Origin of the sequence: Curtobacterium sp. LFS084 (assembly GCF_047977705.1) — a bacterium.
In the GTDB taxonomy this organism is placed as follows: Bacteria; Actinomycetota; Actinomycetes; order Actinomycetales; family Microbacteriaceae; genus Curtobacterium.
In genome coordinates this window covers 1-56,742 of sequence record NZ_JBFPFM010000007.1, presented here as the reverse complement: position 1 = coordinate 56,742, position 56,742 = coordinate 1, and the positions used below count along the sequence as shown (strand labels likewise).

Sequence of the window (56,742 nt, the reverse complement as noted above, 5' to 3'; positions counted from 1 at the left end):
CCACCCTCGCGATCGGCATGGAGGTGCTGCACGGTGAGGACGTCCAGGTCGACCGGATGACCGCCCACGGCGGGCTGTTCCGCACCCCTGGCGCGCCGCAGCGCCTGCTCGCGGCGGCGCTGCGCGTGCCCGTCGCGCTCGAGGAGACCGCGGGCGAGGGCGGTGCGTGGGGGATCGCGGTCCTCGCCGCCTACCTCGAGCACACCGACCGGCACCTCGCGGACTTCCTCGCCGAGACGGTCTTCGGCGGTGACGCCGTGCACGTGGCGGACCCCGAGCCGGCGGACGTGGACGGGTTCCGGACGTACCTCGAGCGCTACCGCCGAGCCCTCCCCGTCCAGCGAGCGGCCGCCGCCGCGACCGGTCAGGACGCGCCGACCGCAGCCGCGACCGGCCAGGACGCAGCGGCCGCCGCTGCGACCGGCCAGGACGGCCCCGGGACCGACGCGACCACCCCCCAACCCGAGCCGACGACGGCAGGCGACCCGCGCCTCCAGGCCGAGAAGGAGCCGACACGATGACGGACCCGACCACCGACGAGACCACGGCGGCCGTCGCTGCCGCGCGGGAGCGCGTCGCGCGCCTGCACGGCGAACTCGTCCGCTACGGACTCGTGATCTGGACCGGCGGCAACGTCTCCGAGCGGGTGCCGGGGACGGACCTGTTCGTCATCAAGCCGAGCGGGGTGTCGAGCGACGAGCTCCGCCCGGAGAACCAGGTCGTCTGCACGCTGGACGGCGTCCCGGCAGACGGCTGGGACAACGCGCACGGCCCGTCCTCCGACACCGCGGCGCACGCCTACGTGTACCGGAACATGCCCGAGGTCGGCGGGGTCGTGCACACGCACTCGACCTACGCGACGGCGTGGGCGGCACGCGCCGAGGAGATCCCGTGCGTGATCACCGCGATGGCGGACGAGTTCGGTGGACCGATCCCGGTCGGCCCGTTCGCGATCATCGGGGACGACTCGATCGGCCACGGCATCGTCGACACCCTGAGCGGCCACCGTTCGAGGGCGGTCCTCATGCAGAACCACGGCGTGTTCACCATCGGCAAGGACGCCGAGGACGCGGTGAAGGCCGCGGTGATGTGCGAGGACGTCGCACGCACCGTCCACATCGCGCGGCAGGGCGGCGAGACCGTGCCGATCGCCCAGGAGGACATCGATCGACTCTTCGATCGCTACCAGAACGTCTACGGACAGAACCCCGAAGGAGCCATGCGATGACGCAGGTGAACCCCCAGGCCACCCTCGACAGCTACGAGGTCTGGTTCCTCACCGGGTCCCAGGGCCTGTACGGCGAGGAGACGCTGCGCCAGGTCGAGGAGCAGAGCCGTGCCGTGCACGAGCAGCTCGCGCCGCACGTGCCCGTGAAGCTCGTGTGGAAGCCGGTGCTGAAGGACGCCGACGGCATCCGCCGTGCCCTCATCGAGGCCAGCGCCGACGACCGGGTCATCGGCGTGACGACGTGGATGCACACCTTCAGCCCCGCGAAGATGTGGATCGGTGGCCTGCAGGCGCTGACGAAGCCACTCCTGCACCTGCACACGCAGGCGAACGTGACGCTGCCGTGGGCGGACATCGACTTCGACTTCATGAACCTCAACCAGGCCGCGCACGGCGACCGCGAGTTCGGCTACGCCCTCGCTCGTCTCGGCGTCCGGCACGCCACCGCGGTCGGCCACGTGTCCGACGAGCGGGTGCAGCGGCGCGTCGCGGACTGGACCCGTGCGGCCGCGGCCGCCGCCTCGGTCCGCGAGCTCAAGCTGACGCGCTTCGGCGACAACATGCGCTACGTCGCCGTCACCGAGGGTGACAAGACCGAGGCCGAGATCGAGCTCGGCGTGCAGGTGAACACCTGGGCGGTGAACGAGCTGGCCGCGGCGGTGGCCGAGGCCGAAGCGGACACGGCGGCGGTCGACGCGCTCGTGGCGGAGTACGACGCGCAGTACGACCTCGTCGACGAGCTGCGTGACGGCGGGTCGCGCCGTGCTTCGCTCCGCGACGGTGCCGCGATCGAGCTCGGCCTCCGCACCCTGCTGGAGCGGAACGGCTCCGCCGCGTTCACCACCAACTTCGAGGACCTCGGCACGCTCAAGCAGCTGCCCGGCCTCGCGGTCCAGCGCCTCATGGCCGACGGCTACGGCTTCGGTGCCGAGGGCGACTGGAAGACGGCGGTGCTGGTCCGGGCGATGAACGTCGCCGGCGCCGGTCTGCCGGGTGGTGCGAGCCTGATGGAGGACTACACCTACGACCTCACGCCGGGCGCCGAGAAGATCCTCGGCGCGCACATGCTCGAGGTCTCGCCGACCCTGACCACCACGAAGCCGACGCTCGAGATCCACCCGCTCGGCATCGGCGGCAAGGACGACCCGGTGCGCCTGGTCTTCACCGCCGACTCCGGCGAGGCCGTCGTGGTCGCGCTGTCCGACACCCGCGACGGCTTCCGCCTCACCGCGAACGTCGTCGACGTCGTGCCCCCGACCGAGGCCCTGCCGAAGCTGCCCGTCGGCCGTGCCGTCTGGGAGCCGCGACCGTCGTTCCCCGTCGCCGCCGAGGCCTGGCTCACCGCCGGCGCCGCACACCACACCGTCATGACGACGGCCGTCGGGCTGCAGGTCGTCGAGGACTTCGCGACCATGGTCGGCACCGAGTTCCTGGTGATCGACGAGCACACCACCGCGCGCGGCTTCCGCGACGAGCTGCGTCTCCAGCAGACGTGGCACCGTCTCGACCGCGGGTTCTAGGGCGCCGGACCGTACGATGAGCGACGTGATCGCAGCGCAGCGCACGCGGACGAACTGGGCCGGCAACGTGACGTACCGTGCCTCCGGGCTGGCACGTCCGACATCCGTCGCGGCGGTCCAGGAGCTGGTGTCCAGGACCCCGCGCCTGACGGCGCTCGGCTCGCGGCACTCGTTCAACACGATCGCCGACACCGACGCGCTCCAGGTCTCGTTGGCGGACCTGCCGCCGGTGCTCGACATCGACACGGACCGTCGGGTGGTGCGCGTCGCCGCCGGCATGATCCACAGCCAGGTGGCGGCGGGCCTGGAGGCGCGGGGCTGGGCACTCGCGAACCTCGCCTCCCTGCCGCACATCTCGACCGCCGGCGCGGTCGCGACCGGCACGCACGGGTCCGGCGTCCGCAACCCCTCGCTCGCGCAGGCGGTGGTCGGCCTCGAGATCGTCCGCGCCTCCGGGGACCGGGCGTTCGTCGACGCGTCGACACCGGACGGTTCCCTCGACGCCCACCGGGTGGCGCTCGGCGCGCTCGGCATCGTCACGGCGGTCGAGCTCGCGATCGAGCCGACCTTCCAGGTCGCCACGACCGTGCACCTCGACCTGCCGTGGGAGGCCGTCGCCGCGCACTTCGACGCAGTCGTGTCGGACGCCTACTCGGTGTCGCTCTTCACGTCCTTCGACGACCGCGGCGCGCGGCAGGTCTGGGTCAAGCACCGCACGGACGAACCGGCGCCGGTGGTGGACCTCGTCGCGCTCGGCGCCCGCCCGGCCGACGGGCCCGTGCACCCGGGGGAGAACGACCCCGCCGGTGTCACCGAGCAGGGTGGTGTGCCCGGACCGTGGTCCGAGCGGCTGCCGCACTTCCGGTCCTCCTTCACGCCGTCGACCGGGGCGGAGATCCAGGCGGAGTACCTGCTGCCGGCCGGTTCGGCGGTCGAGGCGCTCCAGGCCCTCCGCGCCCTGGAGCCGGTCTTCGCGCCGATCCTCATCGCCGCCGAGGTCCGGACGATCGCCGCGGACACCGCCTGGCTCGCACCGTCGTCGGAGCGGCAGTCGGTCGGCATCCACTTCACGTTCCGTCGGGACGCGGACGCGGTGGCGGCCGCGGTGGAGCGGATCGAGGACGTCCTCGCGCCGTTCGACGCCCGGCCGCACTGGGGCAAGGTGTCGGCGGCGAGTGCCGAGCGGTTGCACGAGGCGTACCCGCGGCTGTCCGACTTCGCGGCGCTCGCCCGCGACCTCGACCCGACGGGGCGGTTCCGGAACGCGTTCCTCGCGCGCATCCTGAGCTGACCGGGCGGCCCCGACCGGGTGCCGACGGTCGGGGCTCACAGCCGCTTCGGATGACATCTCCGGCCGATCCACCGCGGCGTTCCTGAGCGCTCACATGTGCGATCACAAAGGTTGGGGCATGGCGAACCTCAACCGCATCATCGGCATGGCCGGCAAGGTCATCGACAAGCAGCTCCAGAAGCGCGGGCAGGCGGGACCCGCGGCCGGCGCCGGGCAGCAGCAGGGCGGGAGCGACTGGCGCGACATCGTCCGGAACGCGGCGGACCGGCTGACCGGCGACGACCGGAGCCGACAGTCGCAGCAGCACGGACAGCAGTACGGCCAGGGCCAGGCGCCGCAGGGCCGGGCGCAGTACGACCAGCCGCAGGACGGTCGGTCGCCGCAGGGTCACGTGCCGTCCGGGCAGCCGGCCCAGCCGCAGCGCGGGCAGGTCGACCCGGACCAGGTCGCGATCGCCAAGTACGACTACCTGCTCCGGACCGCGCCGCCGGAGCAGCTCGAACAGGTCCACCACGACGCCTTCGCCCGCCTCACGCCCGGGCAGCGTCAGCAGATCCGCGACCGACTGAACTCCGAACTGCCCCCGCACGAACACCTCCGCGACGACTCGGCGGGCGGGATGGCGCGTGCGATGACCCGGGGTGAGGTCGCCCGGCCCGGCCTCGTCCGGCGGGTGCTCGGCGGTGCCGGCTCGGCCGGACGTTGCCGCGGCGGCGCGTTCGCCGGTGGGGCTGCGGTCGGTGCCGGTGCGATGGCGCTCGGCGGCCTGGGCGCGGCGGTCGCCGGCGGTGCGGTGCTGAGCGCCGCCGCGGGTCCGGTGCTGGCGGAGGCCGCGAACCTCGGGGTCGACTTCGAGGGCATCGCGTCCGGGTTCGGCGACCTCGGGCTCGCGGACCTCGGCGGTGGTGTCGAGGGGATCGCGGGCGAGGGCGAGCAGCTCCTCGGCGGCCTCGGGGAGCAGGTCTCCGGCCTCGGCGAGCAGGCGTCGAACCTCGGCAACGACTTCCTCGGGGGACTGTTCGACCGCTGACCGCGGGCGACCCGCCCGTGCGTGGCGGGCGGGACCCGTCGCCTGCCGCAGCTGCCGTCCGTCACGATCGGGTCAGGGCGTCCCCGACGGTGCTCCGGTAGTACAGGACGGCCCGGCCGTACCGTGACCGGTTCAACAGCCCGCCCCGCTCCATCACCCGCAGGTGCTGGTTGACCGCCGAGGTCGACACCCCGAACCGCAGCGCGAGGTCCGTCGACGACGCCGGCTCGCCGAGCGCATCGAGCAGCGCGGCGCGGGTCGCTCCCAGCAGGTCCCGGACGGATCCTGCGTCCGGGTGGCCGGAGGTCGACCACATCGCCCCCTGTCCGCGCGCCGGGTACATCACGGTCGGCGGCAGGTCGTCGTCGATCGGCACCGAGGCGCGCACCACGAACATCGACGGCACCAGTGTCAGGCCCTCGCCGCCGATCGGTCGGTCGCGCGCGACCGGGGTCGTCAGCTGCACGTCGAGATCCGTTCCGTCGTACCGCACCGCTTCCGACAGCCCGCCGAGCACCGTGCCGATGCCCGCGTGCGCCGCGGTGCGCGCCCGGTGGCTGATGTCCGCCTGCAGCACGGCACGCATCCGGGCCCAGTGCGGCGCGAAGCAGAGCTCCCACGCCGTCGCGAGCGCCTGCTGCAGCCGCTCGACGACGGCCTCGTGCCGACCGGTGAAGACCGGTGGCACGGTGCCGTGCACCCGCTCGAGGTCGGCGACGATCCGCGCGCGGGGGAGTCTCCCGAGTGCCCGGAGCTCCTCGTCGAACGACGTCAGCGGTGACGTCGGCCGGGGGTTGACGAAGTCGGCCACCCACCGGCGCTCGTCCACGAGACCGAGCAGGACCTCGTCGTCGAGCAGCGGACGGACGGCGGCGATCCGGTCGAGCCACGGCTGCTGCAGCGGGTAGCGATCCGGTGCCCGGAACGCGCGGAGCCCGAGGCCGAGTTCGGAGAGGGGCGAGATGCCGAACCGGATCGCCGAGACGTCACTCGGTTCGAGGTGGTACCGGATCATGAAGCCCCACGCTACATCCGTTGTCCAGGCACCCGCGTGCCTGCGAGAACTGGACCATGAGCACCACCGCGGCATCCCGGGTCCCGATCACCACACTCGTCCGGGACGACCGGGTGCTCCGACGCCTGCTCGTCGTCACCTTCGTCGACACCCTCGGGCGCGGCGCGTTCTTCACCCTCACCACGCTGTACCTCACCACGATCGTCGGCATCGCCCCGGTCGTCGTCGGACTCGGGCTCACGGTCGCCGGGGCGGTCGGCGTCGCGAGCTCGCTCGTGTTCGGGCACCTCGCGGACCGGCGCAGCTCCCGCCGGATGCTCGTCTGGCTGCACGTCGTCCAGGGCCTCGCCCTCGTCGGGTACGTCGTCGTGCACGACCTGCCGACCCTCGTGCTGACGGCGTCCGTGGTGACGTTGGCGCAGCAGGGCGGCGGCTCGGTGCGCTCGGCCGCGGTCGGGCGGGCGTTCCCCGGGAACGAGCGGGTCCGGGTCCGGGCGACGATGCGGACCGTCACGAACGTCGGCATCGGGCTCGGCACGGCGGTCGCGGCGATCCCGCTCGCCGTCGGGACGGGTGCGGCGTACCGGGTGACGATGGTCGCGGCGGGTCTGCTCTTCCTCGCCTCCGCGGTGCTCGTGCTCGGTCTGCCGGCGGCACGGATCGACGCCGCGCCCGCCGAACGGACCGACACCGGGACGGTGGTCGTCCGGACCCCCGCCGGACGGAGCCCCTACCGGGACGTGCGCTTCCTGACGATCACGATCCTCACCGGGGTGTTCGGCATCCAGTTCGGCCTGTTCGAGGTCGCCGTGCCGCTCTGGGTCGTGCAGCACACCGTCGCACCGGACGTCCTGGTGTCGCCGTTGCTCCTCGTGAACACGATCGCCGTCGTCCTGCTGCAGGTCCGGATGAGCCGGGGGACGGACACGGTCGCCGGTGCCGCCCGGGTGATGCGGTACGCGGGCTGGCTGATGGCGCTCGCGTGCGGGCTGTGGGCGGCGGCCGGCTGGGTGCGGGGCGACGACTGGGTGCCGATCGCGCTCGCGGGGGGACTCCTCGTCGTCGCCGCGGTCACGCACTCCCTCGCCGAGATCACCTCGAGCGCCGCCGGCTGGGCGCTGAGCTTCGAGCTCGCGCCAGCGGACCGGGTCGGCGCGTACCAGGGCGTCTACGGCACGGGGTTCGCCGTCGGTGCGATGGTCGCGCCGACGGTGGTCACGGTCACGGCGATCGACCTCGGGACCCCGGGCTGGGCGGTCCTCGCCGTGGTGTTCCTCGGCGCGGCACTCGGCACCGCACACGTCGCCCGACGGGCGGCGTCACCGGCCGTCCCGACGCCCGCCGAGCCCGCTCGGCCGGACGACCCTGAGACGCTTCGGGAATAGACCGGGGGTGCACCGCGATTGGACCGTTACGTCGTGCGACGTCCCGTCGCGCCCGGGATTCGGACGCCGTCCGATCCCGGTGCCAGGATGGACGCCGCGCCGACATCAGGACCGGTCCTGCACCCGGACCACGGCGACGCGTCGCGGCCACCCCACGGCCGCGCACCACCACTTCCCCACGAGGAGCACCACCGTCATGAGACGCCCCAACCGCCTGACGATCACCGCTGCGGTCGCCGCAGCAGCAGCCCTGGTCCTCGCCGGGTGCTCGGGCGGCGGCGCGTCGGACGACGCCTCGGGCGGCACGTCCAAGGGCGGCACGCTCAACATCCTGACCACGGCCACCGCGGTGCACCTCGACCCGGCGACCAGCCAGAACCTCAACATCACGACGCTCGGCCTCGTGCTCCGTCGCCTGACCGCCTGGGACGTCGAGCCCGGCAAGACGGCCAAGGTCGTCCCCGACCTCGCGACGAACACCGGCGACTCGAGCGACGGCGGCAAGACCTGGACCTACCACCTCAAGAAGGGGCTGAAGTTCCAGGACGGCACCGAGATCACGACGAAGGACATCAAGTGGGGCATCGAGCGCTCGTTCGCGCCGACGCTCACCGGTGGCCTGAGCTACCACAAGTCGCTCCTGGTCGGCGGTGACAGCTACAAGGGTCCGTTCGACGGCAAGACCCTCGACAGCATCGAGACCCCGGACGACTCGACGATCGTGTTCAAGCTCAACGCGGCCTACGGCGACTGGCCGTGGATCGTGTCGATGCCGGCGTTCGCCCCGGTCCCCGAGGGCGACGGCACGGACACCGGCGCGTACGACGCCAAGCCGGTCGCCTCCGGTCCGTACGAGGTGCAGTCGAACACGCAGGGCTCGCAGATCACCCTCGTCCGGAACAAGGAGTGGAGCGCGGCGACGGACTCCGTGCGCACCGCCGGTCCGTCGAAGGTCGTCTTCAAGGAGAGCCAGGACCCGTCGACGGTCACCCAGACGCTCATCGCCGACAACGGCGACGCGAAGGACTCGTTCGGTGCGACCTACCTCGGCGCTGCCGAGCTGAACCAGGTCCGCTCGAACCCGGCCGCCCAGGACCGCCTCGCCACGTCGAAGGCCGGCCCGATCAACTACCTCGCGATCAACACGCAGAAGGGCTCGCTCAAGGAGCTCAAGGTCCGGCAGGCCCTGCAGTACGCGGTCGACAAGAAGTCGTACCGGATCGCCGCCGGTGGTGCGCTCGCCGGCTCCTACGCGACCACGCTCATCACGCCCGGCATCGCGGGGCGCCAGCAGTACGACCTGTACGAGCCGGGCGCGACCGGTGACGTGGCGAAGGCGAAGAAGCTCCTGCAGGAGGCGGGCGTCTCGGACCTGAAGCTCACCCTGGTCACCCAGAACGACTCCGCCAACCTCGCCGAGGCGCAGGCGATCCAGGCGGGCCTGAAGCGCGCGGGCATCACCGTGACGCTGAAGCCGCTCGACATCGACTCGTTCTACACGGCGACGACGGACGGCGACGACTTCGACCTCGCGATGTTCAGCTGGCAGCCCGACTTCCCGAGCGCGAACGCGAACATCCAGCCGCTGTACGACTCGTCGCAGATCGGCGGGGGCGGCTACAACGTCTCGAAGTACAGCAACCCCGAGGTCGACGCGCTGATCAAGGAGGCGACCGGCACGATCGACCAGCAGGACGCCCAGAAGCTGTGGGCCGAGGCGGACAAGAAGATCATGGCCGACGCGCCGATCGTCCCGCTGACCTACGCGAAGCAGTCCTTCCTCGCCGGCTCGAACGTGCAGAACTTCCGGATCGCGGACTTCCCGGCGTACCCGAACTACCTCAAGGTCTCGCTCGCCAAGTGAGTGCTCCGCTGCTCGAGGTCGAGGGGCTCCACGTCGCGTTCGGCGACGCGGAGCCCGTCGTCCGTGACGTCTCCTTCTCCCTGACGCCCGGCCGCGTGCTCGCCCTCGTCGGCGAGTCCGGGTCCGGCAAGTCCGTCAGCGCGATGAGCGTGCTCGGCCTGCTGCCCCCGGAGGCCCACGTCACCGGGAGCATCCGGTTCCGGGGTGCCGAGCTCGTCGGCGCATCGGACGACGACCTCCGAGCGGTCCGCGGCGCCGGGATCGGCGTCGTGTTCCAGGAGCCGATGAACTCGTTCACCCCGGTGCTCTCGATCGGCACCCAGATCGCCGAGGCGATCACGGCGCACCCGACGGACCTCGACCGCCGTGCCGTGTCGGCGCGCACCGACGAGCTGCTGCGCGCCGCCGGCCTGTCCGATCCGGCCCGGATCCGGAAGGCCTACCCGCACGAACTCTCGGGTGGACAGCTCCAGCGGGCGATGATCGCGATGGCGCTCGCGGGCGACCCGGTCGCCCTCATCGCGGACGAGCCGACCACCGCGCTCGACGTCACGGTGCAGGCCGGCATCCTCGACCTGCTCCGCACGCTCGGTCGTGAGCGGGACCTCGCCGTCCTGCTCATCACGCACGACATGGGCGTGGTGGCGGACGTCGCCGACGAGGTGCTCGTGATGCGTCGCGGCGACCCGGTCGAGCACGGGACCGTGGCCGAGGTGTTCGCGCACCCGGACGCCGAGTACACGCGGGCACTCCTCGCGGCCGTCCCCGTCCTGGAGGCGCGACCCGCCTCGACACCGCAGGCTGCGGACGGTGCGACGGTCGCGTCCACCGCGCCGGCCGACGAGACGGGGACGAGCCGCGCCTCCCGGCCCCTCGTCGCGCAGCTGCGCGACGTCGCCGTGCGCTACGCACGCCGCGGAGCACCCACCGTCTCCGGCATCGACTTCGCGCTCCACGCGGGCGAGACCCTCGGGCTGGTGGGGGAGTCGGGATCCGGCAAGTCCACCATCGGGCGGGCGCTGGCCGGCCTCGTGCCGGTCGTCGCCGGATCCGTCGAGGTGGACGGCAGTGACCTCCGCACGGCCCGCGGCGGACGGCTGCGGGAGCTGCGCAGCCGCGTCGGCATCGTCTTCCAGGACCCGGCGTCGTCGCTCAACCCGCGTCAGACCATCGGCTGGAGCATCGCCGAGCCGCTCCTCGTGCACGGCACCGCCTCGTCACCCGAGCGTGCCGAGCGGGTCCGCGAACTCCTCGTGGCGGTCCAGCTCGACCCGTCGTGGGCCGAGCGCTTCCCGCACCAGCTCTCCGGCGGGCAGCGGCAGCGCGTGGCGGTCGCCCGCGCCCTCGCGCTCCGGCCCGCCCTCGTGATCGCCGACGAACCGACGTCCGCGCTCGACGTCACCGTCCAGGCGGCCGTGCTCGACCTGCTCGCGGCACTGCAGCAGGACTTCGGCTTCGGCATGCTCCTCATCAGCCATGACCTCGCCGTGGTGCGGCAGCTCGCCGACGAGGTGGTCGTGCTCCACGACGGCCGGGTGGTCGAGCGCGGGGCGACCGACGCCGTGCTCGACGACCCGCAGCAGGACTACACGCGCATGCTCCTCGCGGCAGCGCCCGTCGCCGACCCGGTGCGACAGGCGGCCCGCCGCGACGCTTGGCGCGCATGGGAAGGGGTGGCCTCGTGACCGCCAACGTCGTCGACCGTCCGGTCTCGGCGGCCGCGAACCGGAGCACCGGCTTCCGCGCCGTCGTCCGCCGGGTGCGCCAGGACCGCTGGGCAGTGGCGTCCGCGGTCGTCATCGCGGTGTTCGTCGTCGTCGCGCTCGCGGCGCCGCTCATCGCCGCCGTCACCGGCCAGGACCCGTACGGGTACCACATCGACGCGCTGAACTCCTTCGGTGCCCCGCGTGGCCCGGGTGGTGGGATCAGCGGCCAGCACTGGTTCGGGGTCGAGCCCCTGACCGGACGCGACCTGTTCGCGATCGTCACCTACGGCGCGCGGACCTCGCTCGGCATCGGCATCGCCGCGACCGTCGTCTCGATCGTCATCGGCGTGCTCGTCGGCGTCACCACCGGGTTCTTCGGCGGCTGGTACGACCGGGTGCTCTCGCGCGTGGTCGACGTGATCTTCGGCTTCCCGTCGCTGGTGTTCATGATCGCGCTGACCGCGATCGTCCCGACCTCGTTCCCGAAGCCGGTGCTCGTCGTCCTCGTCATCGGGTTCTTCGGGTGGCCGTCGGTCGCCCGTGTCGTGCGGGGGCAGACGCTCTCGCTCGTCACCCGGAACTACGTCGTCGCCTCGACCGCCATGGGCGCCGGACGCTGGCACGTCATCCGGACGCAGCTGTTGCCGAACCTCGCCGCGACGATCACGGTCTACGCGACGATCTCGATCCCGTCGATGATCGGTGCCGAGGCCGCGCTGTCGTTCCTCGCCGTCGGCGTCACCCCGCCGACGCCGTCGTGGGGGCGCAGCATCGGCGACGCGATCGGGTGGGTGCAGACCGACCCGATGTACCTCGTGTTCCCGGGCCTGGCGTTGTTCCTCATCACCCTGGCCTTCAACGTGCTCGGCGACGCCCTGCGTGACGCCCTCGACCCGCGGAGGAGCAACCGGTGAGCACCTTCCGCTTCATCGCGATCCGCGTGCTCGGCGCAGCAGTCGTCCTGCTCGTCGTCGCCGCGATCACCTACGCCCTGTTCATGCTGCTGCCGACGAACCCGGCGCGCGCGATCTGCGACAAGCCCTGCACGCCCGACCGGCTGCGAGAGGTGCAGGCGTTCCTCGGCACCGACAAGCCCTGGATCGCCCAGTTCGGGGCGTACCTGGCCGGCATCTTCACCGGCCGGACGTTCGGCTCCGGTGCGTCCGTCATCCACTGTGCGGCGCCCTGCTTCGGCTACTCGTTCCAGCTGCACGACAGCGTCACGAACCTCATCCTCACGCGCCTGCCCGTCACCGCGTCGATCGCCGTCGGCGCAGCCGTGCTGTGGCTCGTCGCCGGTGTCGCCGGCGGCGCGCTCTCGGCCCTGCGCCGCGGCACGTACGTCGACCGCACGGTGATGACGATCGCGGTGGCCGGGGTGTCCGCGCCGTCGTACCTCGTCGGACTGCTCGCGATCCTGCTGTTCGGGTTCGTGCTCGGTGTCCTGCCCACCAGCGGGTACGTCGCCTTCGGGGACGACCCGGTCGGGTGGTTCACCCACCTCGTGCTGCCGTGGTGCGTGCTCGCGTTCATCAGTGCGGCGATCTACGCCCGGCTGACCCGGGGCGAGATGCTCGAGTCGATGTCGCAGGACTTCGTCCGGACCGCCCGCGCGAAGGGGCTCCGGGAGCGCCAGGTCGTCGTCCGGCACGGCCTGCGGACCGCGATCCTGCCCGTGGTCACCCTGTTCGGGCTCGACCTCGGGTCGCTCCTCGGCGGCGCCGTGATCACCGAGAAGGTCTTCTCGATGCAGGGACTCGGCGCGCTGCTCATCGACGCGGTGCACACCCTCGACCTGCAGGTCGTCGTGGGCTTCACGCTGTTCTCGGCGCTGCTCATCGTCACCGCCAACGTGATCGTCGACGTCGTGTACGCGTTCGTCGATCCGCGGGTGCGGCGCCGGGCGTAGGGCTCGGCGGGACCGCGACCGCGACGCGGCGGGTGGGCTGTCGGGTCAGCGCTCCGCGTCGTCGCCGGCGCGGAGCAGCATCGGCACGAACAGTCCGAGCGCGAGCGCCAGGAGCGCGATCGTCCCGGCCACCGCAAGCCACACGCCGCCGACCGGGCCGGCACCACCGAGCAGGGCGACGACCACGAAGGCGACCGCCTGGCTCCCGACCTGCACGGCGACGAACCGCAGAGCCGACGGCACGAGGGCGCGGAGCTGCACCCGGGCGGTGCGCGGCGTCCACGCCCAGAGCAGGCTCGTGGCGAGGACGAGGTGCGTCGTCAGGAGGAGCACCGGGAGGGCCGTCCCGCCGATCCCCGCGAGGGCGAGCTGCGCCACGAGGAGCGCCGCGAACGGACCACGGGGCACGACCGCTGCCGCCGCCGCGAGGAGCACCGCGACGACGAGCCAGCCGCTCGCCCCGACCACGACGACCGATCCGACGACACCCGCGACGAGGCCGAGCGCCCCGATCGTCCACGCCGGGACCGCCGGACCGATCGACGGCGCGCCGGTGCGCTCCGCCCTCGACCCGGCGGTCATCCGGTCCGCCGGGTGCGGCTGAGCAGGCGGAGTTGCACGGCAGGTGTGTCCCCGTCACCGGTGCGCCAGTGGATCAGCTCGACGCCGGTGGCCGTCATCTCCGTGAGCCGGTCGGACCGTTCGAGGGCGATGAGCCGGGACGCCGTGCGCTCGAGACGGCTCGCTCGCCGGAGGTCGGCGGCCGGGAGCACGTCGACGGCCACGACCCGGTGCCCGGTCGCCGCCCAGGTCACGGCCATCGTCGACGCCTGGTCGTCGAGGAAGGTCGAGAGGACCACCACGAGGGACGCTGCCGGGACGAGCGGCATCCGTGCCGCGGTCGTCGCGTCCGGCTGCGGCGTCGCCTGGGCGATGGTCGTCCGGAGTCGCTCGAGGTGCCGGGTCCCGCCGCCGGGCTCGACCGACCGCGCGGTGCCCGCGAGGTCGCGGAAGCCGACCCGGTCGCCGGCGCTGATGTACGCGGTCGCGAGGGAGACGGCTGCTTCGCGAGCGAGGTCGAGCGACGTCGCCTGGTGGGAGCCGTACCGCGCGCCCGTCCACCGGGTGACGTCCGCGCCGAGGTCGTCCCGGCTGTCGAGGACGAGCACGACGAGGGCGTCCGCGGTGGCGAAGGTCCGGCGCACGTAGAGCTCTCCCGGGCGCTCCGCTCGCCGAGCGGTGCGCCGCCAGTCGATCCGCCGGAGCCGGTCACCCGGAGCGAAGAGCGCGACGTCGCGGAACTCGCCGCCGTCACCCGGGCGCGCAGAACCGTGCGCACCCGTGATGCCCGTCACCCGGCTCGGCATCGGGAGGTGCTGCATGCGCAGGTGCGGGGGTGGGACGACCGCGGACCGCACCGGGCCGGCCTCGGGCACCGAGATCGCGGTGCCGCCCCGACCGAGGAGCGACAGGTGCGTCCGCAGGACCTCCTGCGGCCCGGAGTGCGTGACCGGGACGCTCCCGCGCAGCCGCCTGGCGCGTCGAGGGTCGACCACGACGACGTGCCGCCGGTCGCCGACGACCCGGAACTCGACGGCGACCGCCTCGGCGGCGGACGGCACGGCGACCTCCGTCCGGTACGCCACACCCCGGCCGGAGTCGGACGGCTCGAGCGTGGTCGTCGTCCGGACTGGCGTCCTGTCGAGTCGGGGCCGGGCACCGAAGGCGGCCGTCACGAGGGCCGGGAGCGCCACCACCGCGAGCTCGGGGCGTCCGGTGACGAGGCCGAGCCCGGCGAGCAACACGCCCACCGCGAGCCCGAAGACCAGCGCCGGGTTCCGCACCCACCGCGGCGCGGTTCCGGACCCGGCCACCGGGCGGACCGGCGGGTCGTCGGGAACGCTCACCGCGCCTCCAGGCCAGACGCTCGCGCCCCGACCACCGGCGGGCCCGGCACCTGCGCGACGATGCCCCGTACGATCGCCGCGGGGTCCACGCCGTTCGCCCACGCCTGCGGTGTCAGTGAGATCCGGTGCGCGAGCACCGCGACGGCGGCGGTCTTGACGTCCTCGGGGGTGACGAAGTCGCGTCCGTCCATGACGGCTCGCGCGCGGCCGACGAGCATGAGCGCCTGCGCACCACGCGGTGACGACCCGACCTGCACGTCGCGGTGGGTGCGCGTGGCGGCCGCGAGGTCGACGCAGTACAGCGCCATGTCCTCGTCGACGTGCACCCCCTCGACCGTCGCCTGCATGCGCAGCACGTCGGTCGCGTCGACCACGGCGGACACCGTCGCGACCTCCTGCCGTCGGCCGATCCGGTTGAGGAGCACCTGCTGTTCCCCCTCGCGCGTCGGGTAGCCGACCGAGAGGCGCACCATGAACCGGTCGAGCTGCGCCTCCGGGAGGGCGTACGTCCCCTCGTACTCGATGGGGTTCGACGTCGCCATGACGTGGAACGGGCGGGGGAGCGGGAAGCCCTCGCCCTCGACCGTGACCTGCCCCTCCGCCATCGCCTCGAGGAGCGCCGACTGGGTCTTCGGCGAGGTCCGGTTGATCTCGTCGGCGAGGAACATCCCGGTGAACACGGGGCCCGGGCGGAAGACGAAGTCCGCGGTCGCCGGGGCGTAGACGAACGACCCGGTGATGTCGGCGGGCAGGAGGTCCGGGGTGCACTGCAGCCGACGGAAGTCGAGGCCGCAGGCGGCCGCGAGGCTCCGAGCCGCGAGCGTCTTGCCGAGGCCGGGGACGTCCTCGAACAGGACGTGGCCGCCGGCGAGGATGCTCGCGAACGCCAGCTCGAGCGGCTCCCGCATCCCGACGACGACCGCGCCGACCGTGTCGAGGACGTCACGGCTGCGGGCGGCGACGTCGGCGATCGGGAGCGGCTGGGAGCTCTGCGTCGTGGTGTCGGTCACGGGTGCCTCTCGGTCGTGGGTTCCAGGGTCTCGAGCGCGGTGAGGACGCTCGCGAAGGTGGTGAGGTCGATCTCGGACCGCCGCTCGCGCACCAGGACGGCGACCACTGCCGACGGCAGGACGGCCTCGATCGCCGTCCGGTCGCCGGGGTCGTCGAGGTCGAGTCGGTGGCGCGTCCACAGGCGGTGGCGAGCCACCGCACGGACGCGGGCGAGTGTCCGCTCGGGCACACCGCCGTGGGCGCGCAGCGACCACGCCGTCTCGGACAGCTCGCGTCGAGCGCCGGGTTCGGAGCGGACGGGAGGCACGGGCCAGGTCAACGGGACGTCCTCACGGACGGCGCTCCACGTCAGACCCACCGCGGCGACGACGCCGCCGACGGCGAGCGACTGCACGACGCCGACGCCGAAGAACCACGTGAGCGCCGCGGCGACGACGGCGAGCACCAGGACGCCGATGGTGCGGCCGCGGGTCACGTGCGGCCCGTCGGGACGTCGGCCCACTGCGCGTCGAGCGTTCGCAGCGCGGTCCGGACGGCGGCGACGTCGGCATCGGTCGCCGGGGCTCCGCCGAAGCGCACTGCGAGGTAGCAGCGCCGGAGGGTGCCGAGCGCGGTCTCGTCGACGTCGAGCTGCCGGAGGATGCGGGTCGTGAACTCCGTCGGCGTCTCGGCAGCTCCGCGGCGGAACCCGGCGTCCTCCGCCGACTCCTGCAGGCCGACCCAGGCCGCGGTGACGGCGTCGGAGGGGTCCCGGGGTCCCGCCAGCACCTCGAGCGCACGGCCGATCCCGCGACGCAGGTGCTGGCGCCCGACCTCGGTCGAGGGGTCGACCGGCACCTCGACGGCGAGGCCGGCCACGTCGATCGCGTCCGGACGCGTGGGACGGCGCCGTTTCCGCAGGAGGTGGAGGACCACGAGCACCAGGAGCGCCGCGACGACCACTCCCAGGACGACGAGGACCCATGACGCGTCGACGTGCTCGGCGGCCCGTGCTCCGAGCGGCTGCGGCTCGTCGGTTGCGGGCGGTGACGCGGTCGGCTCGACGACAGGAGCGCGGGCGGGCGCGACCGTGGGGGACCAGCGGGCGCCGGTCAGGACGGGCCGCGCGCCGATCGTGGCCGCGACGACGACCAGTGCGCCGAGGGCGAAGGCGGCGACGGGGACGAACGGGAAGCCGCCGCGGTGCGGACCGTCGTCGTTCGCCATGGATCCACGCTACCCCGCGTCGCGTGCGCTCAGCCGTCGACCGGCTCCGCCGACCGTGCAGCCCGGACGATCTGCCAGACCGCGAGGGCGACGACGACCGCTCCCGCGGACCCGGCGATCCACGATCCGGCGATCCCGAGCACGGGCGCGGTCTCGCAGGAGCTCGTGGCGTGGCCGGGAGCGGCGTCGGAGCAGCTGGTCACCTGGACCAGGAGCAACCAGAGCACCGTCACGGCCACGATGACCGCCACCGTGCTCCACCCCACCACTCGCCCGACTGCTCGCTCCACGACCTGCTCCGTCCCCCGACGTTCCCGTGACCAGGCTCGCACGGTCCGGGCCGATCGCTGGTCTCGATCGCGCAACGGGACGCGGGTCCGTCAGCCGGTCGGGCGGTCGTCCCGCGGCGTCAGCCGGTCGGGCGGTCGTCCCGCGGCGACGGCCTGGAGGCGCGCCCCGCGCCCGTCACGCCGGGTGCGGTGATCCGCTGTTCCTGCCTGCGCGCTCGCGAGACGACGATGATCGTGCCGGTGGCCGTCGCTGCCGCGACGGTTGCGAGGCCGACCCAACCCGGCAACGGCAGCAGGGCCGAGAACACCGGACCGAGCACCGGTGCTGCAGCGAACGTCCCGGTCACGATCGCAGTCAGGACCACGACCGCCGCGACGGCCCCGAGGGCGCTCGGTGGTCGACGGCGCAGGCACCAGTCGGGCAGGCCGGCGAGGGCTCCGGCAACGAGGCCGAAGACGAACGCGCCGAGGACCGCGAAGGCCAGCACCGGGATCATCATGACGAGGAAGGGCGCACCGGTGAGCGACTGCTCGACGATCATGCCCACGAGCGTCCAGAGGACCGGGACCGCGACGACGGCGATCGCACCCGCCCATGCCGTCGTCAGCGGCAGGACGGACAGGAGCGTCCGGCGCGTGGCAACGTCCTCGCTGCTCGTCGCGTCCTCGTCCGACGTGGTGTCTCTGCTGCTCGTCAGGTCCCCCGGCACGGCCACAACCCTAGGGGGCCGTCGCTGGACGCGGCCGATCCGTGCCGCCCAGGTCAGAGCTCGAAGACGTCGGACTCGAGCGCCTTCGAACGCAGCGCACCCCAGCCGTCGTCGTCGCTCCACCAGACACGAACGCCTTCGACGATCCGCCCGACCGCAACGCACCGCGCCGCAGCGTCCGGTCGACGATCGGCTGATGGACGCTGAGTACCAGCGTCTTCAATGACGCTCTCCTTGTTCCGCCCAGAACGCGCTGATTCGGTTCCGGTCGGTCCACCAGTTCACCTCTACCTCCCGTGTCAAGGCGTCGATGAGACCGCCCTCCTCTCCAGGCACACGGTCGTCGAAAACCAACTGATCCATGACGAAGCGGCCCGATGCGTCGCGGATCGGGAGATGCCCATCGGAGAATTCCAGCTCGTAGCCGTCAAAGCGACCGGTGTTGGTCCAGTACGAACGCGCCACCACAGTCGTCCCTGCTGCGGGTCCTGAACCGATGGTGCCCACGATGCCCTGCCGATCCCAGTCCGCTAGCTTCGGGACTCCGGGATGCGGCACGATCACCTCCGGCGGGGGTGAGAACCGCAGGCGCCTCGGCCAGGATTTCATAGCACGCATCTTGTCATGGTCGATCCCAGAGTGCCCTCCTGAGTCGGTATCGCTGACCAGGTTCAACGTCGACGTCTTCAATGGGTCCGACACAGACGCCGGCCGGGCCGTTGATGCCGTCGCGTACGACGATCCGTCAGCGGGCGCGGCGTCGGTCGAGCAGCTTCTGCAACCAGTTGCGCTCGCTGTTCGGTCGCGTGATGCCGATGTAGTCGAGGAGGCCGCGCAGAGCCATGACCCGAGCGTAGGGCGGCTTCTCGATAGCCGATCGTCTATCGGGCGGCGAAGCGTTCCGCGATGATGAGGGTGAATGGTGATCCACGGAAGGGCGGTCAGCGAGGTGCCGCGTTCGGATTCGGCGGCACGTTCGGATCGCTGGAGATGTGTCAGGCGTTCGCGCAGTCGGCTCGACGCGCGTGCTCCGAGTGCGGGACCACCCGAATAGTGTGGATGACCGCCGGGGCCCTCGCCGCCCAAGACGGACCAAAGCAGGCTGTAGGCGCTGCGCGCGAAGTCGTGCCAATGTTTTGAGCGGACGCCGAGGCATGGTGGTGTCGAGACTGTGCTGGCGCAGGATTCTTCGAGCAGGAGCTGCACTTCGAGGGCTTCGGCCAGTGAACGTCTCTGACGCGCTCGGGCACATCGACACCTTGAAGGCGGCAGCCTCGGACGATTACCGCGCGCTGTCCGATAGCGAGTCTCGGCTTCTGGGTTGGACGGAACAGTGCCGGGTGATCCTCGTTGGCGCGCTGGGCTCGACGCACCGACTCGTCAAGATATGGGACTACCAAAGCCAGGTCCGACAAGAGAACTACACCGTCGACGGTTCCTACGGCCGCAGGACGATGGCTGCGTGGCGTAGCGACGCGCTCCAGCGTGCGCTTCAGGTTCTCGACGCAGCCCGGTTCGCAATTGAGTCCGTCCCCACAGAGGGAGTCGCAATCGGCGCGGCCACTGTCGATAGTGAGCTGTGGGAGCACGTCGGAGGGCTTGTCACAGACGGTGCGTGGGACAAGGTGCCAGCTTCCGTCGCGATCTTCGCAGAGGTCACCGTCCGTCGATGGGCGGGCGATCCCCGTGGGAGAGACGGTGGTGTTCGAGTGGGGAAAGACCTGTACGCCAAGGCCTTCGCACCCGATGGACCGTTGCGTCTTGGCTCGCAGGCAAGCGAGTACGAGGGGTGGCGTTCCCTTGCGATGGGTTTGGCCCTGGCTGTAAGGGACGTCGATCGCCATCGCATCCAGCGCCGCGCTGACCAGCGCCCTTCTGCAATGGGCGTCCTCGGCGTTGGGAGCCTGCTACTGACGCAAGTACGTCGGGAACACCCGGATCGGGTGGTCGGCGCCGAGGCTCCTTCGGAAGGTGGAGAGAAGGACTAGCGTCCGTCCGTCTCGGTTGACCAGCGAGACAGCTTGGACGACGGTCGTGCCGCAAAGCGGTGAGGCACGCCCCGTGGGGCGTGCCTCACCGTGGTGTTCGGCTACGAGCGGTCGGCTGCGCGCTGTGCTCGACGTTCGCGCGCTTCGGCTTCTTGGCGCAGCTGCGTCGGGCTCTTCTTGAAGGAGCCCCACACGGCGATCCCAATGAGAATGAACGTCACGACAAGCACGATCGGGATGAAGCCCGGGATCAGCAGCATTTGTTTGTCCTCGCGAGGGTCAGGTGGTCCAGTTTGGCTGATTCTACGCGTTCTGGGCTCTCAGTAGTTGGTCGTCCAGGCTTTCGAGGTCGTCACCCGCAGTGAGACGTAGAGGTCCTCGCTGGTGCCGCCGCCGTTGGACTCGTACTTCGCGTGCTCCTGGGCGTAGGCCTCGAGTGAGCCGTTCTGCTTCTTCCGCTTGATGCTCACCGTGGGCCCGGACACGATGTTGCCGTACTTCACGACTCCGTTCGGGTGGTTCGCGGTGTCGATCTGCGCACCACCGGTGTAGCGCTCGTAGGTTGCGTTGAACCAGAGGTCGTACGGTCCAGTCGCGATCTCGACCTTGCAGTTGCTCTCGACGACGTAGCCGCCGCCGTTGGACTCTTTGCACCCCGTGATCTGCTCGGGCTGGAGGGACCGTGCGCCCGGCGCGGCGCTGGCGCTGTTCGACGACGGGGTCTCGAGCGACGTGACTGCGACGGAGCCGTCCGGGTACACGGATCGGCTGACGAGTTCGGTGGCGTTCTGTGTGGTGGTGGTGCTGACGGGCTTGACGGACCCGCTCATGGAGTCCAGCAGCTTGCCGCTGTCGAGCTTGGCGACGAGGGCGTCCTGCGTCGTCGCGGGGATGCCCTGACTGGTGAACCACTCACGCAGGGCGGTTTGGTCCTGCCCGCTGGTCGTAGCCGCCGTGGCTGGCGCAGCGCTGAACACCCCAGCGAGGAGTGTTCCCGTCACGGCCGTTGCGATCGCGATCTGCTTCGTTCGGTTCATCGTGTTCACCAGGACCCTCCCTTGGCGCTCGTTGCCTTGTTGCTGCCGACCTTGAGGCTGAGGCTGGCGGTGAACGATCCGCCACCCTTCGTGGAGTGGTAGGTCGTGGATGCCGTTGCGGTCGCCGGGCCTGAGGAGCTCTCCTGCTTGCGGGTGATCTTCAGCGACGGTGTGTCCGCGGTACCGGCGACGGAGTAGGCATAGGGGGCCGAGACCTCGTTGATGAGGTCGTTGTTGCTGCCCTGCACGATGTCGTACGTGGCGTGGAACGCGATCTGCAGGAAGCTGTTGTCCGCTGCGACGACACAGTTGTTGTACCGGGTGTCGTAGTGGCTTGGGGTGGTGCTGGCGCACTGGCCGACGGACTGCGGCGTCACCGTGCGCAGGGAAGCACCTGTTGTGCCGGCGCTGCCGTTCGGGTTCTGGATCTCAGACTCAGAGATCGACCCATCAGCGTAGATGGATTGGGTGACGGTGAAACCGTCGCGCTGGACCGTCTTCACAGCGGTCGGCGCCAGCCCTTCCTGCATCGAGTCCATCAGCTGGCCCCGGAGGAAGTGATCGACGAGCGGGCCGTAGGTGCTTTCCGGAACGCCGCGTGCGGCGTACCAGTCGCGCATGTGGGCGGAGACTGCCGTGTCGTTACTGGCAGCCGAGGCGGAAACAGCGGGAACGAGGGCGAGACCGGCGGCGGTGCAAACCGTCGCCGCTGCGATGCCCAAGCGCGCCCAACGTGACTTCAAACCCATTCGGATCTCCAATTCGCTTGACGGGTGGATCCCGTACGGGCCGAGTATGTGCCGCCGCAGACGCGGGCCGAGTCAACCTGAGGACGGTAGACAGATGGGTCTGCTCCGGGTTACGTTGGCAGAGTCTGTGCCCGCCTTGCGGGCCCTCGGTGGGGAGGGGACCCTGATTTCGAAGACAGCTGTGGGACTCGGCGCGCGCCGTGAGTTGCCGCCAGAGCCCGGTGGGTCGGTAGCTGGCGCCCTTGCGTCCAGCGCGAACTGGGTAGCGCGAGCGCGGCTTCGCACGCGTAGGGGCGCGTCCGCTGATCTCAGCGGACCCCCGCGACGCCATAGGCAGCATGAATCGACAGCGGCCGCGCCGCGGGCTCGAGCACCGCGGTGAACGTTCCAACGCCACCGGATGACGACCGCGCGCTCGCGGCGACGGTCGGGGCGCTACATCGCATCGCCGGTTTCATCACCGGGCAGGGACGTGGGGACGTCATCGAGCTTCGCGATGAAGCCATCCGACTCGCAGGCCAGCATCTCTCAGCCAACCGCCTCGCCGAAGTTGCCGGTGTGCCGTTTGAACTGATCATGACGGTGCTCTGCAGCTAGATGACCGCGTTGGCTATAGGCACCCGTCGACGTCAGCTCAACGAAGACGCCGCGTGGCAATCTTCTCCACGTCGGCGCGGACGGGCGTCGTGTGTCGAGTGGTGGTCCGCCTCGGCGGTAGGAACCACGGACGAGGTGGGAGCGGTCGGCGCGCATTCCGGTCGCGAGCCGGCCGCTCACCGGATGAGGGCCTTCGCCGCGGAGTGTCCCCCCACATCGTTCGCTCGCGCTCGACGTCGCGACCGCCGCCTCGGAGGCCCGTGACAGCAACACTGCCGAGCTGGCCAGCGCGGAACGGGTCCTGACCGCGTCGCTCGAGCACCTCCACCCCGTCCGCACCGACAACTGCCACCACGACGTCACGAGCGACCGGTGGCCCATCGTCTACCGAGGCATCCATTCGCGGAATGGTGTTCGAGATGCGAAGTGGCCAAAAGACAGACCCGTGCTGCTTGTTGATCCGCGGGACGTGCGGTGGGAGGCTCGGCCAATGCGAGGGAGCGAGCGAGCGCTGATCCTTCGGCCCACCACGTCTGACACCTTCCCCGCGGTGCAGGCCCTGTTCCGCGATCCGGCGTTCGAGGGATGGGGTGGTCCTGGGTTCCGGTCCGACTCGCAGCTCCGAGAGAAGTACCTGGGCGCCCGTCTCCCGGACGTCGAGTGCTTCCTGATCGAAGTCGACGACCGAGTGGTCGGCTTCACGCAGTTGTACGCCGATGGGTCGGGCGCCGGTATGGACCTCATCCTGCTCCCGGCGGAGCGCGGTGCGGGTGTCGGTCGACAGGTGGTCGAGGCCGTGCTCGAGCGGGTCCGGGCGAGCGGCAGGACCCACTTGGTGGTCGACCCGTCCCCCGAGGACCGCGATGCGGTGGCGTTCTGGCATGCTGTCGGCTTCCGCGGCCAGGGCGTGCTTGCATACCCCCTGTATGACAGGGGCGAGTCCTCGGCGGTTTGAGCGCAAAGAGGGATGCCGCGAGGAGTGGAGCCTGCACGTCGGACCACATCAGGGCGTGTTGAGCGTGCGCAGCACCAAGGACGAAGACCCGTCTCAATAGCCGATCGGTCAGCGGTCACTTCCGCCGGTTGCGGCGATCTCGGTAGAAGCCGATTGCAACGACGACCGGCAGGATGAGTAAGGCCCACCACCAGCCCCCTGCCCCTGCTGCGAACATGGGCCAAGGCTACGCCGGGCCCCAAGGACTGGAACGGGCCACTATTCGCGGCCGTTCTTCTTGCGCCACCACCCGAGGACTAGTCCGAAGATGAGGATGGCGCCGAGCGCCGGTAGTGTCCACCAGTCTCCGTTTGCACCTGCCGCGAACATGAGCCGAAGCTACGCCGCATCAGCGGAACGAGGCGTCCGATAGCCGGTCCTTCTTCGGCCATGATCGCCCGCACACTCGCCTCTCGGTCGGTCGGACGCCGGGCTGTCTCACATGGATGGTCCGGAGAACGTCTCACTGACCGTCCGTCATGTGGACGTTGTGCGATCTCCGTGCTCACACCCCGTCCCACCACCGCAGCACACGCGTTCCGACGAGCGTGAGCCAACGGGACGGCTCGCCAGCCGGGACGTCCACCTCGAACCACTGCCGACCGGGCGGACGCTCGCCCTGGAGCCAGCGTCCGTCGGCGCCCTGTGCGGCGCGGACCACCTCGATCGCCTCGGCGGCGCGGGGGTCCGGCGCAGCTCCGTCCCGGAGCGCCGCAGCCCGGAGGTGGTCGGTCGCGCGGAGCACGGTGTACTTCCAGCGGAACGGGTACGCGAACTCCGTGGCCCAGGGACCGACGAGCTCGCCGTCGGACTTCCGGTGGAGGAGTCGCCGGTCGAGCAGGTAGTCGGCGCCGCGGTGGCGGGCTTCACGCAGTTCGTCGGCGAGGGGATGCCGACCGTCGGTCAGGACCTCGTGCTGCAGGAGCCCGTCGAGCACGTTGAGGGTGGAGTGGAACGAGGACACGGTCGAGCCCTCGACCCAGTCGCAGTTCCACCCGCCGTCGCGCAGCTGGTGCTCGAGCAGCCACTGCGCGATCCCGTCGACGTCGGCTCCGAGCCATGCACCGTTCGCGAGCGTGAACGCGTTGATGCAGCAGTCGACCTCGCCGCCCCAGTACGGCAGGTCGTCGTACTCCCACCGGCTGTTCGCGTCGAGCCGCGCGGCGGTGTCCCCGAGCACCGCGGCGTCGACGCCCCACTCGCGCAGGGCGTTGAGCGACCAGGTCGTCGCGGTGTACGGCTGACCGGGGCCCTCGGGCTCGGGTTCGGCGGGGAAGTACGCGCCGCCGGCCCACTGTCCGTCCGGGTCCTGGCGGGCGAGGAGTGCTGCGCCGAGGCCCTCGGTCGCGACCCGGGCGCGGGTGGCCTGCCACGTCGAGGCAGGGGCGCCGACGAGGTCGCGCTCCACCTGCCACCGGAGGGCCGGGTCCGAGTCGAGGAGCCAGTCGACCACCGTGTCGTCCATGGCGCGGAGACTACGCCGATCACGGCGCGGAGACTACCCCGATCACGGCGCGGAGACGACCCCGACCACAGTGCGGAGACGGCCCCGACCACGGTTCGGAGACGACCCCGACCACGGCACTCGGACGCCCGCGCACGACCAGCGCACAACCGAAGTCCGTCCGAGCCGCGCGCGCCCGTGGTTCGGGCGCACTTCGGTTGTGCGCCGCCGCGCCGCCGCGCCGAACCGGGGCCGCGGAACCGCAGCGCCGAGCCGAACCGGGCCCGACCACGGCACGCGGGCGTCCGCGCCTCAGCCGACGTACCGGTACGACCCGCCGTCGTCCGTCCGCTCGAGCACACCGAGGTCCACGGCGTCGCGCCGCACGACGGCGACGTCCTCGGCGAACATCGCGATCGCGGCGTTGAGCACCGGCTCGGGGACCGCCCGGCCGGTCCCGAGCCGGTCGAACACGAGCCCGACGATGCGGACGGACAGCGGGTGGCGCTGGTCGTCCGGCGCCGGCATGCGTGCGATCCGGTCGAACTCGAGCAGCGCCGCCGGCGACTGCAACCGCTGCAGGTCCTGCGCCGTCCGCCCGAGCAACGGCGTGTCCGGGCCGTCGTCCCCGACCCAGTCGAAGGCCCGGACGGCGGCGCTCGTCCGCTCGTCGAGGGCTGCGCCGCCGACGATCGCTGCCCGGAGCGACGGGCTCGCCAGCACCGCGACGGCCTGGCGAGCCCGTGCGACCGAGTCGCGCAGGGACATCAGAAGTAGGTGATCCCGTGCGGCGCCCGCGGCGGGGTCAGCATCGCCCGCAGCAGTGCCGGCGCCGCGGGGTCCGTCGCGCGCAGCAGGCCGGCCGCGGCGAGCGTCGTCGGCGAGACCGACCCGATGAGCACCGCGCCGAGGTCCGCGACGTCGAGCTGGATTTCGGAGGCGGCCGCGTCGGCGTCCTCGGCGGTCCGTGTGACGGTGCCGCGCCCGTCGTGGACGTCCAGCCGGTACGTGCCGGCCGCGTGGCCGAGCGCGTCCGTCACGGCGAGCGTCAGCGAACCGTCGACGGCGTACGGCCGCGAGGCGAGGACCTGCTCGACGTCGAGGACGCGGAGCCAGACGTGGTCCTCCTCGTGGTCGATGTCGTACGCGCGGTTGTCGGCGAGCGCCACGACGATCGGGTCGTCGAGCCGCGAGCGGCTGTACGTGACGACGTCGTTCAGGTCGATCGAGAGCAGGAACTCCCAGAGCGACAGGTAGGCCTCGTCGGTCGCGTAGACCAGGTCGACGATCTCGAGCGTCGTGTCGCCGTCGCGGCTCTCCTTGACGCGCCACGTCACGTACCCGTCGACCTCGTCCGAGTCGTCGGGGCGGTGCACGGCGGCCCGGACGTCCTTCGCCTTCTCGCCGTCCCCGGTGCGCAGGCCGAACACGATGGGCCAGGTGCCGGTGTTCCGGACCATGGAGCCCGGCGTCCGTGCGTCGAACCGGTCGAAGACGGCCCGGCCGGGGCCGTCCGCGAGCCACTCGGGCGTGACGACGCTGACGACACCGGTGGTCGGGACGAGGAACGGCAGTGCACGCGCTCGGCGGACCCGGACGGCCCGCTCGCGGATTGCACTGCCGAAGCCGAAGCGGCGGTAGATGGTGCCCTCGGACGCCGTCAGCGAGGCGATCGCGTAGCCCTCGGCGACGCCGCGCTCGAGGGCGTGCGTCATCATCGCGCGGAGGATCCCGCGGCGGCGTTCGGTCGGTCGAACGGTCACGGCGGAGATCGCCTGGGTGTCGATCGACGTGCCGTCGCCCCAGCTCAGCGCCTTGCCGAACCAAGCGAAGGTGCCGGCCGGCCAGGTCTCGTCGACGGAGCCCGGCGCGGGACGGCGCACGTGGGCGCCGAGCCAGGTCTGGTCGTCGACGACGAAGTCCGCGACCATCTGCGCGGCCACCTCGCCCCCGGGGTGGGGCTCGTGGAACCCGAGCCCGACGGCCTGCATCCATGCCTCGGTCTCGGCGTTCGGTGCCCCCTGCTCGTCCGTCCCGGGCGCGAAGGCGCGCAGCTCGTAGCGGTCGTCGAATGCCTCGTTGCTCACGTTCTCGACCCTATCGGGGTCGAGTGACGGAACGACAGGCACGACGGGCGTGCCAGGAGGCGCGGCTCGGCCCCGCCACTCGCCGCACGCGGGTGCGGATCACGCTGGCCCGCGGCGGCTCACCTCCCGGCGCGGCGGGACGCCGATCGGGGCGGGTTCTTCCGGAGGTGCTCGCGGATCCGCCCGAGGACCCGGTCGAGCTCGGCAGCGTCGTCGTCCGTGATCGGTGCGAACAACAGCCCGTGCACGGTGCCGATGTGCCCGGGGAACACCGCGGCGAGGACGTCCCGTCCGGCGTCGGTCAGCGAGACCACGGTGCTGCGCTCGTCGTCGGGCGAGGGGCCGCGCGTGACGAGGCCGCGCTGCTCGAGCAGCTGCGCCTGGTACGTCAGGCCGCTCCGGCTGTAGACGACGCCGTCGGCGAGGTCCGTCATCCGCAGGTGGCCGTCGGGGGAGTCGCCGAGTCGGGCCAGCAGCTGGAACTGCACGTACGACAACCCGCCGGCGTCCTTGAGCTGCTGCTCGACCGAGGGGCGGAGGAGCGCGCTCACCTCGGTGAAGGCGAGGTAGGCGCGCAGCTGTGTCGGGGTGAGGGACGACGGGGTTCCGGACATGCCGCCATCCTACCTGTTGCTTCGAGTTCGAAGCAGTGGTACGGTCACACCAATCGCTTCGAATTCGAAGCACAACGCAGAGGAGTCCATCATGAAGGCAGTGCAGTTCCACGAGGTCGGCGGTCCCGAGGTCCTCACCTACGGCGACGTCGACCAGCCGGTGCCGGCCGCGGGCGAGGTCCTCGTCCGGGTCGCCGCGTCGGCGTACAACGCGGCGGACAACGGCATGCGCGGCGGGTTCCTGCCGATCCCCGTCGTGCTCCCGCACGTCCCCGGGTACGACGTCTCGGGCACGGTCGACGCGCTCGGGGACGGTGTCACGGAGCTCGCGGTCGGCGACGCGGTGATCGGGTTCCTGCCGATGGAGCAGGACGGCGGAGCGGCCGAGTACGTCGTCGCGCCGGCCGACGCCCTCGTCCCCGCGCCGACCAGCATCCCCCTGGCGGACGCCGCGGCCCTGCCGTCGGTGGCGCTCACGGCGTGGCAGGCGCTCTTCGACGAGGGGCGGCTCGAGGCCGGGCAGCGGGTGCTGATCGTCGGTGCCGGCGGCGTGGTCGGGAAGTACGCGATCCAGCTCGCGAAGCGCGCCGGCGTCGAGGTGATCGCCACCGCCAGCCCGCGGAGCATCGACGCCGTCCGTGCCGCCGGTGCCGACCAGGTCGTCGACCACACCACGACCGACGTCCTGCGGGCGGTCGACGGCCAGGTCGACGTCCTGCTCAACCTCGCGCCGATCGAACCCGAGCAGTTCGCCGCGTTCGTGGCCGCGGTCCGCGACGGCGGCGCGGTCGTGAGCACGACGGCGTTCATGGCGACCCCGGGGGACGAATCCCGCGGAGTCCGTGCGGCGACGGTGTTCGTGCTCCGGAACCGCGAGCGGCTGGCCGAGCTCGTGCGGCTCGTCGACGCCGGCGAGCTCACGGTCGAGGTGACGCGGCGCATCCCGCTGACCGAACTGCAGGCACTGCACACCGAGGGTGCGGCCGGACGGATCGCCGGCAAGGTCGTCGTCCTCGTCTGAGTGACCAGCGACCCGGTGGGTGGGTGGTGACCCACCACCGGGCCGGGCCGGTCAGGGGGTGCCGCGTCGAGCCTCCTGGGCGACGACCTCGTCGAGGTCCGACAGCTTCCGCATCTGCTGCAGCGGCCGGGCCATCCGGTTGTTGTGCCGCAGCGCCGGCTCCGTCCGTGCGAGGAACGCCCAGTACCCCGCCGTGAACGGGCAGGCGTCCTCGCCGGTGCGCTTCGTCGGGTCGAACCGGCAGCCACCGCAGTGGTCGGACATCCGGTCGATGTACCGACCGCCAGAGGCGTAGGGCTTCGTCGCGACCATCCCGCCGTCCGCGTGCTGCGACATCCCGATGATGTTCGCCGGCATCACCCAGTCCGTGCCGTCGACGAACACGTCGGTGAACCACTCGGTCAGCTGGACGGGCTCGTAGCCGCGCTGCAACGCCCAGTTGCCGAGCACCATCAGCCGCTGGATGTGGTGCAGCCACCCGTGCTCGTGCAGACCGTCGACGGCGGTGCGGAGGCACACGGCGTCGATGTCGGACGCGTCCAGCTCCCGCCACCAGCGGGGGAGCCGCTCGTGGGCGTCGAGCGCGTTCTCGGTCGCACCGTAGTCGTCGCCGAACCACCAGTACAGGTGCCAGACGTAGTCCCGCCACCCGGCGATCTGCCGGACGAAGCCCTCGACGCTCGCGAGCGGCGCGTCGTCGTCCCGGTGCGCCACGAGCGCCGCCTCGATCGCGTCGCGCGGGTCGAGGACGCCGAGGTTCATCGGGACGCTGAGCAGCGAGTGCGCCATCGTCCAGTCGTTCGTCAGCGTGGCGTCCTCGAACGGGCCGAAGTCGTTCAGCCGACTCGACACGAAGTCCGCCAGTGCCTGCTGCGCCTCGTCGTGGGTCACGGCGAAGCGTCGACGGTCGTCCGCCCCGACGAACCGGGCGACACCGTCCCGCTCCCACCGGTCGAGGTCGCGGCGGACCTCGTCGTCGATCGCGTCCTCCTCCGGCCACCACGGCTCCGGCAGGCCGAGCGTCGTCGCGCCCTTGGGCGGCGGTTCGCGGTTCTGGTCGTCGAGGCTGAACTTCCCGCCGACCGGCTTCTCCGAGCGCATCAGCCACCCCTCGCGCTTGCGGACGCGCTCGTAGAACGTCTCCATCCGGAACCGGCCGGTGCCCTGCGCGGCCCACTCGGCGAACTCGTCCTCGTCGGTGACGAAGCCACGGCTCGGCAGCACCTCGGTACCCCGACCCCAGTGCCGGACCTGCGCGCGGAGGGAGCGGGACGGCGGGTCCACCACCTCGAGGTCGTCGCGCCCGACCAGTGCCTCCTTGAGCGTCTCGACCCGGACGTGCTCGACGCGGTCGCCCTCGCCGGCGTCCCGGAGCTCCTGGACGCGGTGCCGGAGCGCGCTCAGCCACAGGTGGGCCTTGGCGCGGTGCATCGGCCTGGCGGTGAAGAACTCGCGGGCCTCGACCACCAGCAGCGGGCCGCCGTCGTCGAAGTCCGGCCCGTACTGCCCCGGCAGGATCAGGCGGCGTCGCGGACCCGCGCCGCCGGAGTGCTCGTCCGTCATGCGCCGGACGCTACGCGAGCGCCGACGACTGGGCGCGGGACGTCCCCCGACTGCTCGGCGGGTTCCGGGCTGGGGGCACGCACACCGCGCCCGAGGTGTCCTGCCCCGACGCGCGGCCGCTGTGTAGGGTGACTCGCATGCAGTGCATCTGAGCCGCTTCCGACACCCACCAGTGCGCCACGTCGGCGCCGTCGAAAGGTTCACCATGTCCGCATTCCTGCCCCTGCACGGCAAGACCGCCCTCGTCACCGGCGTGTCCCGACGCCGCGGCATCGGGTTCGCCGTCGCCTCGAAGCTCGCGTCCCTCGGCGCCAGCGTCGTCATCCACCACCACCGTCCGCACGACCTCGACCTGCCGTGGGGCGGCGACGACCTCGACGCGGTCCGCGACGGCGTCCGCGCGCACCTGACCGAGGGAGCGCGGTTCGCCGACCTCCCCGCCGACCTGTCCGACTCGTCCACGATCCCCGGGCTGATCGCGACCGCCGCCGCGCTCACCGGGACGCTCGACGTCCTCGTGTGCAACCACGCGAAGAGCGGCGACGACGGCAGCATCCTCGACATGACCCCCGAGCGGCTCAGCGCCTTCTGGGAGGTCAACACCCGCGCGACCGTGCTCCTCACCGCCGAGTTCGCGCGGTTGCGGGCGCCGCGGCCCGACGAGCCGCGGCGACCCGGCGACCGGATCCAGGGAAACGGTCCGTACCCGGGGCCGCAGGGCCACGTGTTCTGGATGACCTCGGGGCAGATCCACGGCGCCATGCGCGGCGAGGTGGCCTACGCCGCGAGCAAGGCGGCACTCGCGGGGGTCACGGCGACGGTGGCGCAGGAGCTCCTCGAGCTCGGCATCGTCCTGAACACGATCAACCCCGGGCCGGTGAACACCGGGTACCTGGACCCCGAGACCACCGACCGGTCGCTGGACGACCTCGACGATTGGATCGCGACCACGCCGTTCGGTCGCGTCGGCAGGCCGGAGGACCCCGCCGAGCTCATCGCGTGGCTGGCGACGTCGGCGGGGAGCTGGGTCGTCGGCCAGGTGCTCACCTCGGACGGCGGCTTCAGCCTCTGACGCGGCCACGGCCACGGTCGTCGGCCAGACCACGGTCGGACGGGAGGCGCGGTGCGGGCCCGCACCGCGCCTCGTGTCCGCCGTCCGGTCGCGGTCAGTCGGTGGCGCCCGGCGGCGGGTCGAGCAGCAGGCCGACGCGGTCGGCCAGGTAGGCCTCGAGGGGGACGGTGGTGCCCGCGGTGGGGGACCAGCGGACGGCGGGGACCCCGTCCGCTATGACGAGCACCCCGTCCGAGCCGACGAGCGAGCCGTCGAGGGGGATCGGTGTCGCCCCGTGGTTCACGGTGTCGCCCGGCTCGAAGTGCCCCTTCTGCGCCGCCGCCCGGTACGCGCGACGGACCTCGGCGGAGACCGACACGAACTGCGAGCGACCGGGCTCGGTCACGCGCGTGATCCGACCGGTCGCCCAGACCCGGCCGTCGGTCTCGGGCGAGGACCCGAGCAGCAGGGCACCGACGCGCCAGACCCGGCCGAGGGAGCGGATGGTGGGGTCACGCCGGATGCCGAGCAACGCCCTCGGTTCGACGTACTCGCCGAGGGCCTCGTCGGGGACGTCGGCGTCGCGGAGTCGTCGGGCGGCGTCGTCGAGCAGCGCCCTCGCCCGTTCCACGCCGTCCGTCACGGCACCCGAGCGTAGTCGGGTGGTCGCCCCCGCCACACCCCGTCGACCGGCCGCCCGGAATGCCGGGTGCCGTGCGGCCGTTGCACCGTCCGGAAACGAGGAGGGCCCCATGGGCATCGTGCGGTGGCTGTTCGACGCGCAGCTCGTCATCGGCGACCAGACCGTGCTCTGGCGCGAGGTGATCGGCAACGTGTTCGGCTTGCTCAGCGCCCTCGGTGGGATGCGCCGCAGGGTCTGGGCCTGGCCGGTCGGCATCGTCGGCAACGCCCTGCTCTTCACCGTCTTCATGGGGGCGCTCTTCGACACCCCCAACCCGGTGAACCTGCTCGGTCAGGCCGGTCGCCAGGTGATGTTCATCATCGTCAGCGTCTACGGCTGGTACCGCTGGACGCACCGCCCCGAGGACGTGACGACCGTGATCGAGCCGCGCTGGGCCTCCTGGCGCGCCCGCGCAATGCTCGTCCTCGCGCTGGTGGGCGGCACCGCCGTGCTGACCCCGGTGTTCCGAGCCCTCGGCTCGTACGAGCCGGTGTGGAGCGACGCCTGGATCTTCGTCGGCTCGCTGCTCGCGACCTACGGCATGGCGAAGGGCTGGGTGGAGTTCTGGCTCATCTGGGTCGCGGTCGACCTGGTCGGCGTGCCGCTGCTCTTCTCGGCCGGGTACTACGCCTCCGGGCTCATGTACGTGTTCTACGGGGTCTTCACGCTGGCCGGGTTCTTCGTCTGGATGCGACAGCGGACGCGGCCCCCGGCGGCGGCCGTCACGGTCGGCTGACCTCGGGTCCGGCCGAGTCCGGCCGTGTCCGGCCGTGTCCGGCCGCGTCCGGCCGTGTCCGGATTGCGCGACGCCCCCCGCACGGGTTGCAGACACCTGTTCGGGATTCCGCTGGGATGGCTGAATGACAGAACTTCACGTGGCGGCTCTCGAGGACGAACAGTCGCTCGCCGAGCGGATCGTCCGTGGCGCCATCCGCGCCTACCGGCTCCACCCGTTCGACCAGGTCGACGCCGCGGTCGTCGCCGAGACCGCCCGGCTCCCGCTCGACGCCGTCGAGCGCGTGTTCCCGACCTGGGACGCCCTGCTCCTCGTGACGTACGACCGCTGGGTCCAGCTCCGCGGCACCCGACGCAGCTGCGCGCCCCGGTGCACCATCGAGTACGTCCGCATGACCCTGGCCGAGGACGTCGCGGATCCGGGGCTCGTCCGCGTCCTCGCAGGTGTCGTCAACATCGCCGGGGCCGAGACGGGCTTCGCCGAACTCTTCCGCAAGCGCTACGACGACTACGTCGCCCAGCTCGCGGCCGGACTCCAGCGCGACTTCGACGCCGACGTCGAGCAGTCGGCGATCCCGGCGGACCAGGCGGCCACCCAGCTCGTGGCGCTCTACCAGGGGCTGCAGATCCAGATGCTCGTCCGCCCGTACATCGACGTCCTCGTCGAGTACGACCGAGCGGTCCGGACGCTGCGCCGCGGATGGCAGGAGCGTGAGGTCCCCGCGTGGGACCTCGAGGACTCGCAGGCGACGGTCGTACCCATGCGGCCGGCCGTGACCGTGCTCTCGTCGTCGGCCCGAGTCGCCCAGACGTCGGCCTGAGCCGTCCCGTCGTCGGCCTGAGCCGTCCCGTCGTCCGCCTGAGCGGCTCCGGTGGCCTCCCGCCGCCGGTGCTCAGCGTGCCGGTCGGCCCCGTCGCCGCCACGATGCGATCTGCCGGAGCGTCACCTTCGACCCGTACTGGGCGACCGAGTGCCGGAACAGGTACTCGGCGAACCACAGCAGCACCGCCGCGACCACGAACACCTCGACGATGCAGACCACCGACTCGGCGACGGTGAGCGAGCCGACCGCGTTCCGGACCATCGCGGTGATCGGCGTGAACGTCGGGAAGTACGTGAAGAACGACGCGACCGGCGACGTCGGCGTCGTCATCACGAAGAACGCCGCGTAGAGCGGGATGATCAGCGAGAAGATCGCCACCGACTGCAGCGCCGAGGCGTCCTTGATCGACGGCACCGCAGCGCCGACGACGACGAAGAGGGCCGAGGCGAGCAGGACCCCGCCGACCAGGAGCAGCGCACCGACCACCATCCGCCAGGGGTCGATCGCCAGTCCGCCGAGCCGTGACGCCACGAGGGGGAGCGCGACGAGCAGCCCGATCAACCCCGGGACCACGAAGACCCCCACCTGGACGAACCCGACGAGCAGCATCGCGATGACCTTGCCGCGGATGAGGTCCCCGGCGGTCACGGTGGTCAGGATCATCTCGGAGATGCGGTTCTCCTTCTCCTCGACCACCACCGTCACCATGCGGGTCGCGAGCAGGATGACGAGTCCGAAGAACGCCGCGACGTAGAGGAACGGCGGCACGATCGACAACCACCCGGGGGCGACCGCACCGTCGGCGTAGGTCGTCAGATCGGTGGCCGGTGGGTTGCGCAGGAGCTCGACGGACTCCGGGTCGTCGACGGCCTGGGCGACGCTCTGCTCGAGCACCCGCTCGGCCAGCGACGAGTACCCGCCGTTGCCGAAGAGCCCGCGGTCGGCGCCCTCCACACGGATCGGCGAGGTCGACGGGGATGCCGGGAAGGTGATGAACGCGTCGAGGGAGCCCGCGCGCACCGCGGCCCGGTCAGCAGCGGGGTCGGTCGAGGGCGATCCGCCCCACCGCGCCGCCACACGTTCGGACACCAGCCCCGACTCGTCGACGTACCGGAACGGCGTCTTCGTGGCGGACGAACTCGACACGACCGAGTCGGTGCCGGCGCTCTGCCCGACCCCGACGAGCAGGGAGACGACGACGATGACGACCGGCAGCGCGAGCGTGCCGATCCAGAATGCGGGCTTCTTCACCGCACGGACGAACTCGAACCGGATCACGGTCCCCAGGCGGCTCACGCGGCCGCTCCGGCCCGCGCGGCCTCGGCAGCGGCGTCGGAGCCCGCGTCGTGGCCGTACACCTGGACGAAGATCTCGTCGAGCGGGATGCGGCGCATCTCGAACCCGGTGACGTGCACGCCGGCCGAGACGAGCGACGCGAGCACGTCCGAGCCGTCCGCCGCCGCAGCGGGGGTCGGCACGAGGTAGGCGATGTGCCCCTCGTGCCGGGCGAGCCGGTAGAGCGGCGACGGCGGGACGGGGCCGTCGAGTCCCACCCGGGCGACCGCGCCGCCGAAGGCGTCCTGCACGTCCGGGATGGTGCCGTAGGCCGCCGCGGTGCCGTCCTTCAGGAGGAGGATGCGATCGCAGAGCCGTTCGACCTCGTCCATGTGGTGGGTCACGAGGACGACCGTCGCGCCGTCGGCCTTCCGCTCGTCGACGAGGTCGAGGAGCAGCCGGCGGTTCACCGGGTCGAGGCCCTTGGTCGGCTCGTCGAGGATGAGCAGCCGCGGCCGGTCCATGATCGTGATGCCGAGCTGCACCTTCTGCTGCTGCCCGCCGGAGAGCTTGTCCACGCGGAGCTTCGCGCGGTCGGCCAGCCCGACGCGGGCGAGGTAGTCCATGCTCCACGCGGTCGCCTCCGGGCCGCGCAGGCCGCGGAGCCGCCCGAAGTACGTCATCACGTCGATGACGGACTCCTTGCGGTAGAGCCCGCGTTCCTCGGGCAGGTAGCCGATGCCGCCGGTCGCGGGCCGGTAGGGCTCGCCGTCGATCGTCAGCGTGCCGGCGGTCGGCGTGGTGATGCCGAGCAGGGCACGGATGGTGGTCGTCTTGCCGGAGCCGTTGCTGCCGAGCAGGCCGAAGGTCTCACCGGGGGCGATGTCGAACGACAGGCCGTCGACCACGTTCCGGTCCCCGAACCGCATCACGAAGTCCCGCACGCTGATGGTCGCCCCGCTCATGCGGCGACCCTACCGGTCGTTCCTTCCCAGAACAGTCGCGATGGGATGCGGAAACGGGCGTACCTGGTCGAACAAGACGACCAGGTACGCCCGATTCCGCCAGGTACGCCTGAGACCGCCCGGCGGGCTGCCGGACGACGAACGCTGTCGCGACCGGCCGACGGACTGGAGGCGCGGTGCCTGACCGCACCGCGCCTCCCGTCCGTCACCTGGTTCCGTCAGGAACGCAACCAGGCCGTCCCCACACCCGACAGTGCGCCGTCTGCCACCGGCGCGGAGGCGAGCAGCAGCTCGCCGGCAGGGAGGTCGTAGGGCTCGTCGCCGAACACCGTCACGCTCGTCCACCCGTTCGGGCGACGGAACGCGAGGACGTCGTCGCGGCCGGTCTCGAGCCACTCGAGGTGCTCCTCGGACTGCAGCTGCCCACGCAGGCCGAGCGCCTTCCGGTAGAGGTGCAGCGTCGAGTCCGGGTCGGCGTCCTCCGCCTCGACCGACACCTCGCCGAACCAGGCCGGCTGCGGCAGGTGCGACCCACCGGCACCGAAGCCGAAGCTCTCACCCGAGCGGGTCCACGGGAGCGGCACGCGGCAGCCGTCGCGGCCCACGTCGACGCCCGGGTTCCGGAAGAACGCGGGGTCCTGGCGGTCGGCGTCGGGGATGTCGCCGACCTCCTGCAGCCCGAGCTCCTCGCCCTGGTACAGGTACGCCGAACCGGGCAGCGCGAGCTCGAGGAGCGTCGCCGCGGTGGCACGGCGCAGGCCGAGCGCGCGGTCGAGCGCGTCCTGCGAACCGCCGGCGAGCAGCCACGCCGAGCCCTGCTTCTCCTCCGCACCGTTGCGGGCGGGGAGCGCGTAGCGGGTGGCGTGCCGGACGACGTCGTGGTTCGAGAAGACCCACGTGGTCGACGAGCCGGACTGCTCGGCGAGACCGAGGTTGAACTCGATGATGCTGCGGAACTGGCCGGCGTCGAAGTCGGCCTCGAGCAGGTCGAAGTTGAACGCCTGCCCGAGCCCCTCGGCGCTGGCGTACCGGGCGCGGCGGTCGGCGGCGACCCACGCCTCGGCGACCGCGGTCCGTGCGGGCGTGTACTCGTCGAAGACCTTCCGCCACTCGGCGTAGATCTCGTGCACGTCGTCGCGGTCCCACAGGATGTGCGAGCCGTCCTTCGGGGACGCGAGGACCTCGGCCCAGCTGGGGAGTTCCCCGTCCGGCAGGTCCTTCGCGAGCCCGTGCGCCACGTCGATGCGGAACCCGTCCACGCCGCGGTCGGACCAGAAGCGCAGGGTGTGCAGGAAGTCCTCGCGGACCTCGCGGTTCGCCCAGTTCAGGTCGGGCTGCTCCTTCGCGAAGTTGTGCAGGTACCACTGGCCGTCGCCGACCGCGGTCCACGCCGGGCCGCCGAAGATCGACACCCAGTCCGCGGGGGCCTGTTCTCCGGACGGTCCGGTGCCGTCGCGGAACACGTAGCGGTCGCGTGCCGGGCTGCCCTTCGGGGACGCCAGCGCCTCACGGAACCACGCGTGCCGGTCGCTCGTGTGGTTCGGCACCACGTCGACGATGACCCGGATGCCGGCGCCGTGCAGCGCCGCGACCATCGCGTCGAAGTCGTCGAGCGTGCCGAGCCGCGGGTCGACGTCGCGGTAGTCGTCGACGTCGTAGCCGCCGTCGGCGAGGGCGGACGGGTAGAACGGGCTGAGCCAGACGGCCTCGATGCCGAGCGACGCCAGGTACGGCACCTTCGCGGTGATGCCGGGGAGGTCGCCGATGCCGTCGCCGTTCGCGTCGGCGAACGACCGCGGGTAGATCTGGTAGACGCTCGCCTGGCGCCACCAGGTCTCGTCGGTGGCGGTCGGTGCGGGCCGGACTCCTGGTTCGAGCACGTCGGTCATGGGGTGGGGGTCCTCTCGGGTCGGTGTGGGCGCGGCTGCGGGCGCGTGCGTGGCGGGGCTCGTCACTTGATGGCTCCCTGCGTGACCCCGGCCATCACCCAGCGCTGCGTGAACAGGTAGACGATGATCGCCGGTGCCATCGCCATGAGGTACGAGGCGAACGACACGTTGTAGTTGTTGCTGAACTGCGTCTGGAACATCTGCTGGAGCACCGGCAGGGTCTGCAGCGCCGGGTTCGAGGTGATCAGCGACGGCATCACGAAGTCGTTCCACGAGGCGAGGAACGCGAAGATGCCGACCGTGGCGCTCATCGGTGCCAGCAGCGGGAACACGAGCCGCCAGAACACCTGGCCGGTGCTCGCGCCGTCGATCCTGGCGCTCTCCTCGAGCTCCGCGGGGATCGAGCGGAGGAACGCGGTGAACAGCAGCACGCTGAACGACAGCTGGAACATGACGTGCAGGATCGCGACGCCGATCGGGTTGTCCAGGTGGGCCAAGCCGGTGAGCTTCACCTGCGAGAGCGCGAGCACCGGGAACGGCAGGAACATCGCGGCGAGCAGGTAGAAGAACGACCAGCGGAACAGCCGGCGCTCCCAGTTCCGTGCGATCGCGTACGCCGTGAACGACGCCAGCAGGATCGTGCCGACGACCGTGATCGCGGCGATGAGGACGGAGACGCCGAACGCCCGCGGGAAGTCCGTGAGCTCCCAGGCCTGCACGAAGCCGTCGACGCTGAACGGCGCCGGCAGCGAGAACGCGTTGCCGTCGACCGCCTGGCTCGTCGTCTTGAAGGCCATCGTGATCGTCACGTAGAGCGGCACGAGCACGGACAGGGCGCAGAGGACGAGGACGACCGTGACCGGCCAGTTGAAGCGCTCGCCGCGGCGGCCGGCGTTCCGGTCGGCGTCGACGGAGCGGATCGTGCCGGTGGCGGTGGTCCCCGGCTGGAGGGGTGCCTGGATGGTCATCAGAGCGCTGCCTTCCCGCGGGTCGCCCGCAGCTGGATCACGGCGATGACCACCGCGATGACGAAGAAGATCGTCGCGTTCGCCATCTGGTAGGCGTAGTCGCCGCCGTTGAAGCCCTTGAAGATCGACATCGCGACGCTGGTGGTCGAGGTGCCGGGGCCGCCGTCGGTGAGGCCGACGATGATGTCGTACGAGTTCAGGAAGTTCTTGAACCCGATGACGAGGTTGATGAGGATGTAGCCCGCGGTGAGCGGCGCCGTGATCGACACGAGCTGCCGCCAGGCGCTCGCGCCGTCGAGGGCCGACGCCTCGTACACCTCGGCCGGGATCGAGAGCACGCCGGCGATGTAGATGAGCAGCGTCGACGGGATCGCCTGCCAGGCGGTCACGACGACGACCGCGACCCAGGCCAGGTCCGGGTTCGCGAGGATGCTCTGTTCGAGCGGGGCGAAGCCGAGCGTGGTCGCGAGCGCCGGCAGGCTGTTCGCGAACAGGAACGAGAACACGTAGGCGATGACGATGCCCGAGATCACCATGGGCAGGACGAACACGGCGCGGAGCGCGATCTTGCCGCGGATCTTCGAGGTCAGGGCGATCGCGAGCAGGAACGCGACCGCGTTCACGACGAGGACCGTGACGAGCGAGAACCCGATCGTGAACAGGTACGCCTGCAGGATCGCCGGGTCGCTGAACACGGCGACGTAGTTCGTCAGGCCGATGAACCGGAAGTCACCGAACCCGACGGAGTCGGTGAAGCTCAGCACGATGCCCATCACGGCGGGGAGCGTGATCGCCAGCGTGAAGAGCAGGAGGGTGGGGATCAGGAAGACGAGGAAGAGCGGGTCGGTCCGGCTGCGCTTCGTGCGCCCGGCGCCTCGTCCGGCCTGGAGGCGCGGTGCGGCTCCGCCCCGTCGGCGGCTGCCCGCCGTCGTGACGGATTCTGTGGTCGTGGTGGCCAAGGTCGTCTCCTTACGCGGCCGTGCGGAGCGCGAGACGCGCCCAGTCGCCGTCGAGGGTGCGGAGTTGGGGAGCGGGGGCACCGCCGAAGGCGATGGACTGCAGGTAGTTCGCCACCGGGATCTCGGCGGGGATCAGCTGCGAGGCACCCAGGTAGAAGTTCGCCTGGTCGTACGAGTCCTGCATGCCGCGGAGCGCCGGGTTCGACGCCGGCGGCGAGTCCTTCCGGACGCCGAAACCGTTGTTGTCGGCGTTGTACTCGTCGCTCACGGCGGGGCTCATCAGGAACGACAGGAACTCGCGCGCCGCCTCCTTCTTGCGGGACGCCTCCGGGATCCAGAGGCCCAGGTCGACGTTCACGCGCACCTTGTTGTCGGCGGCGTCGTCGGTCGCCGGGAACGGGAACGTGCCGAGCTCGATGTCCTTGTTCGACTTCGCGATCTCGCCGAGCGCCCACGGCCCCTGCAGGTACATCGCGGCCTTCCCCTGCGCGAACGCGAGGTTGCCGTCGCCGTACCCGCGGCTCGCCGCGCCCTTCTGGTGCCACCGCAGGAGGTCCACCATGCGGTCGACCGGTGCGGCGAAGTCCTTCTCGAACGAGACGCTCGAACCCGAGCCGACCTTCGTGCCCTCGCGGTCGAGTGCCGCGAAGGTCTGCTGCAGGTCGAGCATCCCGCCCACCGAGTAGTCGAACATGCCCTGGGCGATCGTCCAGTTGTCCTTGTACGTGCCGTACATCGGCGTGATGCCGGCCTTGGTGAGCCGTTCGCAGACGTCGCGGAACTCGCTCCACGTGGTCGGCACGTCGATGCCCTGGTCGGCGAAGATCTGCTTGTTGTAGATCACCGACGCCGCGGTCACCGAGTACGGCAGCACGCTCGTCCGACCCGGGTAGTCCGCGGTCTGCTTCATGAGCGGCCACAGGTCGGGGTTGATCGTGTCCTTCTCCGGCAGGTCCGACAGGTCCGAGAGGGCGCCGTGCTCGACGAACGAGACCATCGCGTAGTTGTAGTTCAGGCAGCCGAGGTCCGGCGGTCGGTTCCGGACGAAGTTGGCGGACATGTTCGACGTCGAGTCGCGGATGACGCGGATCTTCGACTGGCTGTCGTGGAACTTGGCGATGACCTCGTCGAAGTAGCCGATGACCTCGGGCTTCGACACGTAGAAGGTGATCGTCTCGGGGCGGCTGCTCGAGGAACCGAGCGGGGCACAGCCGGCGAGCGCCAGGCCCGCACCGATGCCGCCCGCCCCGAGCAGGAACCCGCGGCGGCTGAGCGCGGCGGCGTTCCTGGTGGTGGCGTGTGTCTGCACGTCGTCTCCGTCCGTCCGGACCCGGCGTCCCTGCCGTTCCGGTTCGCGGTCCGGCTCCGGTGCCGCCCGCACGACTTAATCTAGCGAGAAAATCTAATTCCGCAAGGAACTGGTTCCGCGGTAGTGTGCGGACATGCCGCCACCCCGTGGAACGAGCGCAGAGACGCTGCTCGCGTACGCCTTCTCGGTGCGGGCGTTCACCGCGACCGAGGCGATCGACGCCACAGGGCTGACCCGCTCCACCGTCCTGGCCGCGTGCGAGGAACTCGTCCGCCTCGGCTGGGTCCGCGAGCTCGACGACGCCCGCGCCGCGGGGGAGTACCGCATCGGCCGGCCGGCCCGTCGGTACGAGCTCGACACCACCGCCGGCGTCGTGCTCGGGATCGACGCCGGGCAGCACCGCGTCACCGTGCTCGTGGCCGACGTGCGCGGCACGGTGCTCGGTCGCGCCGAAGGGACCCTCGGTGACTCCGGTCTCGACGTGCCGGTCCGGCTCGGGGTCGTGGGTGAGACCGTCGCGGCCGCACTCCTCGACGCCCGGGTCGACCACGACCGGGTCCTCGTCTCGGTCGTCGGCATCCCCGCGCCCGTGGACGCCGGCGGTGCGTCCCCCGGCGACGGCGGGTTCTGGGACCGGATGAACCCGGGCTTCGCCGATGCCGTCCCGGGGCACCTGGTCGTGGTCGAGAACGACGCGAACCTCGCCGCGCTCGCCGAACGGCCGTCCTCGGGCGACGCCTCGTTCGCGGCGCTGCTCTCCGGCGAGCGGTTCGGCAGCGGGCTCGTCGTCGACGGCGTCCTGCTCCGCGGTGCCCACGGCGGCGCGGGGGAGATGCGCGTGCTCGACCTCGTCGATGGCGTCGGCTCGTCCGACGGCATCGGCGCCACCGCACGTCGACTCGTCGCCGAGGCGCTCGCCGCGGATGCGGTCCCGGCGGACAGCCCCCTCACGGCGGACGCCGATCCCGCTGTCCTCTTCCGCGCGGCACGGGCCGGCGACCCCGTCGCCCTCGACATCGTCGACCGCCTGGGGGACCGGCTGGCGCGGGTCTGCGTCCTGCTCGTGAGCCTGCTCGACATCGACCGCGTCGTCGTGGCCGGCGCCATCGCCGAACCCGCCGCCGCCGTCATCGAGCGGGCACGCGTCTGGCTCGACGGCGCGGGGTTCGACCCCGTCCCCGAGATCGTCGCGTCGACGCTCGGCGCCGACGTCGTGGTGATCGGCGCCGTGGCGCACGCGGTCGACGCGGTCCGGGCGGCGCCGCTGTCGTTCGCGCTCACGACACGCCCGGCGGCCGCCGTGCTGTGACGATCGGACCGGTCCGGACACTGCTGGGGTGAAGGGGGTGGTCATGGACCGATCACGAGAACCGGACGCCGCACTGGTCCGGGCAGCGGGGAACGGCGACCGGGCAGCGGGCGTCGCGCTCTTCGACCGCTACGTGGCGACGGTGACCCGGTACGCCTGGGCGCTCGTCCCGTCGCGCCAGGACGTCGAGGAGGTCGTCCAGGACACGTTCGTGACGCTCTGGCGACGGGCGGGCACCGTCGAGCTCCCCGACGAGTCGATCCTGCCGTGGCTGCTCGTGGTGAGCCGGAACCACGCGGCGAACCTCCGCCGCAGTCACCGCAGGCACCAGGGCGACGACCTGCCGGACGACCTGCCGGCTCCGGTGGAGGACGACGACGCCCGTGACCGGCTGCGCTGGGTCAGGGCGGAGATCGACGCACTGTCGCCGATCGACCGACAGGTGTGCGAGCTGTGCCTCATCGACGGTCGTTCGTACGCCGAAGCCGCGATCGCGCTCGGGCTGAGCGTCGGAGCGGTCCGACAGCGGGTCGCGCGATCGCGGGCCCGGATCAGGAAGGCGGTGACGCACGATGAGCTCTGAACCCCCGGTCGGAGACGACCTGCAACAGATGATCGTCGGGATGCGCGAGCGTTTCGTCGCCCACCTCGACGCCGAACCCCGTCGTGCCTCCGTCCGCAAGCGTGTCGGGATCGCCGTCGCCGTCCTGGCGCTGCTCGGTGTCGGCACCGCCAGTGGAGCGGTCGCGCTCGGGATGATCCCGAGTCCGATCCCCGCGCCGCCGGCTCCGAGCGCCTCGGGTCCGGCAGCCGTGCCGCCGCCGGCCCGGACCGCGTCGTCGGCTCCCATCCGGCCGACCACGGAGCCCTCCGCACCGGCGTCCGCGGGCGGTGCGGCATCGATCCCGGGCTCGTGCGCGGCGGCGGTCCCGGCGGGTGACGCCGCGCGGTTGTTCGGGTCGCTCCGGGCCGAGCAGATCCGCCCCGTCGCGCCGGGCGAGACCGCTCCGCCCTACTGGGTCGACCCCGAGGAACCGTTCGTCGCCGACGCCGCCCTCGTCTGCCGGTGGTCCGCGACCGGCAGCACGGAGGAGGTCGACAACCTCTTCCTCGCGATGGGTTCGACCTCCGGGGCGACCCTCGACGAACGGCTCGGTGCGGACGAACGGGCGGGTTGGACGTGCACCGACCGGCTCGGTGGGCGGGCCTGTCAGCACAGCGAGTCGTCGGACCACTACGGCGACCGGTTGGAGACCACCCACACGTTCTTCGTCCGGGGGGACACGTGGATCTCGGTGACGCAGACCAACACGCCGACGGACGGGCTGCTCGACGTGCTGGTCCGCCAGACGTGGCGGTGAGACGGAGACGGCCGGGCGGTGCTGACAGCGTCGAGGACCGCCGGCATCCGCTCGGGCGCCGGCCGGTCAGCCGGCGTCGTCCGCGCTGATCGTCACCGGCAGGCTCGCGCCGGACCCCTCGCCGTCGTGGCTGCTCACGTCGAGGACGGCGTCACCGACCGGCAGGTCGTCGGGCAGGTCGAAGCGCCCGGCGACCGTGAACTGCTCGCCCGTCGGGGTCGGACGTCCGAGCAGCACCGGGTCGCCGGTCGACGCGGGCGTGATGGTCACCGTGACGTCGTCGGACGCGCGGAACGTGCCACCGGTGTCCTCGCAGTCGCGGTAGAGCCAGTCGACGTGCAGGTCGACCGTGCCGCCGGGGCGCAGGTCCGAGTCGCCGAGGTCGATCGAGGTCCCGGCGCAGGATGCGGCGGCCCCGTCCTGCGCGCCGCATCCCGAGAGCACCCCGCCGGCCAGCAGCACCACGACCATCCCCGTCACCGCACGACCCCACCGCATGTGGTCATCCGACCACGGCTGACCGGCCGACGAGGTCACGATCTCGTTGCGTCCGGGCACCCGCTCCGACCCTCGCTGACCCCGCTGGCACGACACCTGCGCCGAACCACGAATCCGACGTCGAACCAGCGGTAGCGCCCGGTTCGACGTCGGATTCGTGGTTCGACATCCACAACGGCCACGTCGGACGGACCGCCGGCCTGACCGCCGCGCCGGTCAGGCCCGCGGGACCGGGATCAACCGCTGCAACTGCGTCACGTGGCCCGGTTCGAGTTCGTCGAGCGACGCCACCCCGAGCAGCCGCATCGTGCGCTCGATCTGCTCGGACAGGATCTGGATCATCCGGTCGACCCCGGCCTCGCCGCCGGCCATCAGGCCGTACAGGTACGCCCGCCCGACCATCGTGAACCGCGCCCCGAGGGCCACGGCGGCGACGATGTCCGCGCCGGACATGATGCCCGTGTCGAGGTGCACCTCGGTGTCCATGCCGACTTCCTTGACCACGGAGGGGAGCAGGTGGAACGGGACGGGCGCGCGGTCGAGCTGCCGGCCGCCGTGGTTGGACAGCGTGATCCCGTCGACGCCCATCGACGCCAGGCGCTTCGCGTCCGCCAGGGACTGCACGCCCTTGACGACGACCTTGCCCTTCCACTGCGACCGGATCCACTCCAGGTCCTCGTACGTGACGGTCGGGTCGAACATGTGGTCGAGCAGCTCCCCGACGGTGCCCGACCAGCGGTCCAGGGACGCGAACGCGAGCGGCTCCGTGGTCAGGAAGTCGAACCACCACCACGGCCGGGGGATCGCGTTCAGCACGGTGCGGGCGCTCAGCTGCGGCGGGATGGAGAACCCGTTGCGCTTGTCCCGCAGGCGGGCCCCGGCGACCGGGACGTCGACCGTGACGAGCAGCGTGTCGAACCCGGCCTTCTCGGCGCGGGAGACCAGCGCCATGGACTTCTCGCGGTCCTTCCACATGTAGAGCTGGAACCAGTTCCGCCCGTGCGGGTTCGCGTCGCGGACGTCCTCGATCGCGGTGGTGCCCATCGTCGAGAGCGAGAACGGGATGCCCGCGCGTCCCGCGGCCCGGGCCCCGGCGCGCTCGCCCTCGGTTTGCATCATCCGAGTGAAGCCGGTCGGGGCGATGCCGAACGGGTACGCGGTGGGCGCGCCGAGCACGTCCCGCGTCGTGGAGACCCGTGACACGTCGCGCAGGATCGCCGGGGTGAACTCGATGTCCTCGAACGCCTGGCGGGCGCGGGCGAGGGAGATCTCGGCCTCGGCGGCGCCCTCGGTGTAGTCGAACGCGGCCTTCGGCGTGCGCCGGGCGGCGATGTCGCGCAGGTCCCAGATCGTCAACGCCGACTCGAGGCGCTGCCGCCGCCCCGGCAGCGAGGGCTTCTTGAACTGCATGAGCGGCGCGAGGTCGCGCACCGTCGGCAGCTGGCGCTTGATCGGTGTCCGCCGGTTCGACGGCGTCCCGGGGGTCGCCGCGGGGGCTCCCGTCGCGGGGTCGACTCGGTGCTGGTCGTCGATCGAGGTCATACAGACATCCTACGTCTCGGAGGGGATTGTGGGGTGGTGCGGGCGGATCGCGGGGAGTACCGCACCGGGTCGACGGATCGGGCGACCATCGCGCGCAGGGCCTCGAGCGACGCCCCACCGAGACCGCCGAGCCCGACCGCCCGCGCTTGGACCAGGACGTTGCCGAGGGCGGTGGCCTCGACGGGGCCCGCCAGGACCGGGAGCCCGGTGCGGTCGGCCGTCAGCTGGCAGAGCAACCGGTTCTGCGATCCACCGCCGACGATGTGCACCTGTCGGATGTCTTTTCCGGTGATGCTGCGGATCGTGTCGAGCGTGTCCGCGTACGCGGTGGCCAGGGACTCGAGGATCGACCGCACGGTCTCGGCCCGCGACGCGGGCGCGGCGAGCCCGTGGTCGCCGCACCAGGCGGCGATCCGTGCCGGCATGTCGCCCGGCGCGGTGAACACGTCGTCCGCGACGTCGAAGACGGGGACCGGGGCGGTGACGGCCGCGGCGGCGGCGAGGAGCGCCTCCAGGTCGACGGCGTCGCCACCTCGCTCCCAGGTGCGCACGCTCTCGGAGAGCAACCACAGTCCGGACACGTTCTTCAGGAACCGGACGCGGCCGTCGACGCCGCCCTCGTTGGTGCAGTTGGCCTCGCGCGCCGCGTCCGACAGGACGGGCGCGTCGAGCTCGACGCCGACGAGCGACCAGGTGCCGGACGAGATGTACGCGAAGTCCGGATCCGTGGCGGGTACGGCCACGACGGCCGAGGCCGTGTCGTGGGACCCGACGAGCGTGACCGGCGCGGTGCCGCCGACAGCGTCGGCGACGGCGGGCAGCAGCGGACCGAGTCGGTCGCCCGGGTCGCGCAGCGTGGGCAGGAGCCCGCTCGGGAGGCCCGCAGCAGCCCGCAACGCCGGATCCCACCCACGGGTGGTCGCGTTCAGGAGCCCGGTCGTCGAGGCGTTCGTCCGCTCGGCCGCCTCGATGCCGGTCAGCCAGTACCCGAGGAGGTCCGGCACGAGCAGCGCGCGCTGCGCGAGGCGCAGGGACGGGTCGGCGGCGAACTGGAAGAGGGTGTTGAACGGCAGGTGCTGCAGGCCGTTCCGGGCGTACAGCGCGGTGGCGTCCAGCCGCTCGTGCACCGGTGCGACGCCCTGCTCGTGCCGTGCGTCGCGGTAGTGGGACGGCAGCCCGAGCAGCCGACCGCCGCGCAGGAGGCCGTAGTCCACCGCCCACGAGTCGATGCCGATGCTCGCGATCGCCGGGTGCGCGGCGAACGCCCGCCGGAGTCCCTCGGTCACCTGCCGGTACAGCTCGACGACGTCCCAGTGCAGGGCCTCGCGGTCGTGCTCGTGCAGGGTGACGGGACCGTTCGGGAACCGGGCGACGTGCTCCATCCGGACGCCGGTGGTGTCGACGTGCCCGAGGATCACCCGGCCGCTCGTCGCGCCGAGGTCGACCGCGGCGACGGTGCCACTGTTCGTCATGTGACTACCTCAGGAACGCCGCGGCGACGCCGGCGTCGACGGGCACGTGCAGTCCGGTCGTGTGCGAGAAGTCGTCGGTGCAGATGGCGTAGACGGCGTTCGCGACGTTCTCGGGCACGACCTCGCGCTTCAGGATCGTGCGCTGCGCGTAGAACTTCCCGAGGTCCTGCTCGTCGATGCCGTACGTCTTCGCCCGGTTGGCACCCCAGCCCGACGCGAAGATGCCCGAGCCGCGGACGACGCCGTCGGGGTTGATGCCGTTGACGCGGATGCCGTGCTCGCCGAGCTCGGCCGCGAGCAGCCGGACCTGGTGCGCCTGGTCGGCCTTGGTGGCGGAGTAGGCGATGTTGTTCGGGCCGGCGAACACCGAGTTCTTCGACGAGATGTACACGATGTCGCCGCCGAGGCCCTGCTCGATGAGGACCTTCGCGGCGGCCTTGGACACCAGGAACGATCCCTTCGCCATGACGTCGTGCTGCAGGTCCCAGTCCTGCTCGGTGGTCTCGAGCAGGCTCTTGCTCAGCGAGAGTCCGGCGTTGTTGACGACGAGGTCGAGGCCGCCGAAGTGCAGGAGGGTTTGCTGGATCGCCCGCTCGATGTCCGCGGAGCTCGTCACGTTCGCCGCGACGCCGATGGCCTGGTCCGGGCCACCGATCTCGGCGGCCGCTTCCTGGGCCTTCGTCAGGTCGAGATCCGCGATCACGACCGCCGCGCCCTCGGCCGCCAGGCGCTTCGCGATGGCCTTGCCGATGCCGCTCGCGGCACCGGTCACGAGCGCGATCCGGGTGCTCAGCTTCGCCGGGGCGGGCATGCGCTGCAGCTTGGCCTCCTCCAGTGCCCAGTACTCGATGCGGAACTTCTCGGCCTCGTCGATCGGGGCGTAGGAGCTGAGGGACTCCGCGCCGCGCATGACGTTGATGGCGTTGACGTAGAACTCGCCGGCGACCCGGGCGGTCTGGGCGTCCTTGCCGTACGAGAACATCCCGACGCCGGGCACGAGCACGATGAGCGGGTCGGCGCCGCGGATCGCGGGGCTGGTCTCGTCGGCGTGGCGGTCGTAGTACGCCTGGTAGTCGGCCCGGTAGGCGTCGTGGAGTTCGTGCAGACGTTCTCGGGTCTCGTCGATGCTCGCGGTGGCAGGCAGGTCGAGGATGAGCGGCTTGACCTTGGTGCGGAGGAAGTGGTCCGGGCAGCTCGTCCCGAGGGCTGCGAGCTCGGGTGCCCGCGACGACGCGAGGAAGTCGAGCACGACGTCACTGTCGGTGAAGCTGCCGACGACGGGCTTGTCGTGCCCGGCGATGCCGCGGATCGTCGGGGCGAGGGCGGCCGCCCGGACGCGGCGGTCGGACTCGGGCAGCGCGTCGAAGCCCGGACGGACGGGGCCGAAGGGCTGGTCCCGGCCGTGCTCGCGGATGAACGCCTCCGCGGTGTCGATGATCCAGCGGGAGTTCGCTTCGGCTTCTCCGGACGAGGAACCCCAGGCGGTGATGCCGTGGCCGCCGAGGATCGTGCCGATCGCCTCGGGGTGCTGCTCCTGGATCGCCGCGATGTCGAGTCCGAGCTGGAACCCCGGCCGGCGCCACGGCACCCACACGACCCTGTCGCCGAAGATCCGCTCGGTCAGCGCCGGGCCGTCCGCAGCGGTCGCGATCGCGATGCCGGCGTCGGGGTGGAGGTGGTCCACGTGCGCGGCGTCGACGAGTGCGTGCATCGCGGTGTCGATCGACGGTGCGGCACCGCCCTTGCCGAACAGGGTGTGGTCGAACGCCGCGACCATCTCGTCCTCGCGGTCGACGCCGGGGTAGACGTTCCGCAACGCGCGGACCCGGTCGACCCGGAGGACCGCGAGGCCCGCCGGGGTGAGGGTGCCGAGGTCACCCCCGGAGCCCTTCACCCACAGCAGCTCCACCGGTTCGCCCGTCACCGGGTCGGTGTCGGTGCCCTTGGCGGAGGTGTTGCCGCCGGCGTAGTTCGTGATCCGCGGATCCGAGCCGAGCGCGTTCGACCGCGCGATGAGCGCCGTGACCGTCTCGTCTGCGGACGTGGCGTGCGGTGCGGGGTCCACCCGTGCCTCCAGTCCTGTGCTTGTCATGGTGTCTACGCGCCCCAGCCGGCCTGCACGCCGCCGACCCGGTCCTCGGCGATCTGCCGCTGGTAGCCGGAGTCGAGGTAGGCGCGCATCGGGTTCGCCGGTAGGCCGCGGGATTCGCGCCACGCGGCGAGGTCCGCCCGGACGTCGGTCTGGTACGCGTCCATGAAGACCTCGTTCGCGCCGAGGACGTCGTGCGCTTCCTGCGCCGCGGTGAGCGCGACGCGGTCGAGCAGCAGCGCCCGGGCCGTCATCTCCTGCACGTTGAGCACGGAGCGGATCTGCCCGGGGATCTTGTCCTCGATGTTGTGGCACTGGTCGAGCATGAAGGCGACGTCCGGGTTGTCGTACCCGCCGCCGCGGATGACCTCGACCAGGATGCGGAACAGCTGGAACGGGTCCGCCGCACCGACGATGAGGTCGTCGTCGGCGTAGAAGCGCGAGTTGAAGTCGAACGACCCGAGCTTCCCGAGCCGGAGCAGCTGCATGACGATGAACTCGATGTTCGTGCCGGGGGCGTGGTGCCCGGTGTCGAGGCAGACCATCGCCTTGTCGCCGAGCGCCGCCGTCTGCACGTAGCTCGTGCCCCAGTCCGGGACGTCGGTGTGGTAGAACGACGGCTCGAAGAACTTGTACTCGAGCACGAGGCGCTGGTCCGGACCGAGCCGGTCGTAGATCGTCGACAGGCTCTCGTGCAGGCGGTCCTGCCGACTGCGCATGTCCTCCTGCCCGGGGTAGTTCGAGCCCTCGGCGAGCCAGATCTTCAGGTCGCGGCTGCCGGTGGCGTCCATCACGTCGATGCAGCGCAGGTGGTGGTCGATCGCCTTCTGCCGGATCGTCTCGTCGACGTGGGTCAGGGCGCCGAACTTGTAGTCGTCGTCCTGGAACGTGTTCGAGTTGACCGTGCCGAGGGCGACGCCGTGCTCCTCAGCGTGGCGCTTCAGGTCGGCGAAGTCGTCGACGAGGTCCCACGGGATGTGGAGTGCGACGGTCGGCGCGAGACCGGTGTACCGGTGGACCTGTGCGGCGTCGGCGATCTTCTCGTAGGGGTCGCGCGGGGTGCCCGGCGTCCCGAACACCTTGAAGCGGGTGCCGGAGTTGCCGAACGCCCAGCTGGGCAGCTCGATCGCCTGGCGCGCGAGCTGGTCGGCGATGCCGGCGAAGGTCGGGGTCGATGTCATCGTGCACTTCCTCGTGGCTGATTGAATCGTTTCATACGGTACGGCCTGCGCGGGGTTCGCGCAAGCCGCGGTGAGCGACGAACCACGATTCCGACATCGAACCGGCCGGTGCGGCTGGTTCGACGTCGGGAACGTGGTTCGACACGGGGCGGAGCGGGACCGCCGCGCCCCGTGCCCATCACTACGCGGCCGGCACGGCAGCGGACGCACGCAGCTCGTGCGTGCCCGCCGACACCCGCTGGTCTTCGACGCCCGGCAACCGGACCACGGCCGTGACGCCCTCCGGCACCGTGACCCGCACGAGGAGCTCCCCGTCGACGAGCTCCCACCGCACCGCGACGTGCCCGTGCACCGTGTCGAGCGAGGTCGACGCCCACGTCAGGCCACCGCCCGGCTGCGGCGCGACGAGCACCGACGCGTAGCCGGGCTCGAGCGGCGCGAGTCCGCCCACCACCCGGTGCATCCAGTCGGCCACGGCACCCAGGGCGTAGTGGTTGAACGAGGTCATCTGCCCCGGGTTGATGGTGCCGTCCGGCAGCATCGAGTCCCACCGCTCCCACACCGTCGTCGCGCCCATCGTCACCGGGTACAGCCACGAGGGGCACTCGGTCTGCAGCAGCAGCCGGTACGCGTCGTCGACGTGTCCGGTCTGCGTCAGCGCGTCGGTGATGAACGGCGTCCCGGCGAAGCCCGTCGAGATCCGGTAGCCGGACCGCTCGACGAGCGCAGACAGACGGTCGCCGGCCGAGGCCCGCTCCTGCTCGGTCAGGATCCCGAAGACGATCGCCAGCGTGTAGACGGTCGTGCAGTCGGACAGGATCCGACCGTCGTCCTGCAGGTAGTGGGTCCGGAAGCCGGCCTGGAGGCGCGACGCGAGTTCCCGGAACTCGCTCGCTTCCGCCTCGTGGCCCCCCAGGAGCACGGCCGCGTCCGCCGCGATGGTGGCGGACCGGTAGGCGCAGATCGTCGCGACGACGCCCTTGTCGGCCTTCGCCGCCGCGGGGTCCTCCGGCGGGGCGTCCGGGTCCAGCCAGTCGCCGAACTGGAACACGGTGTCCCACAGGTCCTCGGGGGAGAGGTGGTCGCGGATCCGCCGGAGGTGTGCGGCCATCGACGGGAACTGCTCCTCGAGCACCGCGGTGTCGCCGTACGCCTGGTAGAGCGTCCACGGCACCCAGACCCCGGCGTCCGACCAGACGGCGGTGGCGTCGGGCGTGCCGAAGTCCTCGGCGGGGGAGTACTTCAGCACGTCCGGGACGACGAACGGGATGACGCCGTCGGCGTGCTGCTGCTCGAGCCAGACGTCCCGGAGCCAGTCGCCGAGGAAGGCCCTCGTGTCGAACAGGTACGACGCCGTCGGGGCGAACGCCGCGATGTCGCCGGTCCACCCGAGGCGTTCGTCGCGCTGCGGGCAGTCCGTCGGCACGCTGAGGAAGTTGCCCTGCATGCCGCGCACCACGTTGTCGTGGAACGTGTTCAGCAGCTCGTGGCTCGACGCGAAGGTGCCCGTCCTCGGCAGGTCCGACCCGACCTGCACCGCGGTGAGGGCGGTCCGGAGTTCGTCGAGCGTGCCGGGCCACCCGTCGACCTGGGCGTACCGGAAGCCGTGGAACGTGAAGCGCGGCTCGAAGACGTCCTCGCCGTCCCCGCTGAGGGTGAAGTGGTCGGTGGCCTTCGCGGTGCGCAGGGGGCGCGTGCCGAGCTCGTCGTGCTCGAGGACCTCGGCGTGCTGCAGGGTCAGGACCGTCCCCGCCGGGCCGGACGCGGTCACCCGGACCCAGCCGACCAGGTTCACGCCGAAGTCGACCAGCGTGGCGCCGGCGGGGCTCGTCCAGACCTCGACCGGGGCGATCTCGGCGAGCGGACGCACGGGCGGCACGGTGTCCGCGACGAGTTCGCGCTCCCCGAGGTCCACGGTGTGCACCCCGCTGGCGTGCTCGGGTGCCCCGGGGTGCTTCCACGCGGTGTCGTCGATCCGGGCGTCGACGTCCTCGCCGTCGTAGAGCTGGTCGGCCGTGATCGCGCTCGACAGCGCCTGCCAGTCGGTGTCGGTCGCGATGACCTGCTCGTGGCCGTCGGCGAAGGTGAGGCGGAGTTCGGCGAACCCGGCGACCTCGTCGGCGTACCAGCCGCCGCCACCGCCCCACGCGAGGCGTCCGGCGGCCCAGCCCTTGCCGAGCACGAGCGCGAGGACGGCGGCGCCGCCGGGCTCGGTGCCGGTGAGGTGCGCGGTGACGTCGTGCGAGACGACGCGGACGCGCCACTCGTAGCTCGTCCACCCCGGTTCGAGCAGGTGGTCGGAGACGCGCTGCCCGCCGAGCCACGCCTCGACGACGCCGAGGGCGCTGACGTCGAGCGCCGCGCTCGTCACGGCACCGTGGGCGTCGTCGAGGGTGAACTCACGGCGCAGGATCGGCGCGCTGGCGAGGTCGGCGTCGCTCGCGATGAACGGTGCGGTCCAGTCGGTCATGTGGTGTGTCCTTTCACGCGACCGGTCGTCGTCGACCGGTGCGGGGTCTGGGGTCCGGCAACCCCGCCCGGGTGGGCGGGGTGGCGGAGGCGGGTCGCGCCTCCAGGCCGGTGGGCGTCAGCCCTTGACGGCGCCGCTGGTCATGCCGGCGACGATCTGACGGTTGAAGAAGACGTAGAGGATCAGCGGCGGGATCGTGATGAGCAGCACGTCCGTGAAGAGCAGGTTCAGCTGACTGACCGACTGGCTCTGGAACGCGTAGAGGGTCTGCTGCACCGTGGCGTTCTCGGAGCCGGGCAGGAAGTACAGCGGGTTGGCGAAGTCGTTGAACACGGCCACCGACTGCACGAGCACGACCGTGATGATGACGGGCTTGAGCAGCGGCAGGACGACCCCGAAGAACAGGCGGATCGGACCGGCGCCGTCGAGCACCGCGGCCTCGTCGAGCTCCTTCGGGATCGTCGCGACGAAGGCCCGGAAGAGCAGGATGCAGAACGACAGGCCGAAGGTCGCCTCGATGAGGATCATCCCGCCCATCGTCTTGAACAGGTTGAGTCCCTGCAGGACCCAGATCGTCGGGACGATCGCGGGCGGGACGATGAGGCCGGCGAGCACGAAGAAGCTGATCACGCCGTTCCACCTGCTCGGACGACGCTGCAGCACGTAGCCGACCATGGCGGAGAAGACCACCATGATGACGACACTGCCGACGGTGAGGACGGCACTGTTCAGGAACGCCCGGACGATCCCGCTCTCCCCGGTGGCGAACACGGCCTGCAGGTTCTGCCACAGCTGCCACTGGGTCGGCAGCGTGAAGCCGAGCTGGTTCGCCTCGGCCGGGCTCTTCGCGGCCTGCAGGAAGACGAAGACGAACGGCACGAGGAACACGACGAAGCTGACGACGATCGCGATGATGCCGATGACCCACTTGCGGGTCGTCTGGCGGTTCCGTCGGCGGGCGACGGGGTTCGGTGCGGAGCCGGTGCGCCGGCTGGTGGTGATCGCGGTCACAGGTCCGCCTCCTTGCGGTTGAGCAGCCACGAGATGGGCACCATGATCGCGGTCACGACGACGAACAACACGACGTTGCCCGCGGTCGACAACCCGTAGAACCCGGCCTGGTACTGCTTGTAGATCACACTCGCGATGACGTCGCTCGTGAACCCGGGGCCGCCGCCGGTCATCGCCCAGATGAGGTCGAACGACCGCAGGCCGCCGATGAGCGACAGGATGATGACCGTCCCCATCGCCGGACGCGACAGCGGCAGCGTGATGTTCCGGAAGATCGACCACGAGCTCGCGCCGTCGACCCGGGCGGCCTCGAAGTACTCCTGCGGGATCGCCACGATGCCCGCGATGAAGATGAGCGTGGCGATGCCGACGCCCTTCCAGACGTCCACCGCGGCGACGCTCCAGAGGGCGAGGGCCGGGTCGGTCAGCCACCCGGGGGTGGGGAGGCCGACCGCGCCGAGCGCGCCGTTGATGATGCCGTGGAAGGGGTCCATCAGCGCCTTGAACGTGATGCCGATGCCGATGGTCGACACCAGCACGGGGAAGAACACCACCGCTCGGAGGTAGCCGCGCCCGAGCACCGGGCTCGTGAGGAGCAGGGCGAGGGCGAGTCCGAGGACCACCTTCGCCGCGCTCGTCACGAACCCGTACTCGAACGTGTGCACGAACCCGGAGACGAGCTGCGGGTCCTGGAAGAACCGGACGAAGTTGTCGAAGCCGATGAAGGTCTGGTCGAACAGCGTCCAGCGGGTGAGCGAGAAGTAGAACCCCGCGAAGGTCGGGACCGCGAAGAACACGACGTACAGCGCGATCGCCGGGATGAAGAACCACGCCGGGTAGAACGAGCGCATGCGTCGGCGTGCCGGTCCGGGGCCCGCCTTCGTGGTCTCGGGCGGGGCGACCGCCGTCGTGAGCGTCGCGGTCACGCCGGTCACCAGCCCTTCAGTCCGAGCTGCTGCGCCTGCTGCACGACGTCCTGGTCGTACTGCTTCGCACCGACGGCCGCGCTGGAGATCCCGGAGCCGACCTGCACGCAGATCTTCTCGAGGTTCGGGCCCTTGATCGGCGAGAGGAACTCGAGCGCCGGCGTGGCCTTGCCGTCGTCGATGTACTTCTGCAGGTCGCTCAGCATCGGCGGCACCGAGCTCGGCAGGGTGCAGGTGGAGATCACGTACGGGCCACCGGGGGTGCCGGTGTCGTTCTGCACCTTGCAGCCCTCGGACGAGTTCGCGAAGGCGACGAACTTCTTCGCGGCCGCGAGCTTGTCGCCCGTGGTCGTCTTGGGGATGTAGAGGCCGTTCGGCTCCCAGATGGTGAGGTTCGTGTCGTCGGCGTTCTGCGCGGGGAGGGCGAAGGCGCCGATGTCGTCGACGGCGTCCGGGTTGTCCTGCTGCAGCGTCGAGATGGCGTTGGTGAGCATCGGGTACTGCGCCCCGGTGCCCTCGGCGAGCATCTTCAGACCGTTCGCCTGGGTGGCGGAGGCGAAGTCCTTGTTGACCAGGCCCTTGTCCTGCACCTCGGCCAGGTGCTCGAAGCCCGCGAGGGCCGGCTCCTTGGCGTAGGACTCCTTGTTCTTCGTGTACTGCGTCGCCCAGTTGCTCTGCTGCGCGGTGATGTTCGCGAAGTCGCCGAGCACGAAGAGCTGGCTCGTCCAGGTGTCGCCGTAGGTCTGGATGATCGGGGCGACCTTGCCGGCGTCCTTGATCTTCTCGCTGTTGCTGATGAACTCGTCCCAGGTGGTGGGGACGCTCAGGCCGAGGTCCTCGTAGACCTTCTTGTTGTACATCACGGCGCCGCCGAAGCTCGTGCCGAACGGGGCGCCGTACATGCCCTTGTCGGTGCTCACCACCTTGACGAACTGCTTGTCGACGTCCTTCGCCCAGCTCTCCTTCGACAGGTCGACGAGGGTGTTGTCGGGGTTCAGGGCCTGCAGCAGCGAGCCGGAGTTGTAGTTGAAGACGTCGTCCATCTCGCCGGTCGACAGCTGGGTCTTGACCAGGTTGTCGCCGTCGGTGCCCTGCGGCTTCGTGTCCACCTTGACGGTGATGTCCGGGTTGGCCTTCTCGAATGCCGATACGAGTGCCTTGGTGGTCACCGCGGTGGCGGTGGAGTTGTCGACCAGGTAGCTGATCTGCACCTTGCCGCCGCTGCTGCCGGTGTCGGCCGAGCCGCCGGACGAACAGGCGGCCAGGCTGCCGATGAGGACCGTGGCGCCGCCGATGGCGAGCAACCTGGTGGTCAGGGAACGAGCTGACATTCCTTACCTCCTCGTAAGGCCGGGGCGGGGTACCCCGGGTGAAACGGTGCCGGTCGCCGCGCCGGTGCGGCTTCCGGTGGTGCTGTTTAGAACGTTTCAATCGGAATGGAACCATGCGGATTGAAGCGTGTCAATCACCGATTCGGTTTCGTTACGCACGGACGGACCCCGTGCCCGGTGCGATGGCCAGGAGGCGCGGCCCGGCCCCGGCGGGCAGGCGTGCGGGCGGGGTGGTGGCGCGAGACTCGGCTCGGCGGACTGTTTCGCGGCTGCGGACCCGCGAGGGTGTCCGCCCACGCGAGACTCGGGGTGCCGGGGCTGCGCGATGGTGGGGCTCGCGGGGTTTCGCGCTGGCCGACACTTCACGGGGCCGCGGGCGCGTGAGGTGTCGCTCAGCGCGAAACGCGCGCGCGGGGTGGCTGCGCGAGACTCGGCTCGGCGGACTGTTTCGCGGCTGCGGGCCCGCGAGGGTGTCCGCCCACGCGAGACTCGGGGTGCGCCGGGGCCGCCCAGGGGCGGGGCTCGCGGGGTTTCGCGCTGGCCGACACTTCACGGGGTCGCCGGCGCGTGAGGTGTCGCTCAGCGCGAAACGCGCGCGCGGAGTGGCTGCGCGAGACTCGGCTCGGCGGACTGTTTCGCGGCTGCGGGCCCGCGAACGTGTCCGCCCACGCGAGACTCGGGACCGCGACGGCCGCGACGGCCGCGACGGCCGCGACAGCCGCCCGGCGC

The 56,742-nt window shown here is 71.4% G+C and carries 53 protein-coding genes (1 of these 53 only partly in view); 20 read left to right on the top strand and 33 right to left on the bottom strand.

The window, feature by feature from the left end; genetic code table 11:
* The 5 genes from ACNQOV_RS06420 to ACNQOV_RS06400 form a co-directional block, all read left to right on the top strand.
* Window positions 1-521, top strand: partial view of a xylulokinase gene (locus ACNQOV_RS06420; protein ID WP_416393846.1) — the end only. The gene continues 1,258 nt to the left of window position 1, outside the view; only the last 521 of its 1,779 coding nucleotides appear in the window; its start codon lies off the left edge, out of view; its stop codon occupies window positions 519-521.
* A complete protein-coding gene (locus tag ACNQOV_RS06415; protein ID WP_416393844.1) occupies window positions 518-1,228 on the top strand; it encodes an L-ribulose-5-phosphate 4-epimerase in 711 nt (236 codons plus the stop codon). The genes ACNQOV_RS06420 and ACNQOV_RS06415 overlap by 4 nt, the downstream gene beginning before the upstream one ends.
* Window positions 1,225-2,748: an L-arabinose isomerase gene (gene araA, locus ACNQOV_RS06410; RefSeq protein WP_402267320.1), complete on the top strand. Its 1,524-nt coding sequence runs from the start codon at window positions 1,225-1,227 to the stop codon at window positions 2,746-2,748. Before ACNQOV_RS06415 ends, araA begins: the two co-directional genes overlap by 4 nt.
* Window positions 2,749-2,773: 25 nt before the next feature.
* A complete protein-coding gene (locus tag ACNQOV_RS06405; protein ID WP_416393843.1) occupies window positions 2,774-4,039 on the top strand; it encodes a D-arabinono-1,4-lactone oxidase in 1,266 nt (421 codons plus the stop codon).
* Window positions 4,040-4,157: 118 nt separating this feature from the next.
* Window positions 4,158-5,069: a cation-transporting ATPase gene (locus tag ACNQOV_RS06400; RefSeq protein ID WP_416393842.1), complete on the top strand. Its 912-nt coding sequence runs from the start codon at window positions 4,158-4,160 to the stop codon at window positions 5,067-5,069.
* Between the two features lie 61 nt (window positions 5,070-5,130).
* On the opposite strand, the gene ACNQOV_RS06395 is transcribed toward ACNQOV_RS06400, so the two are convergent.
* Window positions 5,131-6,084, bottom strand: coding sequence for a DUF5937 family protein (locus ACNQOV_RS06395; RefSeq protein ID WP_416393841.1), 954 nt, complete (start codon window positions 6,082-6,084; stop codon window positions 5,131-5,133).
* Window positions 6,085-6,140: 56 nt separating this feature from the next.
* Here ACNQOV_RS06395 and ACNQOV_RS06390 point away from each other — a divergent pair, with 56 nt between their 5' ends.
* The 5 genes from ACNQOV_RS06390 (at window position 6,141) to ACNQOV_RS06370 (ending at window position 12,948) form a co-directional block, all read left to right on the top strand.
* Window positions 6,141-7,469, top strand: coding sequence for an MFS transporter (locus ACNQOV_RS06390; RefSeq protein ID WP_416393840.1), 1,329 nt, complete (start codon window positions 6,141-6,143; stop codon window positions 7,467-7,469).
* 196 nt (window positions 7,470-7,665) lie between these two features.
* Window positions 7,666-9,333, top strand: a complete 1,668-nt coding sequence (locus ACNQOV_RS06385; protein WP_416393839.1) for an ABC transporter substrate-binding protein — start codon at window positions 7,666-7,668, stop codon at window positions 9,331-9,333.
* Entirely contained in the window at window positions 9,330-11,018 is a 1,689-nt protein-coding gene (locus ACNQOV_RS06380) for a dipeptide ABC transporter ATP-binding protein (protein WP_416393838.1), read from the top strand. The genes ACNQOV_RS06385 and ACNQOV_RS06380 overlap by 4 nt, the downstream gene beginning before the upstream one ends.
* The gene (locus ACNQOV_RS06375; protein WP_402267302.1) at window positions 11,015-11,953 is read left to right on the top strand and encodes an ABC transporter permease; all 939 of its coding nucleotides are present in this window, start codon (window positions 11,015-11,017) and stop codon (window positions 11,951-11,953) included. Before ACNQOV_RS06380 ends, ACNQOV_RS06375 begins: the two co-directional genes overlap by 4 nt.
* Complete coding sequence (locus ACNQOV_RS06370) at window positions 11,950-12,948, top strand: ABC transporter permease (RefSeq protein ID WP_022905270.1); 999 nt, start codon at window positions 11,950-11,952, stop codon at window positions 12,946-12,948. The genes ACNQOV_RS06375 and ACNQOV_RS06370 overlap by 4 nt, the downstream gene beginning before the upstream one ends.
* A 45-nt stretch (window positions 12,949-12,993) precedes the next feature.
* Here the strand turns inward: ACNQOV_RS06370 and ACNQOV_RS06365 are convergent, their stop codons facing one another.
* The 8 genes from ACNQOV_RS06365 to ACNQOV_RS06330 form a co-directional block, all read right to left on the bottom strand.
* Window positions 12,994-13,530, bottom strand: coding sequence for a hypothetical protein (locus tag ACNQOV_RS06365; RefSeq protein ID WP_416393837.1), 537 nt, complete (start codon window positions 13,528-13,530; stop codon window positions 12,994-12,996).
* Window positions 13,527-14,855 (bottom strand): DUF58 domain-containing protein, encoded by a 1,329-nt coding sequence (locus ACNQOV_RS06360; RefSeq protein WP_416393835.1) that lies wholly within the window; start codon window positions 14,853-14,855, stop codon window positions 13,527-13,529. The genes ACNQOV_RS06365 and ACNQOV_RS06360 overlap by 4 nt, the downstream gene beginning before the upstream one ends.
* Complete coding sequence (locus ACNQOV_RS06355) at window positions 14,852-15,865, bottom strand: AAA family ATPase (protein ID WP_416393834.1); 1,014 nt, start codon at window positions 15,863-15,865, stop codon at window positions 14,852-14,854. The genes ACNQOV_RS06360 and ACNQOV_RS06355 overlap by 4 nt, the downstream gene beginning before the upstream one ends.
* Window positions 15,862-16,341, bottom strand: a complete 480-nt coding sequence (locus ACNQOV_RS06350; RefSeq protein WP_148286808.1) for a hypothetical protein — start codon at window positions 16,339-16,341, stop codon at window positions 15,862-15,864. Before ACNQOV_RS06350 ends, ACNQOV_RS06355 begins: the two co-directional genes overlap by 4 nt.
* Window positions 16,338-17,072, bottom strand: a complete 735-nt coding sequence (locus tag ACNQOV_RS06345) for a DUF4129 domain-containing protein (protein ID WP_402267290.1) — start codon at window positions 17,070-17,072, stop codon at window positions 16,338-16,340. Before ACNQOV_RS06345 ends, ACNQOV_RS06350 begins: the two co-directional genes overlap by 4 nt.
* Window positions 17,073-17,101: 29 nt before the next feature.
* Window positions 17,102-17,362: a hypothetical protein gene (locus tag ACNQOV_RS06340; protein ID WP_416393833.1), complete on the bottom strand. Its 261-nt coding sequence runs from the start codon at window positions 17,360-17,362 to the stop codon at window positions 17,102-17,104.
* Window positions 17,363-17,481: 119 nt separating this feature from the next.
* Window positions 17,482-18,072, bottom strand: coding sequence for a hypothetical protein (locus ACNQOV_RS06335; RefSeq protein ID WP_416393832.1), 591 nt, complete (start codon window positions 18,070-18,072; stop codon window positions 17,482-17,484).
* Window positions 18,073-18,291: 219 nt separating this feature from the next.
* Window positions 18,292-18,747, bottom strand: a complete 456-nt coding sequence (locus ACNQOV_RS06330; protein ID WP_416393831.1) for a hypothetical protein — start codon at window positions 18,745-18,747, stop codon at window positions 18,292-18,294.
* 548 nt (window positions 18,748-19,295) lie between these two features.
* On the opposite strand from ACNQOV_RS06330, the gene ACNQOV_RS06325 reads away from it, so the two are divergent.
* Window positions 19,296-20,060 carry a TIGR02391 family protein gene (locus ACNQOV_RS06325; RefSeq protein ID WP_416393830.1) on the top strand — a complete coding sequence of 255 codons (765 nt, stop codon included), beginning with the start codon at window positions 19,296-19,298 and terminating at the stop codon, window positions 20,058-20,060.
* A gap of 101 nt (window positions 20,061-20,161) precedes the next feature.
* Here ACNQOV_RS06325 and ACNQOV_RS06320 read toward each other — a convergent pair whose 3' ends face one another.
* Genes ACNQOV_RS06320 through ACNQOV_RS06310 form a run of 3 tightly spaced genes read right to left on the bottom strand, consistent with a single transcriptional unit; the run spans window position 20,162 to window position 21,846 of the window.
* Entirely contained in the window at window positions 20,162-20,320 is a 159-nt protein-coding gene (locus tag ACNQOV_RS06320; RefSeq protein WP_416393829.1) for a hypothetical protein, read from the bottom strand.
* A gap of 60 nt (window positions 20,321-20,380) precedes the next feature.
* A complete protein-coding gene (locus ACNQOV_RS06315) occupies window positions 20,381-21,097 on the bottom strand; it encodes a hypothetical protein (protein WP_416393828.1) in 717 nt (238 codons plus the stop codon).
* 5 nt (window positions 21,098-21,102) lie between these two features.
* A complete protein-coding gene (locus ACNQOV_RS06310; protein ID WP_416393827.1) occupies window positions 21,103-21,846 on the bottom strand; it encodes a hypothetical protein in 744 nt (247 codons plus the stop codon).
* A gap of 378 nt (window positions 21,847-22,224) precedes the next feature.
* Here ACNQOV_RS06310 and ACNQOV_RS06305 point away from each other — a divergent pair, with 378 nt between their 5' ends.
* Both ACNQOV_RS06305 and ACNQOV_RS06300 read left to right on the top strand, forming a co-directional pair.
* Window positions 22,225-22,443 (top strand): hypothetical protein, encoded by a 219-nt coding sequence (locus ACNQOV_RS06305; protein ID WP_416393826.1) that lies wholly within the window; start codon window positions 22,225-22,227, stop codon window positions 22,441-22,443.
* A gap of 490 nt (window positions 22,444-22,933) precedes the next feature.
* Complete coding sequence (locus ACNQOV_RS06300) at window positions 22,934-23,398, top strand: GNAT family N-acetyltransferase (protein ID WP_416393893.1); 465 nt, start codon at window positions 22,934-22,936, stop codon at window positions 23,396-23,398.
* 544 nt (window positions 23,399-23,942) lie between these two features.
* On the opposite strand, the gene ACNQOV_RS06295 is transcribed toward ACNQOV_RS06300, so the two are convergent.
* The 4 genes from ACNQOV_RS06295 to ACNQOV_RS06280 form a co-directional block, all read right to left on the bottom strand.
* On the bottom strand, window positions 23,943-24,902 hold the full coding sequence (locus ACNQOV_RS06295) for a squalene cyclase (RefSeq protein ID WP_416393825.1): 960 nt from the start codon (window positions 24,900-24,902) through the stop codon (window positions 23,943-23,945).
* Between the two features lie 291 nt (window positions 24,903-25,193).
* On the bottom strand, window positions 25,194-25,649 hold the full coding sequence (locus tag ACNQOV_RS06290; protein ID WP_402269015.1) for a DUF2087 domain-containing protein: 456 nt from the start codon (window positions 25,647-25,649) through the stop codon (window positions 25,194-25,196).
* Window positions 25,649-26,968, bottom strand: a complete 1,320-nt coding sequence (locus ACNQOV_RS06285; protein WP_416393824.1) for a GNAT family N-acetyltransferase — start codon at window positions 26,966-26,968, stop codon at window positions 25,649-25,651. Before ACNQOV_RS06285 ends, ACNQOV_RS06290 begins: the two co-directional genes overlap by 1 nt.
* 119 nt (window positions 26,969-27,087) lie before the next feature.
* Window positions 27,088-27,582: a MarR family winged helix-turn-helix transcriptional regulator gene (locus ACNQOV_RS06280; RefSeq protein WP_416393823.1), complete on the bottom strand. Its 495-nt coding sequence runs from the start codon at window positions 27,580-27,582 to the stop codon at window positions 27,088-27,090.
* Window positions 27,583-27,673: 91 nt separating this feature from the next.
* On the opposite strand from ACNQOV_RS06280, the gene ACNQOV_RS06275 reads away from it, so the two are divergent.
* On the top strand, window positions 27,674-28,603 hold the full coding sequence (locus tag ACNQOV_RS06275) for an NADP-dependent oxidoreductase (RefSeq protein ID WP_416393821.1): 930 nt from the start codon (window positions 27,674-27,676) through the stop codon (window positions 28,601-28,603).
* Between the two features lie 51 nt (window positions 28,604-28,654).
* Here ACNQOV_RS06275 and ACNQOV_RS06270 read toward each other — a convergent pair whose 3' ends face one another.
* Complete coding sequence (locus ACNQOV_RS06270; protein WP_416393820.1) at window positions 28,655-30,166, bottom strand: cryptochrome/photolyase family protein; 1,512 nt, start codon at window positions 30,164-30,166, stop codon at window positions 28,655-28,657.
* A 205-nt stretch (window positions 30,167-30,371) separates the two neighbouring features.
* Between ACNQOV_RS06270 and ACNQOV_RS06265 the strand changes: the two genes are divergently transcribed.
* A complete protein-coding gene (locus ACNQOV_RS06265) occupies window positions 30,372-31,238 on the top strand; it encodes an SDR family oxidoreductase (protein ID WP_402269035.1) in 867 nt (288 codons plus the stop codon).
* A 94-nt stretch (window positions 31,239-31,332) separates the two neighbouring features.
* Here the strand turns inward: ACNQOV_RS06265 and ACNQOV_RS06260 are convergent, their stop codons facing one another.
* On the bottom strand, window positions 31,333-31,860 hold the full coding sequence (locus tag ACNQOV_RS06260) for a hypothetical protein (protein WP_416393819.1): 528 nt from the start codon (window positions 31,858-31,860) through the stop codon (window positions 31,333-31,335).
* A 109-nt stretch (window positions 31,861-31,969) separates the two neighbouring features.
* Here ACNQOV_RS06260 and pnuC point away from each other — a divergent pair, with 109 nt between their 5' ends.
* Both pnuC and ACNQOV_RS06250 read left to right on the top strand, forming a co-directional pair.
* Complete coding sequence (gene pnuC, locus ACNQOV_RS06255; protein ID WP_416393818.1) at window positions 31,970-32,635, top strand: nicotinamide riboside transporter PnuC; 666 nt, start codon at window positions 31,970-31,972, stop codon at window positions 32,633-32,635.
* Window positions 32,636-32,759: 124 nt separating this feature from the next.
* Complete coding sequence (locus ACNQOV_RS06250; protein WP_148286804.1) at window positions 32,760-33,455, top strand: TetR family transcriptional regulator C-terminal domain-containing protein; 696 nt, start codon at window positions 32,760-32,762, stop codon at window positions 33,453-33,455.
* A gap of 72 nt (window positions 33,456-33,527) precedes the next feature.
* Here ACNQOV_RS06250 and ACNQOV_RS06245 read toward each other — a convergent pair whose 3' ends face one another.
* The 6 genes from ACNQOV_RS06245 to ACNQOV_RS06220 all read right to left on the bottom strand — a co-directional run bounded on the left by ACNQOV_RS06245 (window position 33,528) and on the right by ACNQOV_RS06220 (window position 40,823).
* The gene (locus ACNQOV_RS06245) at window positions 33,528-34,754 is read right to left on the bottom strand and encodes an ABC transporter permease (protein ID WP_416393816.1); all 1,227 of its coding nucleotides are present in this window, start codon (window positions 34,752-34,754) and stop codon (window positions 33,528-33,530) included.
* Complete coding sequence (locus tag ACNQOV_RS06240; RefSeq protein WP_416393815.1) at window positions 34,751-35,698, bottom strand: ABC transporter ATP-binding protein; 948 nt, start codon at window positions 35,696-35,698, stop codon at window positions 34,751-34,753. The genes ACNQOV_RS06245 and ACNQOV_RS06240 overlap by 4 nt, the downstream gene beginning before the upstream one ends.
* Before the next feature lie 218 nt (window positions 35,699-35,916).
* Entirely contained in the window at window positions 35,917-37,587 is a 1,671-nt protein-coding gene (locus ACNQOV_RS06235; protein ID WP_416393814.1) for a glycoside hydrolase family 13 protein, read from the bottom strand.
* 62 nt (window positions 37,588-37,649) lie between these two features.
* Window positions 37,650-38,555: a carbohydrate ABC transporter permease gene (locus tag ACNQOV_RS06230; RefSeq protein ID WP_022905243.1), complete on the bottom strand. Its 906-nt coding sequence runs from the start codon at window positions 38,553-38,555 to the stop codon at window positions 37,650-37,652.
* On the bottom strand, window positions 38,555-39,514 hold the full coding sequence (locus tag ACNQOV_RS06225) for a carbohydrate ABC transporter permease (RefSeq protein ID WP_402269048.1): 960 nt from the start codon (window positions 39,512-39,514) through the stop codon (window positions 38,555-38,557). Before ACNQOV_RS06225 ends, ACNQOV_RS06230 begins: the two co-directional genes overlap by 1 nt.
* Before the next feature lie 10 nt (window positions 39,515-39,524).
* Window positions 39,525-40,823, bottom strand: coding sequence for an ABC transporter substrate-binding protein (locus ACNQOV_RS06220; protein WP_416393813.1), 1,299 nt, complete (start codon window positions 40,821-40,823; stop codon window positions 39,525-39,527).
* A 133-nt stretch (window positions 40,824-40,956) separates the two neighbouring features.
* On the opposite strand from ACNQOV_RS06220, the gene ACNQOV_RS06215 reads away from it, so the two are divergent.
* From ACNQOV_RS06215 to ACNQOV_RS06205, 3 genes are read left to right on the top strand one after another with little or no spacing between them, the layout of a single operon-like run.
* Window positions 40,957-42,132, top strand: a complete 1,176-nt coding sequence (locus ACNQOV_RS06215) for an ROK family protein (RefSeq protein WP_416393812.1) — start codon at window positions 40,957-40,959, stop codon at window positions 42,130-42,132.
* Between the two features lie 43 nt (window positions 42,133-42,175).
* Complete coding sequence (locus ACNQOV_RS06210; protein WP_402269054.1) at window positions 42,176-42,715, top strand: RNA polymerase sigma factor; 540 nt, start codon at window positions 42,176-42,178, stop codon at window positions 42,713-42,715.
* Window positions 42,705-43,493 carry a hypothetical protein gene (locus ACNQOV_RS06205; protein WP_416393811.1) on the top strand — a complete coding sequence of 263 codons (789 nt, stop codon included), beginning with the start codon at window positions 42,705-42,707 and terminating at the stop codon, window positions 43,491-43,493. The genes ACNQOV_RS06210 and ACNQOV_RS06205 overlap by 11 nt, the downstream gene beginning before the upstream one ends.
* A gap of 66 nt (window positions 43,494-43,559) precedes the next feature.
* On the opposite strand, the gene ACNQOV_RS06200 is transcribed toward ACNQOV_RS06205, so the two are convergent.
* From ACNQOV_RS06200 to ACNQOV_RS06160, 9 genes are all read right to left on the bottom strand, one after another.
* Window positions 43,560-44,051, bottom strand: a complete 492-nt coding sequence (locus tag ACNQOV_RS06200) for a hypothetical protein (protein WP_416393810.1) — start codon at window positions 44,049-44,051, stop codon at window positions 43,560-43,562.
* Between the two features lie 156 nt (window positions 44,052-44,207).
* Window positions 44,208-45,401 carry an alpha-hydroxy acid oxidase gene (locus ACNQOV_RS06195; protein ID WP_416393892.1) on the bottom strand — a complete coding sequence of 398 codons (1,194 nt, stop codon included), beginning with the start codon at window positions 45,399-45,401 and terminating at the stop codon, window positions 44,208-44,210.
* Between the two features lie 128 nt (window positions 45,402-45,529).
* Window positions 45,530-47,005, bottom strand: coding sequence for a rhamnulokinase (locus ACNQOV_RS06190; RefSeq protein WP_416393809.1), 1,476 nt, complete (start codon window positions 47,003-47,005; stop codon window positions 45,530-45,532).
* A 4-nt stretch (window positions 47,006-47,009) separates the two neighbouring features.
* On the bottom strand, window positions 47,010-49,097 hold the full coding sequence (locus ACNQOV_RS06185; protein WP_416393808.1) for a bifunctional aldolase/short-chain dehydrogenase: 2,088 nt from the start codon (window positions 49,095-49,097) through the stop codon (window positions 47,010-47,012).
* Window positions 49,098-49,102: 5 nt separating this feature from the next.
* Window positions 49,103-50,275, bottom strand: a complete 1,173-nt coding sequence (rhaI, locus tag ACNQOV_RS06180) for an L-rhamnose isomerase (protein WP_416393806.1) — start codon at window positions 50,273-50,275, stop codon at window positions 49,103-49,105.
* A 181-nt stretch (window positions 50,276-50,456) separates the two neighbouring features.
* Window positions 50,457-52,745 (bottom strand): family 78 glycoside hydrolase catalytic domain, encoded by a 2,289-nt coding sequence (locus ACNQOV_RS06175; protein WP_416393805.1) that lies wholly within the window; start codon window positions 52,743-52,745, stop codon window positions 50,457-50,459.
* 117 nt (window positions 52,746-52,862) lie between these two features.
* Window positions 52,863-53,747, bottom strand: coding sequence for a carbohydrate ABC transporter permease (locus ACNQOV_RS06170; protein ID WP_416393891.1), 885 nt, complete (start codon window positions 53,745-53,747; stop codon window positions 52,863-52,865).
* 5 nt (window positions 53,748-53,752) lie between these two features.
* Complete coding sequence (locus ACNQOV_RS06165) at window positions 53,753-54,607, bottom strand: carbohydrate ABC transporter permease (RefSeq protein WP_083857841.1); 855 nt, start codon at window positions 54,605-54,607, stop codon at window positions 53,753-53,755.
* Between the two features lie 80 nt (window positions 54,608-54,687).
* Entirely contained in the window at window positions 54,688-56,013 is a 1,326-nt protein-coding gene (locus ACNQOV_RS06160; RefSeq protein ID WP_416393804.1) for an ABC transporter substrate-binding protein, read from the bottom strand.
* Window positions 56,014-56,742: the final 729 nt, after the last annotated feature.

Coding starts and splice junctions, on each gene's coding strand:
- ACNQOV_RS06415 (WP_416393844.1), top strand. CDS start 518: ATGACGGACCCGACCACCGACGAGACCACGGCGGCCGTCGCTGCCGCG.
- araA (WP_402267320.1), top strand. CDS start 1,225: ATGACGCAGGTGAACCCCCAGGCCACCCTCGACAGCTACGAGGTCTGG.
- ACNQOV_RS06400 (WP_416393842.1), top strand. CDS start 4,158: ATGGCGAACCTCAACCGCATCATCGGCATGGCCGGCAAGGTCATCGAC.
- ACNQOV_RS06395 (WP_416393841.1), bottom strand. CDS start 6,084: ATGATCCGGTACCACCTCGAACCGAGTGACGTCTCGGCGATCCGGTTC.
- ACNQOV_RS06390 (WP_416393840.1), top strand. CDS start 6,141: ATGAGCACCACCGCGGCATCCCGGGTCCCGATCACCACACTCGTCCGG.
- ACNQOV_RS06385 (WP_416393839.1), top strand. CDS start 7,666: ATGAGACGCCCCAACCGCCTGACGATCACCGCTGCGGTCGCCGCAGCA.
- ACNQOV_RS06365 (WP_416393837.1), bottom strand. CDS start 13,530: ATGACCGCCGGGTCGAGGGCGGAGCGCACCGGCGCGCCGTCGATCGGT.
- ACNQOV_RS06345 (WP_402267290.1), bottom strand. CDS start 17,072: ATGGCGAACGACGACGGTCCGCACCGCGGCGGCTTCCCGTTCGTCCCC.
- ACNQOV_RS06320 (WP_416393829.1), bottom strand. CDS start 20,320: ATGCTGCTGATCCCGGGCTTCATCCCGATCGTGCTTGTCGTGACGTTC.
- ACNQOV_RS06315 (WP_416393828.1), bottom strand. CDS start 21,097: ATGAACCGAACGAAGCAGATCGCGATCGCAACGGCCGTGACGGGAACA.
- ACNQOV_RS06310 (WP_416393827.1), bottom strand. CDS start 21,846: ATGGGTTTGAAGTCACGTTGGGCGCGCTTGGGCATCGCAGCGGCGACG.
- ACNQOV_RS06300 (WP_416393893.1), top strand. CDS start 22,934: ATGCGAGGGAGCGAGCGAGCGCTGATCCTTCGGCCCACCACGTCTGAC.
- ACNQOV_RS06295 (WP_416393825.1), bottom strand. CDS start 24,902: ATGGACGACACGGTGGTCGACTGGCTCCTCGACTCGGACCCGGCCCTC.
- ACNQOV_RS06290 (WP_402269015.1), bottom strand. CDS start 25,649: ATGTCCCTGCGCGACTCGGTCGCACGGGCTCGCCAGGCCGTCGCGGTG.
- ACNQOV_RS06280 (WP_416393823.1), bottom strand. CDS start 27,582: ATGTCCGGAACCCCGTCGTCCCTCACCCCGACACAGCTGCGCGCCTAC.
- ACNQOV_RS06275 (WP_416393821.1), top strand. CDS start 27,674: ATGAAGGCAGTGCAGTTCCACGAGGTCGGCGGTCCCGAGGTCCTCACC.
- ACNQOV_RS06270 (WP_416393820.1), bottom strand. CDS start 30,166: ATGACGGACGAGCACTCCGGCGGCGCGGGTCCGCGACGCCGCCTGATC.
- ACNQOV_RS06265 (WP_402269035.1), top strand. CDS start 30,372: ATGTCCGCATTCCTGCCCCTGCACGGCAAGACCGCCCTCGTCACCGGC.
- pnuC (WP_416393818.1), top strand. CDS start 31,970: ATGGGCATCGTGCGGTGGCTGTTCGACGCGCAGCTCGTCATCGGCGAC.
- ACNQOV_RS06250 (WP_148286804.1), top strand. CDS start 32,760: ATGACAGAACTTCACGTGGCGGCTCTCGAGGACGAACAGTCGCTCGCC.
- ACNQOV_RS06240 (WP_416393815.1), bottom strand. CDS start 35,698: ATGAGCGGGGCGACCATCAGCGTGCGGGACTTCGTGATGCGGTTCGGG.
- ACNQOV_RS06235 (WP_416393814.1), bottom strand. CDS start 37,587: ATGACCGACGTGCTCGAACCAGGAGTCCGGCCCGCACCGACCGCCACC.
- ACNQOV_RS06230 (WP_022905243.1), bottom strand. CDS start 38,555: ATGACCATCCAGGCACCCCTCCAGCCGGGGACCACCGCCACCGGCACG.
- ACNQOV_RS06215 (WP_416393812.1), top strand. CDS start 40,957: ATGCCGCCACCCCGTGGAACGAGCGCAGAGACGCTGCTCGCGTACGCC.
- ACNQOV_RS06210 (WP_402269054.1), top strand. CDS start 42,176: ATGGACCGATCACGAGAACCGGACGCCGCACTGGTCCGGGCAGCGGGG.
- ACNQOV_RS06205 (WP_416393811.1), top strand. CDS start 42,705: ATGAGCTCTGAACCCCCGGTCGGAGACGACCTGCAACAGATGATCGTC.
- ACNQOV_RS06195 (WP_416393892.1), bottom strand. CDS start 45,401: ATGCAGTTCAAGAAGCCCTCGCTGCCGGGGCGGCGGCAGCGCCTCGAG.
- ACNQOV_RS06190 (WP_416393809.1), bottom strand. CDS start 47,005: ATGACGAACAGTGGCACCGTCGCCGCGGTCGACCTCGGCGCGACGAGC.
- ACNQOV_RS06185 (WP_416393808.1), bottom strand. CDS start 49,097: ATGACAAGCACAGGACTGGAGGCACGGGTGGACCCCGCACCGCACGCC.
- rhaI (WP_416393806.1), bottom strand. CDS start 50,275: ATGACATCGACCCCGACCTTCGCCGGCATCGCCGACCAGCTCGCGCGC.
- ACNQOV_RS06175 (WP_416393805.1), bottom strand. CDS start 52,745: ATGACCGACTGGACCGCACCGTTCATCGCGAGCGACGCCGACCTCGCC.
- ACNQOV_RS06165 (WP_083857841.1), bottom strand. CDS start 54,607: ATGCGCTCGTTCTACCCGGCGTGGTTCTTCATCCCGGCGATCGCGCTG.
- ACNQOV_RS06160 (WP_416393804.1), bottom strand. CDS start 56,013: ATGTCAGCTCGTTCCCTGACCACCAGGTTGCTCGCCATCGGCGGCGCC.